59 protein-coding genes and 1 other RNA gene (2 of these 60 cut by a window edge) are annotated in these 57,114 nt (G+C 42.2%); 24 read left to right on the top strand and 36 right to left on the bottom strand.

Annotated elements, in window-relative coordinates:
* The 5 genes in view from AOG26_RS02515 to AOG26_RS02535 are tightly spaced (at most 23 nt apart) and all read right to left on the bottom strand, a layout consistent with a single transcriptional unit that may run on beyond the window.
* Positions 1-1,206 carry the 5' portion of a GMC oxidoreductase gene (locus AOG26_RS02515; protein WP_054561070.1) on the bottom strand. Its footprint begins 489 nt before the window's first position, so the window shows 1,206 of its 1,695 coding nt (coding positions 1-1,206); the start codon lies at positions 1,204-1,206; its stop codon lies beyond the left edge, outside the window.
* Positions 1,207-1,219: 13 nt separating this feature from the next.
* Entirely contained in the window at positions 1,220-2,383 is a 1,164-nt protein-coding gene (gene nagA, locus AOG26_RS02520; RefSeq protein ID WP_054561071.1) for an N-acetylglucosamine-6-phosphate deacetylase, read from the bottom strand.
* Positions 2,361-3,284 carry an ROK family protein gene (locus AOG26_RS02525; RefSeq protein WP_054561072.1) on the bottom strand — a complete coding sequence of 308 codons (924 nt, stop codon included), beginning with the start codon at positions 3,282-3,284 and terminating at the stop codon, positions 2,361-2,363. Before AOG26_RS02525 ends, nagA begins: the two co-directional genes overlap by 23 nt.
* A gap of 17 nt (positions 3,285-3,301) precedes the next feature.
* A complete protein-coding gene (locus AOG26_RS02530) occupies positions 3,302-4,420 on the bottom strand; it encodes an SIS domain-containing protein (protein ID WP_054561073.1) in 1,119 nt (372 codons plus the stop codon).
* Between the two features lie 23 nt (positions 4,421-4,443).
* On the bottom strand, positions 4,444-5,709 hold the full coding sequence (locus tag AOG26_RS02535; protein WP_054561074.1) for a D-tagatose-bisphosphate aldolase, class II, non-catalytic subunit: 1,266 nt from the start codon (positions 5,707-5,709) through the stop codon (positions 4,444-4,446).
* 274 nt (positions 5,710-5,983) lie between these two features.
* Here AOG26_RS02535 and AOG26_RS02540 point away from each other — a divergent pair, with 274 nt between their 5' ends.
* Positions 5,984-7,444: a Gfo/Idh/MocA family protein gene (locus tag AOG26_RS02540; RefSeq protein WP_054561075.1), complete on the top strand. Its 1,461-nt coding sequence runs from the start codon at positions 5,984-5,986 to the stop codon at positions 7,442-7,444.
* A 145-nt stretch (positions 7,445-7,589) separates the two neighbouring features.
* On the opposite strand, the gene AOG26_RS02545 is transcribed toward AOG26_RS02540, so the two are convergent.
* From AOG26_RS02545 to AOG26_RS02555, 3 genes are all read right to left on the bottom strand, one after another.
* Positions 7,590-10,268 carry a M14 family metallopeptidase gene (locus AOG26_RS02545; protein WP_054561076.1) on the bottom strand — a complete coding sequence of 893 codons (2,679 nt, stop codon included), beginning with the start codon at positions 10,266-10,268 and terminating at the stop codon, positions 7,590-7,592.
* Between the two features lie 139 nt (positions 10,269-10,407).
* Entirely contained in the window at positions 10,408-12,654 is a 2,247-nt protein-coding gene (locus AOG26_RS02550; RefSeq protein WP_054561077.1) for a S46 family peptidase, read from the bottom strand.
* A 172-nt stretch (positions 12,655-12,826) separates the two neighbouring features.
* The gene (locus AOG26_RS02555; RefSeq protein WP_054561078.1) at positions 12,827-13,069 is read right to left on the bottom strand and encodes a YdcH family protein; all 243 of its coding nucleotides are present in this window, start codon (positions 13,067-13,069) and stop codon (positions 12,827-12,829) included.
* Between the two features lie 250 nt (positions 13,070-13,319).
* On the opposite strand from AOG26_RS02555, the gene AOG26_RS02560 reads away from it, so the two are divergent.
* Entirely contained in the window at positions 13,320-13,949 is a 630-nt protein-coding gene (locus AOG26_RS02560) for a response regulator transcription factor (RefSeq protein ID WP_054561079.1), read from the top strand.
* Complete coding sequence (locus AOG26_RS02565) at positions 13,936-15,501, top strand: MASE1 domain-containing protein (RefSeq protein WP_054561080.1); 1,566 nt, start codon at positions 13,936-13,938, stop codon at positions 15,499-15,501. Before AOG26_RS02560 ends, AOG26_RS02565 begins: the two co-directional genes overlap by 14 nt.
* Positions 15,502-15,511: 10 nt before the next feature.
* Here AOG26_RS02565 and AOG26_RS02570 read toward each other — a convergent pair whose 3' ends face one another.
* The 3 genes from AOG26_RS02570 to rsmI all read right to left on the bottom strand — a co-directional run bounded on the left by AOG26_RS02570 (position 15,512) and on the right by rsmI (position 17,731).
* Complete coding sequence (locus tag AOG26_RS02570; RefSeq protein ID WP_054561081.1) at positions 15,512-16,033, bottom strand: hypothetical protein; 522 nt, start codon at positions 16,031-16,033, stop codon at positions 15,512-15,514.
* A gap of 446 nt (positions 16,034-16,479) precedes the next feature.
* Positions 16,480-16,831, bottom strand: an RNA gene (gene rnpB, locus AOG26_RS03180) — RNase P RNA component class A.
* A 42-nt stretch (positions 16,832-16,873) separates the two neighbouring features.
* Positions 16,874-17,731 (bottom strand): 16S rRNA (cytidine(1402)-2'-O)-methyltransferase, encoded by an 858-nt coding sequence (gene rsmI / locus AOG26_RS02575; RefSeq protein ID WP_054561082.1) that lies wholly within the window; start codon positions 17,729-17,731, stop codon positions 16,874-16,876.
* Positions 17,732-17,792: 61 nt separating this feature from the next.
* Between rsmI and AOG26_RS02580 the strand changes: the two genes are divergently transcribed.
* From AOG26_RS02580 to dolP, 4 genes are read left to right on the top strand one after another with little or no spacing between them, the layout of a single operon-like run.
* Positions 17,793-19,670, top strand: coding sequence for a penicillin-binding protein activator (locus AOG26_RS02580; protein ID WP_054561083.1), 1,878 nt, complete (start codon positions 17,793-17,795; stop codon positions 19,668-19,670).
* A gap of 38 nt (positions 19,671-19,708) precedes the next feature.
* Positions 19,709-20,080: a YraN family protein gene (locus AOG26_RS02585; RefSeq protein WP_054561084.1), complete on the top strand. Its 372-nt coding sequence runs from the start codon at positions 19,709-19,711 to the stop codon at positions 20,078-20,080.
* Positions 20,081-20,112: 32 nt separating this feature from the next.
* Positions 20,113-20,700, top strand: coding sequence for an SIS domain-containing protein (locus AOG26_RS02590; protein WP_054561085.1), 588 nt, complete (start codon positions 20,113-20,115; stop codon positions 20,698-20,700).
* Positions 20,700-21,266 carry a division/outer membrane stress-associated lipid-binding lipoprotein gene (gene dolP, locus AOG26_RS02595; protein WP_054561086.1) on the top strand — a complete coding sequence of 189 codons (567 nt, stop codon included), beginning with the start codon at positions 20,700-20,702 and terminating at the stop codon, positions 21,264-21,266. Before AOG26_RS02590 ends, dolP begins: the two co-directional genes overlap by 1 nt.
* Positions 21,267-21,331: 65 nt before the next feature.
* Here the strand turns inward: dolP and AOG26_RS02600 are convergent, their stop codons facing one another.
* From AOG26_RS02600 to zapE, 8 genes are all read right to left on the bottom strand, one after another.
* Complete coding sequence (locus tag AOG26_RS02600) at positions 21,332-21,772, bottom strand: ClpXP protease specificity-enhancing factor (RefSeq protein WP_054561087.1); 441 nt, start codon at positions 21,770-21,772, stop codon at positions 21,332-21,334.
* Positions 21,772-22,398, bottom strand: coding sequence for a stringent starvation protein SspA (gene sspA, locus AOG26_RS02605; protein ID WP_054554181.1), 627 nt, complete (start codon positions 22,396-22,398; stop codon positions 21,772-21,774). Before sspA ends, AOG26_RS02600 begins: the two co-directional genes overlap by 1 nt.
* A gap of 79 nt (positions 22,399-22,477) precedes the next feature.
* A complete protein-coding gene (locus AOG26_RS02610; RefSeq protein ID WP_054554180.1) occupies positions 22,478-23,215 on the bottom strand; it encodes a cytochrome c1 in 738 nt (245 codons plus the stop codon).
* Positions 23,212-24,477, bottom strand: coding sequence for a cytochrome b (locus AOG26_RS02615; RefSeq protein ID WP_054554179.1), 1,266 nt, complete (start codon positions 24,475-24,477; stop codon positions 23,212-23,214). The genes AOG26_RS02610 and AOG26_RS02615 overlap by 4 nt, the downstream gene beginning before the upstream one ends.
* Positions 24,477-25,067, bottom strand: coding sequence for a ubiquinol-cytochrome c reductase iron-sulfur subunit (petA, locus tag AOG26_RS02620; RefSeq protein WP_054554178.1), 591 nt, complete (start codon positions 25,065-25,067; stop codon positions 24,477-24,479). Before petA ends, AOG26_RS02615 begins: the two co-directional genes overlap by 1 nt.
* 659 nt (positions 25,068-25,726) lie before the next feature.
* Positions 25,727-26,119 (bottom strand): 30S ribosomal protein S9, encoded by a 393-nt coding sequence (gene rpsI, locus AOG26_RS02625; RefSeq protein ID WP_095209788.1) that lies wholly within the window; start codon positions 26,117-26,119, stop codon positions 25,727-25,729.
* An 8-nt stretch (positions 26,120-26,127) separates the two neighbouring features.
* Complete coding sequence (rplM, locus tag AOG26_RS02630) at positions 26,128-26,556, bottom strand: 50S ribosomal protein L13 (protein WP_054561088.1); 429 nt, start codon at positions 26,554-26,556, stop codon at positions 26,128-26,130.
* Between the two features lie 390 nt (positions 26,557-26,946).
* On the bottom strand, positions 26,947-28,035 hold the full coding sequence (zapE, locus tag AOG26_RS02635; RefSeq protein WP_054561089.1) for a cell division protein ZapE: 1,089 nt from the start codon (positions 28,033-28,035) through the stop codon (positions 26,947-26,949).
* Positions 28,036-28,213: 178 nt separating this feature from the next.
* Between zapE and AOG26_RS02640 the strand changes: the two genes are divergently transcribed.
* The 3 genes from AOG26_RS02640 (at position 28,214) to AOG26_RS02650 (ending at position 31,314) form a co-directional block, all read left to right on the top strand.
* A complete protein-coding gene (locus tag AOG26_RS02640) occupies positions 28,214-28,657 on the top strand; it encodes a YhcB family protein (protein ID WP_054561090.1) in 444 nt (147 codons plus the stop codon).
* Positions 28,658-28,780: 123 nt separating this feature from the next.
* Entirely contained in the window at positions 28,781-30,133 is a 1,353-nt protein-coding gene (locus AOG26_RS02645; RefSeq protein WP_054561091.1) for a Do family serine endopeptidase, read from the top strand.
* 98 nt (positions 30,134-30,231) lie between these two features.
* Complete coding sequence (locus AOG26_RS02650) at positions 30,232-31,314, top strand: trypsin-like peptidase domain-containing protein (protein WP_054561092.1); 1,083 nt, start codon at positions 30,232-30,234, stop codon at positions 31,312-31,314.
* 67 nt (positions 31,315-31,381) lie between these two features.
* Here the strand turns inward: AOG26_RS02650 and murA are convergent, their stop codons facing one another.
* Genes murA through AOG26_RS02685 form a run of 7 tightly spaced genes read right to left on the bottom strand, consistent with a single transcriptional unit; the run spans position 31,382 to position 36,038 of the window.
* On the bottom strand, positions 31,382-32,641 hold the full coding sequence (murA, locus tag AOG26_RS02655) for a UDP-N-acetylglucosamine 1-carboxyvinyltransferase (RefSeq protein ID WP_054561093.1): 1,260 nt from the start codon (positions 32,639-32,641) through the stop codon (positions 31,382-31,384).
* A gap of 15 nt (positions 32,642-32,656) precedes the next feature.
* The gene (locus AOG26_RS02660; protein ID WP_054554171.1) at positions 32,657-32,914 is read right to left on the bottom strand and encodes a BolA family protein; all 258 of its coding nucleotides are present in this window, start codon (positions 32,912-32,914) and stop codon (positions 32,657-32,659) included.
* A 5-nt stretch (positions 32,915-32,919) separates the two neighbouring features.
* Positions 32,920-33,213, bottom strand: a complete 294-nt coding sequence (locus AOG26_RS02665) for an STAS domain-containing protein (RefSeq protein ID WP_054561094.1) — start codon at positions 33,211-33,213, stop codon at positions 32,920-32,922.
* The gene (locus AOG26_RS02670) at positions 33,206-33,883 is read right to left on the bottom strand and encodes an MlaC/ttg2D family ABC transporter substrate-binding protein (RefSeq protein WP_054561095.1); all 678 of its coding nucleotides are present in this window, start codon (positions 33,881-33,883) and stop codon (positions 33,206-33,208) included. Before AOG26_RS02670 ends, AOG26_RS02665 begins: the two co-directional genes overlap by 8 nt.
* A 2-nt stretch (positions 33,884-33,885) precedes the next feature.
* Positions 33,886-34,434 carry an outer membrane lipid asymmetry maintenance protein MlaD gene (gene mlaD / locus AOG26_RS02675; protein WP_054561096.1) on the bottom strand — a complete coding sequence of 183 codons (549 nt, stop codon included), beginning with the start codon at positions 34,432-34,434 and terminating at the stop codon, positions 33,886-33,888.
* A 13-nt stretch (positions 34,435-34,447) separates the two neighbouring features.
* Entirely contained in the window at positions 34,448-35,227 is a 780-nt protein-coding gene (gene mlaE, locus AOG26_RS02680; protein WP_054554167.1) for a lipid asymmetry maintenance ABC transporter permease subunit MlaE, read from the bottom strand.
* Positions 35,220-36,038, bottom strand: a complete 819-nt coding sequence (locus AOG26_RS02685) for an ATP-binding cassette domain-containing protein (protein ID WP_082401555.1) — start codon at positions 36,036-36,038, stop codon at positions 35,220-35,222. Before AOG26_RS02685 ends, mlaE begins: the two co-directional genes overlap by 8 nt.
* 248 nt (positions 36,039-36,286) lie before the next feature.
* On the opposite strand from AOG26_RS02685, the gene AOG26_RS02690 reads away from it, so the two are divergent.
* The 12 genes from AOG26_RS02690 (at position 36,287) to mgtE (ending at position 45,654) form a co-directional block, all read left to right on the top strand.
* The gene (locus AOG26_RS02690; protein WP_054561098.1) at positions 36,287-37,255 is read left to right on the top strand and encodes a calcium/sodium antiporter; all 969 of its coding nucleotides are present in this window, start codon (positions 36,287-36,289) and stop codon (positions 37,253-37,255) included.
* 3 nt (positions 37,256-37,258) lie between these two features.
* A complete protein-coding gene (locus AOG26_RS02695) occupies positions 37,259-38,230 on the top strand; it encodes a KpsF/GutQ family sugar-phosphate isomerase (RefSeq protein ID WP_054561099.1) in 972 nt (323 codons plus the stop codon).
* 3 nt (positions 38,231-38,233) lie between these two features.
* On the top strand, positions 38,234-38,785 hold the full coding sequence (gene kdsC, locus AOG26_RS02700; RefSeq protein WP_054561100.1) for a 3-deoxy-manno-octulosonate-8-phosphatase KdsC: 552 nt from the start codon (positions 38,234-38,236) through the stop codon (positions 38,783-38,785).
* A complete protein-coding gene (gene lptC / locus AOG26_RS02705; protein WP_054561101.1) occupies positions 38,782-39,336 on the top strand; it encodes an LPS export ABC transporter periplasmic protein LptC in 555 nt (184 codons plus the stop codon). Before kdsC ends, lptC begins: the two co-directional genes overlap by 4 nt.
* Positions 39,326-39,847, top strand: coding sequence for a lipopolysaccharide transport periplasmic protein LptA (lptA, locus tag AOG26_RS02710; RefSeq protein ID WP_054561102.1), 522 nt, complete (start codon positions 39,326-39,328; stop codon positions 39,845-39,847). The genes lptC and lptA overlap by 11 nt, the downstream gene beginning before the upstream one ends.
* A complete protein-coding gene (lptB, locus tag AOG26_RS02715; RefSeq protein WP_054561103.1) occupies positions 39,844-40,569 on the top strand; it encodes an LPS export ABC transporter ATP-binding protein in 726 nt (241 codons plus the stop codon). Before lptA ends, lptB begins: the two co-directional genes overlap by 4 nt.
* A 115-nt stretch (positions 40,570-40,684) precedes the next feature.
* Positions 40,685-42,181 (top strand): RNA polymerase factor sigma-54, encoded by a 1,497-nt coding sequence (locus AOG26_RS02720; protein WP_054561104.1) that lies wholly within the window; start codon positions 40,685-40,687, stop codon positions 42,179-42,181.
* A gap of 27 nt (positions 42,182-42,208) precedes the next feature.
* Positions 42,209-42,496 carry a ribosome hibernation promoting factor gene (gene hpf / locus AOG26_RS02725; protein ID WP_054561105.1) on the top strand — a complete coding sequence of 96 codons (288 nt, stop codon included), beginning with the start codon at positions 42,209-42,211 and terminating at the stop codon, positions 42,494-42,496.
* A gap of 3 nt (positions 42,497-42,499) precedes the next feature.
* Positions 42,500-42,952, top strand: a complete 453-nt coding sequence (gene ptsN / locus AOG26_RS02730; protein ID WP_054561106.1) for a PTS IIA-like nitrogen regulatory protein PtsN — start codon at positions 42,500-42,502, stop codon at positions 42,950-42,952.
* Positions 42,953-43,798 (top strand): RNase adapter RapZ, encoded by an 846-nt coding sequence (rapZ, locus tag AOG26_RS02735; RefSeq protein ID WP_054561107.1) that lies wholly within the window; start codon positions 42,953-42,955, stop codon positions 43,796-43,798. It begins immediately after the preceding gene.
* A gap of 13 nt (positions 43,799-43,811) precedes the next feature.
* On the top strand, positions 43,812-44,084 hold the full coding sequence (locus AOG26_RS02740) for an HPr family phosphocarrier protein (RefSeq protein ID WP_054561108.1): 273 nt from the start codon (positions 43,812-43,814) through the stop codon (positions 44,082-44,084).
* A 211-nt stretch (positions 44,085-44,295) separates the two neighbouring features.
* A complete protein-coding gene (gene mgtE / locus AOG26_RS02745) occupies positions 44,296-45,654 on the top strand; it encodes a magnesium transporter (protein ID WP_054561109.1) in 1,359 nt (452 codons plus the stop codon).
* Positions 45,655-45,732: 78 nt separating this feature from the next.
* On the opposite strand, the gene AOG26_RS02750 is transcribed toward mgtE, so the two are convergent.
* Together AOG26_RS02750 and AOG26_RS02755 are read right to left on the bottom strand one after the other, a co-directional pair.
* Complete coding sequence (locus AOG26_RS02750; RefSeq protein ID WP_054561110.1) at positions 45,733-47,910, bottom strand: YgiQ family radical SAM protein; 2,178 nt, start codon at positions 47,908-47,910, stop codon at positions 45,733-45,735.
* A 121-nt stretch (positions 47,911-48,031) separates the two neighbouring features.
* Complete coding sequence (locus tag AOG26_RS02755; RefSeq protein ID WP_054561111.1) at positions 48,032-50,227, bottom strand: bifunctional diguanylate cyclase/phosphodiesterase; 2,196 nt, start codon at positions 50,225-50,227, stop codon at positions 48,032-48,034.
* A 259-nt stretch (positions 50,228-50,486) separates the two neighbouring features.
* On the opposite strand from AOG26_RS02755, the gene AOG26_RS02760 reads away from it, so the two are divergent.
* Positions 50,487-50,993 carry an SRPBCC family protein gene (locus AOG26_RS02760; RefSeq protein ID WP_235575457.1) on the top strand — a complete coding sequence of 169 codons (507 nt, stop codon included), beginning with the start codon at positions 50,487-50,489 and terminating at the stop codon, positions 50,991-50,993.
* Positions 50,962-51,849 carry a TIGR03899 family protein gene (locus AOG26_RS02765; protein WP_054561113.1) on the top strand — a complete coding sequence of 296 codons (888 nt, stop codon included), beginning with the start codon at positions 50,962-50,964 and terminating at the stop codon, positions 51,847-51,849. Before AOG26_RS02760 ends, AOG26_RS02765 begins: the two co-directional genes overlap by 32 nt.
* Positions 51,850-51,882: 33 nt before the next feature.
* Here AOG26_RS02765 and AOG26_RS02770 read toward each other — a convergent pair whose 3' ends face one another.
* From AOG26_RS02770 to AOG26_RS02805, 8 genes are all read right to left on the bottom strand, one after another.
* Positions 51,883-52,650 carry a TIGR04219 family outer membrane beta-barrel protein gene (locus AOG26_RS02770; protein ID WP_054561114.1) on the bottom strand — a complete coding sequence of 256 codons (768 nt, stop codon included), beginning with the start codon at positions 52,648-52,650 and terminating at the stop codon, positions 51,883-51,885.
* A gap of 4 nt (positions 52,651-52,654) precedes the next feature.
* Positions 52,655-53,641 carry a DUF2333 family protein gene (locus AOG26_RS02775; RefSeq protein ID WP_054561115.1) on the bottom strand — a complete coding sequence of 329 codons (987 nt, stop codon included), beginning with the start codon at positions 53,639-53,641 and terminating at the stop codon, positions 52,655-52,657.
* 8 nt (positions 53,642-53,649) lie between these two features.
* Complete coding sequence (locus AOG26_RS02780; protein WP_054561116.1) at positions 53,650-54,156, bottom strand: copper chaperone PCu(A)C; 507 nt, start codon at positions 54,154-54,156, stop codon at positions 53,650-53,652.
* An 80-nt stretch (positions 54,157-54,236) separates the two neighbouring features.
* Complete coding sequence (locus AOG26_RS02785; protein WP_054554146.1) at positions 54,237-54,563, bottom strand: hypothetical protein; 327 nt, start codon at positions 54,561-54,563, stop codon at positions 54,237-54,239.
* Between the two features lie 9 nt (positions 54,564-54,572).
* Positions 54,573-54,779, bottom strand: a complete 207-nt coding sequence (locus tag AOG26_RS02790) for a PspC domain-containing protein (RefSeq protein ID WP_054554145.1) — start codon at positions 54,777-54,779, stop codon at positions 54,573-54,575.
* A gap of 10 nt (positions 54,780-54,789) precedes the next feature.
* Entirely contained in the window at positions 54,790-55,464 is a 675-nt protein-coding gene (locus AOG26_RS02795) for a PspA/IM30 family protein (RefSeq protein ID WP_054561117.1), read from the bottom strand.
* A 236-nt stretch (positions 55,465-55,700) separates the two neighbouring features.
* Positions 55,701-56,678 (bottom strand): tRNA dihydrouridine(20/20a) synthase DusA, encoded by a 978-nt coding sequence (gene dusA, locus AOG26_RS02800; protein WP_082401551.1) that lies wholly within the window; start codon positions 56,676-56,678, stop codon positions 55,701-55,703.
* Between the two features lie 236 nt (positions 56,679-56,914).
* Positions 56,915-57,114: the end of a hypothetical protein gene (locus AOG26_RS02805; RefSeq protein ID WP_130166181.1), read on the bottom strand. It continues 223 nt past the right edge of the window; the window shows 200 of its 423 coding nt (coding positions 224-423); its start codon lies beyond the right edge, outside the window; it ends in the stop codon at positions 56,915-56,917.

Consider the following 57,114-nt stretch of genomic DNA (forward strand, 5'->3'; position numbering starts at 1 on the left):
CTTACCAAAGCTAAGTTCTTTAAAGCCCCGTCGCCAATCTTTGCGTGTTGCGTATCCTTGATAGCCATAGCCGCGAATAAAGCTATGCTGCTCGTTATCATCAAGGTTTCGAAAACGCGGGATATGAAAGCCAACGGGTCTGTCGCCATCATTAAAGTCATCAGCAAAGCCCCTAGGCTCGCCAGTTGCGCCAACCCTAAAATGGTGATCCATAAGGTTATGACCAAGCTCTCCACTATCGTTCCCTAAGCCATTAGGAAAACGTGCAGAGGTTGAATTTAATAACAAGGCTGTTGTGGCTACCGTTGATGCACAGCAAAAAATGATGTTCGCCCGTTCGATACGCTCTTTTTTAGATTCAGCATCAATTACTTTCACACCTGTGGCTTGCCCGCTATCTGGATTGTAAATAATCTCTTTGGCAATGGAGTGAGTCTGAATAGTGAGTCGCCCAGTACGCATCGCTGCAGGTAAGGTAGAGGCTAAACTACTAAAATAACTACCAGTTGGACAACCTCGCATACAGCGGTTGCGCTTGCTGCATGGTGCACGACCTTGCTCAGGCTTTGCCTTGGTTAAATGGGCTACTCGACCGATGGTGAGGTGACGATTAGTGTAGTGAGTTAATAAACTTTGTTTAAGCTGCTGCTCTACGGCATTAAGCGCAAAAGGAGGTAAGTAAGGTCCATCTGGTAGCTGAGGTAAGTTCAGTGCTTCGCCAATAACCCCGATGTAGGCTTCGACTTTATCGTACCAAGGCGCTATATCTTTGTAGCGCACTGGCCAATCAACGCCGTAACCATCTTGTTTGTTGGCTGCAAAATCTATATCACTGAGCCGTAAGCATTGCCGTCCCCAAGTTAATGAGCGCCCACCCAGGTGATATCCTCGAATCCAATCAAAACGTTGCGATTCTAGATAAGGGTGCTGCAAATCATTCACAAACCAGTGTTTTATTGATTGCTTAGTGGCATAGCCAGTGCGTGCTTGTTTAGCTTGATTCTGTTTTTCTAGTAGGCTGGGCCTGTCGCGAAATGGCAGTTGCCAATCATCTTTAAAGGCAGTTATATAGTCTGTACCGTGCACAACCTGCCTGCCACGTTCCAGTAACAGTACATTGAGCCCTTTTTCGGTTAGTTCTTTAGCAGCCCAGCCGCCAGTAATGCCACTGCCAATAACAATGGCATCGAATACTTTTGCCTGCATTCTCACTTAACTTTTAATAGATTTGCTTACCCGCACAGATCGTTGCTTGCACAGAGAAGTCTTTATCGAGCAGGGCAAAATTAGCCTGTTTACCTACCGCAATACTGCCTATTTGCTCCGCTTTATTTAAAAACTCAGCGGGTACTAAACTGGCCATGTTAGTTGCTTCAACTAGGCTTGCGTCGGTTAGGTTATAAAAACGTTCAACGCCAACTTCCATGGTTAATGTACTGCCTGCTAAAGAGCCGCTCTCAGTTCGCGCAACACCTTGCTCAACCACAATAGGAAGCTCACCTAAACGGTAGCGACCATCTTGTAAGCCTCCGGCGCTTACACAGTCTGTGATCAGAGCAATTTTATCTGCCCCTTTTAAACGGTAAACCATGTTCATGATGCTAGGGTGCAAATGAATACCATCAGGAATAAGCTCAACCATGGCATCGTTGTCCATCAATAATGCGCCAGTACACCCAGGGTCACGATGATGAATACCGCGCATACCATTAAAAATATGCACACCACCGCAGGCACCATGAGCAAGAGCTTGTGTTGTTTGCTCAAAATTAGCATCTGTATGACCGAGCATCACACGCACACCTTTATCGGTGATATAGCGGATCATATCGGGGGATTTAAGTAGTTCTGGCGCTAACGCAAATGAGCTTAAGCAACCTTCACATGCAGCATAAATTTCATCAAATCGCTGTTTAGTAAGCTCTAAAAAAAATGACTCGTTATGCGCGCCCTTATGTGCTTCGGCAAAGAATAAACCTTCGTTATAAGCCCCTAGCAACTGCGCCCCAGCCAAGCCTTTTTGATAGGCACTCGCCATATTTTTATAAGCTTGAATTGAGACGTCCCAGTCTGCGGTCACCGTTGTGCCAACAAAACCCGTTACGCCGTGCTTTGCTAAAGAACGAGAAATAGTCTCTAGTGATTCTGGCGTACCGTCCATAATATCGCAGCCTTCACGGCCATGAATATGTAAATCGATAAAGCCCGGAAATAAACTGTGCTCACCTAAATCTATTACCTCGATCTCAGGCGCTATTTGCGTGGTAATGGCAGTAATTTTACCTTGCTCGACCAAGACCACATGATCGAGTAAAACCGCATCAGCAGTCACCACTTTTGCAGCTTTTAAGTAATAGCGATTAAGATGCGTTGGAATTAGCATGAACACTTCCTATTATTGCAGCGCCTCTTACGCCGCTAGAATCACCAAATTTTGCACGCTTCACTTCTGGCACGGCAAAACCTGAAAATAAATGAGTTTGAATCGCGTCAGGGAGTTTTTCTACTATTGCATCAATGAGCGACAACCCGCCCCCAAGCACGATAACTTCTGGGTGCAAACTTTTACTAATAGCAGCAAAGGTTTCGCCAAGAATATCTAAGTAACAAGCTAGCACCTTTAAGGCTTTCTCATCACCACGTTTGATATCGTTTGCCCATTCAATCGCAGATTTAGGAGATTGCGTAATATGCTGGTACAAGGTTTGTACACCGGGCCCTGCAATATAACTTTCGACACAGCCATTTAAACCACAACCGCACTTTAAAACTGGCAGCTGGTATTTTTGCTGCAAATATGCTGAAAGTGGTAAATGGCCGTACTCCCCTGACATGCCCAAACCTTGGTTAAACAAGGTTCCATCAATACACATACCGCCCGCCGCACCAGTGCCAACAATGGCACCGAATACTCGGCTATAACCTTCACCAGCTCCGCCATTTGCTTCTGATAAAGCGAAACATCGGGTGTCATTTAATATCGCAACAGGGCGTTTTAATAATGCTTGAAGATCGTTGGCAATCACTTTGCCTGTGGCACACGGCACATTAGCCGACAGCACTTTACCTTCATCATTAACGATACCTGGCATACCGATGCCCACCGCACCTTGGCAACCTGTCAGTTCATCGGCTTTAATTACCTGCTGATAAATTGCGTGCAAAAATTGCTGATAGTCATCAGTTGGCGTAGTAATACGCCAACTTTGCTGTTGCTCTAAATTATCATTAAAAATGGCGGTCTCTATTTTTGTACCACCAATATCGAGTCCGTAAACAGCCATACTTTACCCAACACTACTTAGCGAGAAGTTAATGGGTAAATAGTTACCCCTTTTACAACACGGTTAACTTCGCCCGTAGGACAAGGGTTATCAGGTGTTAAACCGAGTGACATTGATTTATAAAATGCAAAAATCTGACAATAGACAATATAATACAGACCTTGCCAAACATCATCTAGCTCGACCAGTTCAGTATTTAACGCCAGCTTTTTAACCGCAAAACACTGTTGGTCATTTAGTAGTTCATTATATAAATCAGTATCATACAAACTACTATAAAAATCACTTGAGGCCATTAACATCACTGCGGTTTTATCATTAATAATGGTTTTAGGACCATGACGAAAACCAAGTGGGGTTTCAAAGTAGCTTATTAAATCACCATTGGTCAGCTCTAAGCACTTTAAGGCCGCTTCTTTCGCATAGCCAAGTAATGAGCCTGCTCCTAAAAACACCAAACGTTCAATATCTGTTTGCGCAAAGCCTTTGATCTCTTCAAGTTGCGTGTCGAGCAGCTGCTGTGTCTGCGTGGCAACTTGTGCAAGCTGGTTAACATCAGGAGTAAAAATACATAAGGTTGAAAGCAGCATCGAAGTGAAACTACTGGTCATAGCAAAGCTTTCATCTAGGGTTTCTTTTGGCATAAGTACACTAAAACTATTTTTTTTAGCTGCCGCTCTTTTCACTAATTCACCATTTTCATTACAGGTAATAACTAAATGAAAGCACTTTTCAACAACTTGCTCTGCGATATCGACCGCTGCGACACTTTCAGGGCTATTGCCTGAGCGCGCATAAGAAATAAGTAAAGTGGGTGTGCCCTTCTTTAAAAAACCATGTGGGTTAGACACAATGTCTGTAGTACTAACTGCGCGCACATTTAAATCCGTTTTAGCTGTTAAGTATGGTGCTAATGCCTCGCCAACATAGGCTGATGTGCCAGCCCCCGTTAATACGATTTGCAGTCCTTTTATTGCCAAAATTGGCGCTAAAAATGCGCTTATTTCTGCTCGATGCGTTTCAATAATAGCCGCTGTATTGCACCATGACTCTGGCTGCTGAGAGATTTCTCTTGCTGTCCAATATGCGTTTTGCTGCTTAAGCTCTGCTTCGTTTAAAGATAAATACTGCGTCATAATTAATTCTCTCTCAACACCACTTATTGATTACAAGCACGCGAATAGGTATTCGTTACTTCCATTATTTTATTGAGTACTAACTCACGAGGTGATGAGTTAATTTGGCCATTGATCAATGCCTTGTATTGCGCTGGCATAAACTGACTAAGCAAGGTCTGTGGGATAATTTGCCCTTCTAAGTTTTCAAACAGTGTTTCTACAGTTTGTTTTATTTCATCCTCAGGCCAGTAATAACGAATACGGTCGCTATAACTATAAGCTCTAAACAGCTTAGCTTCAGCACCTTGTGTTGGGTAAAACTTATTCCAGTAATGTGGCTTTTCTAGCATGATGCGCTCACATACATCACGTAAATTAGAGCGCTTAGCCGCTTCGACTAATTGATCTTCAATATAAGATAATGCAAACAACCCTTCGCGTAGTGCATAGGTAAGCTGAGGACCCACTTTTAATATGGCAAAGTGATCTTGTACCAGTTCGTGGTAGCAATGATCTGGCTGATAGTCGGTAGAGTGAGCCTCATAAACAAGGTTATCGACAGTGGTGATAAACTCTTTTAGTTTTTGAGCTTCATTACGTTGATAATCAAAAATTTGATGGTTATCAAACTCAACTCCTGGCTGCACAACAACAGCAATAACGCGTGACCAGACATCGCTTATATTTAAGTTCGCAAATGCAGCCTGATGTAATTCGATTGTTTGCTGCACTCCCTCAACATGAGATACCTCAATAATTTCATGTTCTTCTGTAGCGCCACCCGGAGGAGGAACCTCAGTACCGACCACATAAAGAATATCGTTATCTTTTGCTACCGACTCAGCGGCTTGGCACATCAATGCGGCACGCTTGGCAATTTCGGCATCAGCTAAACGTTCTCCATCGTCAGCGCATGGCATACTGGCATCTAAATGAATTTTCTTAAAACCAGCGCTTGCATAGGCTTTTACTAGGTCAACAGCTTTTACCATTGCAACCTCTGCAGGCTCATTTACCCAACACACTGGCCCTAAATGATCACCCCCCAAAATAACGCGCTGGGTATCTAACCCTACTTTTTCGGCTATTGTATGAACAAACTCAACGAAGTCATGGGGCTTCATCCCTGTGTAACCACCAAACTGATTAACTTGATTCGCCGTAGCTTCAATTAAAATTTCTGTGTCATCATTGAGAGCTTGCAACATTGCTGCTTCGATAACGAGCGGGTGTGCACAACACACAGAATAAATACCCTGCGCTTGCCCTACTCGATTGTTATTTATAATCGTTTTTAATGCATTCATGGTTTTCTCCAAGCAGCTTACGCCTATGGTTAGATACGTGATTTGAAATTACAGTAGCACAGCGCGAAACGCTGCGCAATAAAACGAAAGACAACGAAAGGCGTAAAATAAGTTTAAAACACGCTAACTACACTATTAAATAAGGATTAAAATGATAAAACCCAAGGTTACGAAAGAATTTGAAAGCATTTAATTGTAATTGACTTTGAGTTGCGATATAACAGAAACAACTGAAACCCACTATTAAAATAATCTCAGTGATTTAGGTATCGTTATGACAATAGATAGACGTAGTTTTTTAAAATCTGCCGCAGCCATTACCGCCGCGACAGTCGTGACTGGCTGTGCAAAAAGCCAACAAGGTGATAATCAAAGCACACCGCTTGCAGCACAAGGTAAAAGCGTAATGGGCTTAGCTGTGCCAGCAATGGATGTGGTACGTGTTGGTTTTATTGGGGTTGGTCAACGTGGTAGCGGCCATGTTAAACATCTTTGCCATATTGAAGGTGTTGAAATTAAAGCTATTTGCGATACAGATCAGCTAATGCTAGATAAGTCTGTTAATTATGTTGTTGAAAAAGGCTTACCTAAACCAACTGCTTATACGGGTTCTGATAAAGCCTATTTAGACATGCTTGCTCGCGATGACATCGACATTGTGATCATTTCAACCCCTTGGAAATGGCACACACCGATGAGTGTTGAGACCATGGAAAGTGGTAAGCATGCCTTTGTTGAAGTACCTGCAGCAACCACGATGGAAGAGTGTTGGCAACTAGTAAACACTGCTGAGCGCACGCAAAAAAACTGCATGATGATGGAAAACGTTAACTACGGCCGTGACGAGTTAATGGTTTTAAACATGGTTCGTAAAGGCGTATTTGGTGAGTTACTGCATGGTGAAGCTGCTTATATTCATGACCTGCGTTGGCAAATGAAAGAAATTGACCGCAGCACAGGTTCTTGGCGTACTTACTGGCATACCAAGGTAAACGGTAACTTATACCCAACCCATGGTTTAGGCCCAGTTTCTCAGTATATGAACATCAACCGTGGTGACCGCTTTGATTTTGTTACATCAGTCAGCTCACCTGCACTTGGCCGCGCAGCTTACGCAGAGCGTGAATTTCCTGCGGGCCACGAACGTCGCTCACTGAAATTTACTGCTGGCGACATGAACACCAGCATTATTAAAACAGTGAAAGGTCGTAGCATTATGGTTCAGCACGACACCACAAGCCCTCGTCCGTACAGCCGCCATAACTTAATTCAAGGTACTAATGGCACATTTGCTGGATTCCCTAACCGTATTGCTCTTGAAGATGTGCCACCAGCCATCGCGAAAATTTACCAACAGCAATATGAAGCTGAGCTCGCTGCCTGGGAAAAAGCAGGTTCGCAGGGTCGTAAGCCACATATGCAAAACTTTCATAGCTGGGATCAAGATATGGAAAAGTGGCGTGCTGAATTTGATCACCCACTATGGAAACGCATGGGTGAAGAAGCGGTCAAGAACGGTGGCCACGGCGGTATGGACTTCATTATGCTTTGGCGCATGATCTACTGCTTACGCAATAATGAGCCACTCGATCAAGATGTATACGATGCCGCAGCATGGTCATCAATCTTCCCGCAAAGTATGGCATCAGTTGCAGATAGAAGTAACAGCAAAACGATTCCAGACTTTACCCGTGGCGCTTGGCAAACAGGTAAGCCACTAGGGATTGTGTCTTAGCACTTTCTCTCCTTGGAACACTAAAAAGCCCGCCCTTTGCCCTGCGGGCTTTTTTATTGCCCACTCTTTTTGGAATTGTGTTTTATAGATATCTAAACACAAAAAAGCCCGCAACATCGGCGGGCTTTTTGATTAGACTAAAACCTTACTGAGCATGTGCTGCAGCACGGAAAATCGTGTTAGTTAACAGTACATTCATGCCTTCAAGGTAGGCACGGTAGGTTGGTGACTGTGTAAAGCCTATCACCATGCCTTTGCCTTGCGGTTGATGAACAAGCAATGGCTTATACGCAAGCTGTGCTTTATTTTGCTGCCATAGATAACCACTTGCTAGCACATCATCTTTACCTGTAAACCAGGCTAAGTTTTTACCTGAGTTCAGTTTTATTGGCGTGTAAATATCATTACCGTAAGCTACCGCAACAAGGTCTTTATCAACCCCAGCGGTTAACCAATGCTCTTGGTCTACTTCAACATTTGCAAGTACACCGGCTACATAGTCTGGCGATGTATGTGGCTCAATGCTCGCTGCTTTTAAATCATCGCGAGAAGCAAATAACTGCCCTGCCACTTTACTACTTTTATCATCACTGCTACTTGCTTTATCTTCTCGGTAAGCTTGCTCGCGTTGAACATCTAACAAACCGTAATCAGCATTAGTGGTAAAGCGGTTAGCATTACCTAAGGCAATCAACACGCCACCCGCTTTAACCCAGCTTTTTAAATTAGCTGCACCCGATTTACCTAGTGCTTGCTCGTAATTACCTTCTGGTAAAATAAGCACTTGGTAATCACTTAAATCAGCCCAAGCAAGCATGGGTGTGCGAATAGCTGTCACCGGGTAGCCAAGCTGTCTTTCGATAACAAAACGAGTGTTACCGGCGCTTAGCTCACGAGTGGCTGCATCCCATGCAATCGCCACTTTTGGTGCTACCATAGGCACTGTTTTGTTACTACCAAAGCTTGGGCCTTCAATCACCCAACTTGAATCCACACCATCAACTATTGCACCAGTTTGCTCAGCAATTTGGCTAATTTTGGTGAGTAAGTCTTTATCGTTTAGGCGTTTTTCGATTACTAAGCTACCCGCTGGGTAGTTAGTTTTATCACCTAATACAAATGCTTGATCAGCACTTTTCAGTTTAATGCCAGCTTGCAGTGCTGCTGTTAAAAAGCGTGCTGCGGCTGTATCACCCCAAGCAACGATATAAGCCACAGAGGCTTCTGGATTATTCACTTTGCCAAGCAATGTGTCATCGGCCTGAACCGCTTTACTGTCTGCGCTAACAGCGCGACCACAGCTATCGCTATCAACATTAAACATCATCGGCAGCGACCAACCTGTGACATCGTAAATTTCATCACCTAGGTTACGAGCACGACGTCTTTCTTGCTCTTTCACAAATGCTTCAGCCATATCTACTTGGTCTGTAAACGTGGTACGCACAAATACCCCGCGTGGCTGCGCGGTATCAATAAAGTAGCTACCTGCTTTGTATTTAACGCCACAGGCTTTAAAATCTTCAGTTGCTTGTTTAACTTCAACACCATGCTCAGCCATTAAGGTAGCGAGTCTATGAGCGCCTTCACGGTTACTTTGTTTAGGTAAAATATAAACACGCTCTTTGCTATCTTTACCCGAGTCAATTGCATCAACTTGATATTGATAAAAGTCACCTAGTAGTTTTTCACGTTGATTGGCAGCACCTTCGGCAGTCGAAATTGAGGCCACAAATTGACGCTTTACAGTATTAAAATAGGTGAGTAGTTCACCGGTATTTTTCTCAAACACGTGGCCACGTGCAGAGCCGACTTCGTAAGTTGATGCTGATGCACCATAAAATACTGGCCAGCTATCACCGTAACCTGGATAAAAGGCATCAAAGATTTCACGGGTAAAGTAATCAAAGCCAAACTCATCAAAATACTTCGCATGATTTTGTCCAATCGCATCCATGTTAGCGATTTGGGTTTTCGTCATATGCGGATTAAATGGCTGAGCAGCCGGTGCAAAGTAGTAAGATTGGTCGCCGCCCATTTCATGAATATCAACCACCACTTGTGGTTTATATTTATTGATTGCTGCCACTCTGCCTTTACTTTCAGGCTGAGTAAGCGCTAACCAATCACGGTTCATATCAAACAAATAATGATTTGTTCGGCCTCTTGGCCATGGCTCATTATGCTCTGCACTTAACCTATCTGCACTGTGCTCAAGACCTACGGTCGCATAATAACGAGTAACAAAACGCTCACGGCCATCAGGGTTTTGTAGTGGGTCGATAAACACCACTGTGTTGTCTAAAATTTTACTGTTAACGGCATCATTCGGGGCTGCTAATAAGTGATATGCAGTGAATAGTGCAGCATCGGTTGAGCTAATTTCATTACCGTGCACGGCATACTGAAGCCACACAGACGTCGGTAAATTTTTAATTAGCGACTTAGCTTCTTTTTCAGAGGTAATACGCGGATCAGCCAAGGCTTGGGTGTTATTGGCGAGGGTTTCTAATGAGCGAATATGATCCGCGGTGCCAACCACCGCATAAACCAGCTCACGACCTTCCCAGCTGTTTGCGTACTTAAACACTTTAATACGATCAGGCGCAGCTTGTTCAAGGGCGCTTAAATAACGGCGCATATCGTTGTAATTGGTAATGCGCTCACCTACATCGTACCCAAGTACTTGTTTAAATGTTGGTATTTGCTGATTATAAGCCGTGCCCGGCCACATTGCTTCGGTATTCGTTGCACTGGCATTAAAGCTTGCCGTTATTGCCACAACACTGACTGAAATGGCTTTTATTATTTGTTTGGCGCTCATTATTTTTCCCAAGTAAAAGTATCTGCTTTGTACATTACAAAAGTATTGAAAATAAACAAATTAAAAACGTTAGACTGGCATAAAATAGAGACATAAAAAAACCGCAGCGATTGCTGCGGTTATTATTAACATAGCGGAGCTATTTAACTAGGGTCATTTCATCAAGTAGGTAACCTGCGTTATCAACTTCTTCCATTAACCAAAGCATGTATCGAATATCAACGTGAATAGCACGGGTGATTTTGGCGTTAAAGTACCAATCTTTGGTGATTGATTCATAAGTCGAGTCAAAATTAAGACCCACTAATTCACCTTTACCATTCATGACTGGCGAACCTGAATTACCACCTGTGGTATCAGCGCTACTTAAAAAGTTGACTGGTACAGAGTTAACTTCAAGAGGTTTAGCCGCTTGTGGCTCACAACCAAAGCTAAATAAACTACAGCTTACGCCAGGCAAACCTAAGTCACCGCGGTAGTACGCGCCAAACGCTTGATTTTTGTATGCTTCAAGTACTTTGTCTGTAACAACAAATGGTTTTTCACCTGTGTGTTTAGCCACTAAACCACGTAGTGATGTAAAAGGTGTTTTATAAACAGCATCTGCCGCTGGGTAACCATCAACTTGTGCATAGCTTACGCGTAGTGTGCCATTTGCATCTGGGTAAACTGGCTTACCTTTAGCATTATTGAAAGCGATCACGGCTTGCATATACTGCGGGCGAATTTCTGCTAAGCGACCCGCCATTTCTTTTTTATCAGCTTCTTGTGCCATGTTGGTATCGTATAGAGCAACAGCTAACTTTATGAATGGGTCGTTTGATGCTTCAAATTCGGCTACTGATTTACCAATCCAGCTAACACGCGTTGCTGTATCTGTAAGTTCTGTTTTAGCATAAAAAGAAGCAATAATCGCATCAAGCTCAGCCAGTGTAGTGGTATCTGTAATACCTAAGCCGTCGTTTAATGCCGCAACTTGCGCTGCTTTATCTTGCGCTAAATAGTTACCTAAGTAGCTTAACCATAAGGCTTTATCGACTTCAGGCGTAAACTGTTTTTGTAAGCGCTCTAAACGCGCTTTAAGCATAGGAAGATCGCGCTCTTGGTAACCCATTTCGCGCTCTGCATTTGGCTTTTCGCTTTCTTTAGCTAAGCGGTATAAACGAATTGCCGTACTTAATAAGTCTGCGCGTTTTGCGTAATCAAAGTAAAAATGACTTTGTTGCTGAGCGTGCGCTTCAACTAATAATGACTTTAATGCGTGATATGAATCTGCGTACGCTTTACGTTCAGCACTTTGTGCAAACCAAGCTAGGTACTCTTGCTCTTGCGTAGCTTTAATTCCCGGAATATCCGTTACTTTAAAACCATCCTGTAAGCCTTCCAGTTTCTTTAAACGGTTGTTAGTGCTTTTTACACGAGAGGCATATTTAACTTGTGCTTGCTCATCGCCTTTGCTCTGCTTGGCAATCACATCAAGGGTCATGTTGTAAGTATTAAGCAATGTAGGATAATACCAACTCGCTGAATAATTTACTTCATCTGCTAGTTTATAGCGGCTAGTGCGGCCAGGGTAACCTGCCACCAGCACACCATCACCTAAGCTTACGCCGCTCGCATTCACTTTTAAGAACGACTTTGGCTCATAAGGTACGTTATCTTCGCTGTAATCTGCAGGCTTGCCATCTTTACCAACATAACCACGTACGAAAGTAAAATCCGCCGTGTGACGTGGGTATTCAAAGTTATCGATGTCACCACCAAAGTTACCTAGCGCTTCTGCCGGAGCATACACTAAGCGCACATCTTTGATCATCAGTTGTTTGATCATGAAGTACTCTAAGCCATGATGGAAATCACGGACTGTACAACGGTAGTTAGGATCTGATTCACACTCACTGATCAAGGCTTTGCGGTTTGCTTGAATCGCCTCAAAACGCGCTTTGCCGTGTAGATCTGCTGGTAAGTTACCCAGTACGCGATCTGTTACATCATCCACTTGTTCAGTTACGTACAAACGCTCTTGCGGGCCTGCTGGTAATTCTTTTGACAAGTCAGCTGCTAAAAAGCCTTTTTCAATTAAGTTATTTTCTGGTGTGCTGTTATTTTGAATCGCGCCATAAGCACAGTGATGATTAGTTACAGCTAAGCCTTTTGGTGACACAAATGACGCAGAGCAATAGCCTAAACCAACCACTGCATTGAGTGGATATTGGTTAAGATCTGCCACTTGTGAAGCCGGTAATTCGATACCGACGCGGTCAAACTCGCTTTGTAATTGTTTTAATTGATGCGGTTGCCACTGCCCTTCATCAGCGTGTGCGCTACCTACAGCGACAACCCCCATGAGTGCTAATGAAGTAGTAATAATATTTTTTTTAATCATGTTAATCCCAGTCAGTGCAAAGCACTATTCCATTGTTGCCTTAAAAAATCGCGCTAAGACTACCATAACCTTGATTGAGTAAAGGGATATTGCGATTAAATACGATTGGAGAGTAAAAATAGAGGAGAGAAAAAGCTCCTACCGTTAGCAGGAGCATTATTCGATTCATTTATTAAGCATTAGCTTTTAAAAAGTCATAAAGTTCATCTTTTAGCACGGCGCGTTGATGCTTCTTTTCATGCATGTCCGCATCTTCTATTGGAGAGTCTTGCAACTCAAGAGAGCGAATTTCTTTATCCATATCATCGTAACGTTGCATGGTTTTCTTGAAGTGAGCATCGTGTTTCGCGAGGCTATGGATTAATTCATTAAACTCAGGGAATTCATTCAATAACGAGTGTTTTTCGCCTAGCATGGGCAACTCCTTTAGCTAGAATTTAAGTTCAATTTCACTGTACCACTGCAACATACAGAGTCAACGCAGTAACCTTGTCCGAGATCAATTATCACAACGATTCAGAAAATATAGCGTTTAAACTAGAAATGTTCCTAAGCTTTAGTCCCATTAAAATCAGGACACATGAACGCGTATTTAATTAATATAAGAATAATTCCTAGACATAACTTATTGAATTAGGGATATAATAAAAATCTATGGAGGGATTATGCGAATTGGAATCATTGAAGATCATCAACTGGTTAGAGATAGCTTTAAAAAATTATTAGAGCTACAAAACGGGTGGCAAGTTATCATAGAAGCCTGCTCAGTCACTGAGGCAAAACTTGCTGTTAACTTAGAGCAACCTAATGTATTTATTGTTGATATATCAATGCATGACGGTGAAAACGGACTCGCATTTCTTACCTATCTAAACACTCACTTTCCCGACATAAAAACCATTGTTGCTTCTATGTATGACTACGAGCCATACGTTAGCAACGCCTTAAAGCTCGGCGCTCAAGGTTATGTTTCTAAACGCTCAGCATCAGAAGCTTTAATTGATGCAGTCAATTCAGTTATTAAAGGAGGGCGCTATATCAGTGAAGATGTGAAATTTAATACTACTTCCCCTGCAAGCAAACTTTCTTTTTTAACACCAAGAGAGAAAGAGGCACTTCCCTTATTTGCCAAAGGGCTAAATGCTAAACAAGTTGCGCAACAACTCGATATGATGCCCAAAACAGCCCACGTACATAAAACGAATATATACAACAAACTTGAAGTCACTAATTCATTTGAATTATTAAAAGTTGCTATAGATTCCGGGATGATCACACTTGATGAACTGGCATAAGCTCGTTTCAACAAAGTGTTCTTCACTTAGCTTAATAACTGAAGCATTTAACCAGTTATTGGTGTTTGCGCTTTACTTTTTAGCCTTATATTTATCCTCTTGGGTGAGTAATCATTTAGAAACCGTTGCCCAAAGTAGTGCTATATACCTGCCAGCAGGGGTGAAGCTCGCATTTTTTGTTATTTTTCCAGTGCGATTTTGGCTAATGCTTTGGATTGCTTCTCGACTTTATGCGTCGTATTTAGGTGTCTATTACAATGGTGAATGGAGCTTTGATTTATTTCACGGTTTCTTTCAAGAATTAACCTATATGGCTATCGTCTACAGCTTTAAGAAAAGCCGCTGGCCACCAAAAATCACCTCTAATTCCGGGGCTTTGTCGTTAATTCTACTAGCCGTTTTTTCAGCTTCTTTTAAATGGTTTTTGTTTTCGAGCGCCTTTGAATTCACAACCTGGTTAGAAGGTAAGCAAGTATTACAATATCAACTTAATATGACATTAGGCGACTTGACGGGAACATTATTAGTGGCCCCAGCATTATTGTTAATTAGCCAAAGCTACAGCCTTGTGCCCTCTCGTCATCATGCTGTTATTTTACTAAGCTTATTAGCACTGGCATCTATTTACATTGTTAGTTACCTAGGCCACTCAGATCTTTACCCTTTGCTACGCCTTTGCTCACTTCTACCGGTAATTTGGTTCTCTTATAAATTTGGTATTAAAGGAGCAATAGCAAGCGCCTTGGTAAGTAATACGCTGATCGTTGCACAAGCAGGCCTCACCCAAGATGCGACCAATACTTACATTAGCCAATTATTTATCCTGGCCAATTCAGTAACAGGGTTACTGGTAGGGACCGCCACTAACGAGTTAAAGATCAAAAATAATCAACTACAAGCCAGTAACGAAAAACTCACTGCGCTGCTTGAGAAAAATAAACAGCTCGCTAAACGCATGGTAACTGTGCAAGAAAATGAGCGAAAGTATTTGTCTCAAGAACTTCATGACGAATTAGGCCAAAATCTAACAGCACTTAAAACTGACCTGACGGTACTTTCGATAGCACAACGAAATAATGAAAATACCCTCGTTGAAGGCCTAAAAGAAAATGCAAAGGCGATGTATGACTCTGTTTATCAAATTATGCATCACTTAAGACCTAGAGAGCTTGATGAGCTTGGGCTAGAGCAAGCTCTTAAAGAAGGACGCTTTAACTCTCTGCTAAGTAAAGCATCAATCAAATACGTAGCTGAAATAAACTTAAGTTCAGCAATATCAGATGAACATCAAACAGCTATTTACAGAATTTGCCAAGAAGCAGTCACAAACTGCATCAAGCACAGTACAGCCACAGAGCTAAGGCTCAGCTTGTTGGCTCACGAACAGTATATATGCCTTACTATTATGGATAATGGAAAAACCAAGACCACACTGCAAGAGTCTGGTGGCTACGGGTTATCATTTATTGAAGAGCGGGTTATTGCCCTTGGCGGTACATGTACGGTTACTGAAATAGATGGATTTAAAATTGAAGTATACTTTGATATTTGAATACAACTAGTTACCTTAAATAAACCTGCTTGGTAAGATATTTTTTCTTAATATTCGCAAGCTGTATTTCTGCTTGATTACCTATAAGCTGTAACAACAAGCCATGCGCTATTTCCCTTTCGCCCAACTTCGATTTAACAACAACTTCTTTACCAATTGCACCTTGCAACCTCGGTTTAGGAAAACTCGCTTTAGTAACGGGTTTAAGCCCCTCGTTTTCAACAAACAAATTTAGACAATGCTGCTTAGCGGCACTGATCCAGTCATCATGGGATTTAACAATATCAACGTTATTTAGAAAGTGTATCAAAGCGCTATTTCGACTACTAAATTCGCTCGAAACATCAGACATATTTTTCACTTGTGCCCACTTACGAATAACAACGTACTTGCCTTGCTTGAGCCTTGCTAAACTCGTCGACGCCCCCGTCATCCTGCTATACCATTCAATTCTGTAACAAGAAGAGCCTAAGCTATGAAGAAGAATAGTCGTATTGCCAAACTCCTTAGTACTTCCCTCAATAACACTCATTTTCAATCCATTAAGCATAAGTAAATTAGATTTAAAGGATATACAGAACAAGCCGTTATGATAATGAGTGACTTTCTTAGTGAGTCTAAGAAAAATTCCTAGTTTGCAGAGAATGGTTAAACAACTGAAGAGTGCCCTCTTGATAATAAAGAGCAAACAATTTCGATTTGGTTTGAGGGTTTCGAAAACATGGCTCTTTTAGAAAACAAAAAGCCTCGGTAAATACCAAGGCTCTTGTATAAGTTGGTGAATCAGCCAATAAGCCGCTGTTTTGTATGCGCGGAGTGGATTTTCTCCGCCCAAAAAACAAAAAGCCCACAGTTTTCACTGTGAGCTTTCTTTAATTTGTTGAGTCAGCCAATAAGCCGCTGTTTTATATGCGCGGAGTGGATTTTCTCCACCCTAAAAACAAAAAGCCTCGGTAAATACCGAGGCTCTTGTATAATTTGGTGAGTCAGCCAATAAGCCGGGTTCTGTCGTGGATAATCATTCGTCTAGGCCATAAATTGCTCTATGGCTCAAGCAACCTACCCGGTTCCAACGTGGGCCACGCCATAAGGAACCCTATTTGGTCTTGCTCCGGGTGGAGTTTACCTTGCAACCAACTGTTACCAGTGGCCCGGTGCGCTCTTACCGCACCCTTTCACCCTTACCAACCGAAGTTGGCGGTCTCCTCTCTGCTGCACTTGTCGTAGGCTCGCGCCCCCCAGCCGTTAGCTGGCACCCTGCCCTGTGGAGCCCGGACTTTCCTCCCCCTGCGCATTTTCGTTGCAGGCAGCGATTATCTCGGCTGACTCGGCGCGCAGTATACCTGAGCGCGCACGTCTATGCAGTAAAGAATTAGTCTTTTTCGTCAATAATTGCTTTATAAAGTGCGTTTTTCTTCAAACCAAAATACTCAGCCACAACACCGCAGGCTTTTTTCAGTGGCATTTCGGCTTCGAGTAAACCTAGCATGCGGCGCGCATCTTCTGGAATATCGTCACTTTGCTTTGCTTTACCCGGTAGCATCAGTACGATTTCACCACGCTGCTTAGTGGGATCATCCGTTAAGAACTGTTTTAGCTCGGCAACTGTGCCATTGAAAAAGGTTTCGAAAGTTTTGGTAAGTTCTTTGGCAAACACTACTGGCTGCTCTGCACCGAGTGCTGCTTCTAAATCATCAAGGCTCGCCATAATACGGTGGGTACTTTCATACATGATGCTAGTAATACCTGAGTTTACCGCTTCAATGAAAAAGGTCTGCCTTGCTTTACTCTTTGCTGGTGTAAAACCAATAAACTGAAAACGATCTGTTGGTAAACCAGAACAACATACAGCGGTAATTGCAGCACATGCTCCCGGCACTGGCGCGACGTGCGCGCCTTGTTCACGGCATAAATTGACCACCGCATAACCAGGGTCGCTAATAAGTGGCGTGCCGGCGTCAGATACCAGCGCAATGTTCATTCCTTGCTCTAACCAATCTACAATTTGTTGCGCTTTTTGTTTCTCGTTATGGTCATGCAGAGCAAAGGTTTTTGCTTTGATATTAAAGTGGCTTAACAACTTTCCTGTATGACGAGTATCTTCAGCGGCTATTAAGTCAACCTCAGATAGGGTTTGGATGGCACGCTGGCTGATGTCATCAAAGTTACCAATAGGCGTGGCAACAATGTAAAGAGTGCCGATTTTATCTGAATTGTCCTCATTTAACATTGAGGTCTCCTGCGTCAGTCAGTAATATAAGCAAATCGCGTTAACGTATCGGGAAATCATTGTGCGACTTAAACTTGTTAGTCTATTAATTGTATTGTCAGGGTTATCGGCTTGTAGCACAACCGAAAAACCTCGAAATAGTGCAGAAAATCAATCGAGCCAATCGAGTATTGCGCTATCACAGCTAACCGACGCACAATCTATGTACCAAGCGGCGCTAAACCGTCAAGGTGCCGATAAAATCCAGCTTTTATATACTGCACGTGATGCGGCTATCAGTGAAGAGCGCTGGGCACTGCTAGAAAAAATCTGCCTCGAACTTGAAGCAACCCCAAGTGTCGACCAAATTCAAAACAAACTTTACATTGCCCTTGCGCAAGAGCATCAAGGCAAAAGCGACTTAGCTTTAGCTCAGTTACAACAACTTGAGCCTCAGTTAAGCCAGCCAGAGCATCAAGCATGGCATCAATACCTGACTGCGCGCGTTTACGCGTCGCAAGGTATGCCAAAACAAGCAATGCCTTTCTTTTTTAAGGCATCAACACTTAGCAGCGAAAATAACTTTACCGTTGCCAATTTAAACAAAGATTTATGGCAAAACCTAACCCAGCTTTCATCGTACGCACTTGAGCGCTTTAACCGAGGCTCTGTGGTGCAACAAGGTTGGGTTAATTTAGCGCTTTATCATCAAGTGTATTTAGGTGCGCCTGTAGAACTTCACCAAGCAATGAATAACTGGTTGCGTCGCTACCCGGGTCACCCAGCCGCTGAAGTGCTGCCAAAAAAAGTGACTGAACTGGTACAAATTGAACCTTTAAATGTGAACCGTTTAGCTGTGCTTATTCCACAATCAGGTGCTAATGAGCGATTAGGTGATGCCTTAAAAGCCGGTGTGCTTGCGGCCTTAGATGGGCAGTCATTAGAGCAAACCCTATTTATTGATGAATCACTATCAGCTGCAGAGATCTCACTCAAGCTAAGCGAATTTAATGCTGATTTTATTATTGGCCCACTACTAAAAAGCAATATCGAAAAGCTTACTAGCGCACAAACACTGGTTGATTACCCGGTAATGCATTTAAACACCTTTGACGGTGAGCGCATTTCACAGCAGCACTTTTTCTTTGCACTAAGCCCTGAGCATGAAGTTCAGCAAGCATTAGAGCGATTTTTAACAGCAGGCTATCAAAAGCCTATGTTGCTAGCCCCTAATAATAGTAACGGTCAGCGTTTAGTTGAACACTTTAATACGCAGTGGCAACGATACAGCGAAGTTAAACCACAAATAGGGTTTTACTCAGGTAAAGATGATATGCCGAAAACCATCACTGGCTTACTTGAAGTAGACCAAAGTAAAGAGCGTATTAAAGTCGTCAAATCATTATTCAAGCAAGAAGTAGAAAGTGAAACCCGCTCACGCAGCGACATTGACGTGATTTATATTTTAGGTGATGCCACCGAAACACGCTTAATCAAGCCGTATTTAGACGTTAACGTGAGTACCTTTGCAGATCGAATCCCGCTTTATGCCAGCTCAAAAAGCCACAGTAAACAAATTGATAGAACCGATAAAGGCGACTTAGATGGCCTTTATTTTACGGAACTACCTTGGATGCTTGACGGTCAAATTCAGCAACACAATTTACGCCAACAGTACGAAAGCTTATGGCCAGAAAACGCTGATATAAGCCAGCGCTTATTTGCCATGGCGTTCGATGCAGCCAGTATGCTCGGTGATGTAAAACAACTGAGTATGGTACAAGGCAAACGCTTTAGTGGTATCAGTGGTCAATTAAGCATTGCTAGTAATGGCTATGTTACACGCACCCTAGATTGGGCACAGTACAAGAATAAGAAAATCATTGCGGTTGATTTAGCGACTGAGCAACCAATCCCGCTATTTATGCAATCTGCTATTGGGATTAATGCCGCTGAATAACCTTTTTTAAAACGTAGTATTAGCTCAAGGATGAAGCTATGTCGTGGTTTAATCAATTGTGGCAAAATAGCCGCGAGAAAGGCCTGTATTACGAACATCAGGCAGAGCAGTATTTAATACAACATGGCTTAAAAGCCATTGAGCGTAATTACTTATGTAAATACGGTGAGCTTGACCTAATAATGCGTGACGGGCAAACACTAGTATTTGTAGAAGTAAAATTTAGAAAAAACGCCCTGCGTGGTGGTGCAAACTATGCGCTCAGCAAACAAAAGCAGCAACGATTAAGGCGCACGATTAGCCATTATCTTGCCGAGAGAAAGATCTCAAACCAGGCTATGCGGATAGATTATGTCGCTATAACAGGTGAGCTTAACAGCACCCTAAACTGGTTTAAAAATGTTTACTAACGCCGTTTGGCGTCGGCTTAATTTGGTAGGTTATGCAAGAAACGATAAAAAAAATCTTTACCGAAAATATTCAAGTTCAAATAGCGGCAGGTGAAGTACTGCCAAGCGCACTTGAATCGGCAGCGTTCACCATTGCACAAAGTCTTATTAACGGCAATAAACTGCTGTGTTGTGGCACTCCTAGCTGCCACATGTTGGCACAGCATATGGCTGGGCTGTTAATTAACTTTTATGAAACCGAGCGCCCATGCCTACCCGCAGTTGCGCTTGCACAAGATCAAGTTAACTTAGGCTCAGCCGCAAATAATGATGAGCACGAAACCTTTGCACGACAAATTCGTGCATTTGCACAGCAAGGCGACCTTTTATTAGCAATTGCTGTCAATGGTAATGAAAAGCAGATTATCTCAGCCGTTGAAGCGGCACTGACCCGTGATATGAAAGTGATTGTGCTTGTTGGTGATGATGGTGGTGAATTAGTTGGCTTACTTGGCCCAAATGATGTTGAAATTCGTGTTCCATCCAAACGCCCAAGCCGTATTGTTGAATCACACTTAGTGAATTTACACTGCCTCAGTGAGCTTATCGATTTAACCTTATTCCCACAGGAAGAAAATTAATGTTTAAACAGTCTTTACTAGTATTTGGTACCGTTTTATTGCTGCAAGGCTGTGCAGCTGCCGTTGTCGCCGGTACTGCAGGCGCTGTAACTGCTGCGAATGATCGCCGCACGATTGGTTCACAAATCGACGATAACAACATCGAAATTAAAAGTTCTATTGCTATCAGCGAAAATGAGCGCCTGCATAAATTTGCTAACGTTAACGTCATTAGCGTTAATGGCATTGTGCTTATGATTGGCCAAGTTGCTAACGCAGAAATGAAAGATGAAGCACAACGCGCTATTGAAGGCGTTGATGGTATTCGTAAAATCCACAACCAAATTCGCATTGGTTCAAATATTGGTATGAGTACGCAAACGCACGACTCTTGGTTAACTTCTAAAGTGAAAACGCAATTGCTCACCACAGAAAGCATCAGCAGCAATAACATCAAAGTCGTAACAGAGAATGGCGAAGTCTTTTTAATGGGCTTAGTGAGCGACTCTGAAGCGAATTTAGCGGTTGATGTAGCACGTAACGTATCAGGCGTTGAACGTGTTATTAAAGTGTTTGAATATCTGTAACGCTAAATAGTTAATTAATAATAAAAAACCCGCTAAATAGCGGGTTTTCTTTTGTCTGACTAAGGTTACTTAATCACTCGTAAGTGAGCACCTTTTTTCTTCTCTGGTTTAGCTGGTGGTTCATCATCTGGCGTAACATCGTCAGGTGTTTCAACACTTTCTAATACCGGAGCAAAATCGTCTTCGTCCTCGATGAATTCTTCTGCAGTAAATACAGTCCCTTCACCATTCTCACGTGCATAAATTGCGAGCACAGCACCCATAGGTACGTACACTTGCATTGGTTGGCCACCAAAGCGCGCATTAAAGCTAAGCTGTTGGTTGTCCATTGCAAATTGTGTTACCGCTGATGGGCTAATGTTCAAAACGATCTGACCGTCTTGCACAAACTGTGTTGGTACTTGTACAGCAGGAAAATCAGCGTTAACCACTAAGTGTGGTGTGCACTGATTATCAACAATCCAATCAAAGAAAGCGCGTAGTAAATAAGGACGATTAGGCGTCATTATAAACGGATCTCACGCTCTGCTTCAGTTAGTGAAGCTTGGAATGATTCACGCTCAAATAAACGCAACATGTATTCTTTAAGCTCTTTCGCGCCTGCACCATTAAGCTCAATGCCAAGCTCAGGTAAACGCCAAAGTAGTGGTGCTAAGTAACAATCAACTAAGCTGAACTCTTCACTCATGAAGTAAGGTGCTTCAGAGAAGATTGGTGCAATTGCAAGTAACGCTTCTGTAAGCTCTTTACGTGCTTGCGCAGCTTCGCTGCTACCGCTAGTGATTTTGTTAGCTAGGCTATACCAATCCGTGTCGATACGATGCATCATCAGACGACTACGGCCACGCATAACCGGATAAACTGGCATTAGTGGAGGATGAGGGAAACGTTCATCAAGGTATTCCATGATGATGTTTGCCTGATATAAACCAAGCTCACGATCGATCAGTGTTGGTACTGTACCGTAAGGGTTAATCTCATGAAGTGCTTCTGGCAGGTTATCCTTTTCAGCCAGGTGAATGTCAACACTTACACCTTTTTCAGCAAGTACGATACGTACTTGATGGCTATACATACAGTTAGCACCAGAAAACAGGGTCATTACAGGGCGCTTATTGGCAGCTACGGCCATGCCTACCTCCATTATATTACAAAAACAGCAATAGGGGCTTAAGCCCCTATCACAAAACTACCTTTCAAAATGCCCAGGATTAGTGAACATCTCTCCAGTATTCTTTCTTCAGCATGAATGCCAAGATAAATAGAATCACTAGGAAACCAATTACCTTAAGACCTAACGCTTCTGACTCTAAACGTGACGGCTCGCCAACGTAAGCTAAGAAGTTAGTTAAGTCACGAGCAGCACGATCGTACTCGTCAACACTCATTTCACCAGAACCATCTGTTTCAACGCCAACAACTTTAGTCACAGTGTGACCATGTTCTTCCACTTCTTCAGTGATTGGTGTTGGTAAACCTTGTAGTTCTTGAAGAACGTGTGGCATACCTACCGATGGGAAAACAACGTTGTTTACGCCAAACGGACGAGACTCGTCTTTATAGAATGACTTCAGATAAGTGTAAATCCAGTCAGTACCACGAACTCGCGCAACAAGCGTAAGATCCGGTGGCGCTGCGCCAAACCATTTAGCTGCGTCATCTTTATCAATCGCATTTTTGATGTGGCTACCTACTTTTGAGCCATCAAAAATTAGTTGCTCTTGACCAATCTCAGTAGGAATACCGATATCGCGGAACGTACGCTCATAACGTTGATACTGCATTTGGTGACAACCAAGACAGTAGTTCATGAACAATTTAGCACCGCGCTGTAAAGATGCGTTATCTTTAAGGTCAATGTTCGCATCCATTAAAGGAACCGAAGGACCTGCTGCCATTGTCAACGATGGCAACAATGCGAATAAACCGATAATTAGCTTTTTCATCATTTCGTCAACCTCGTTGGTAATGGCTTAGTTTTCTCATTCTTGCTGTAAACAAATAACAATACGAAGAACATGAAGTATGTCACAGTCGTGATTTGTGATAACAGCGTTTTGAAATCAGTTTGTGGTGTAGCACCAACCCAACCCAAGATAACGAAAGTTACCACGAATTGTGCGATGTTTAACTTGTGTAAACCACAACGATAACGAATAGAGCGAACCGAACCACGGTCAATCCAAGGTAGTAACGCAAGCACTACGATAGATGCACCCATCGCCACAACACCCATTAACTTGTTAGGGATTGCACGTAGGATTGCGTAGAATGGCGTAAAGTACCAAACTGGGAAAATGTGCTCTGGTGTTTTCAGCGGGTTAGCTGCTTCGAAGTTTGGCGCTTCTAGGAAGAAACCATTCATCGCAGGCATAAAGAATACAACCCAACAGAATAAGATTAAGAAACCAACCACACCCACAATATCTTTTACTGTGTAGTAAGGGTGGAACGGGATTGCATCAACAATGTCTTTCTTGTTGGTGTAATACTCGTGGAATTTGAATTTAGGCTTATCTTCTTCAGCTACAGTGCCTTTCTTACGCTTAATTTCAACACCATCAGGGTTGTTTGAACCCACTTCGTGTAGTGCAACAATGTGTAAGAATACTAAGATAACGATTACTAAAGGTAATGCAATTACGTGTAGTGCAAAGAAGCGGTTAAGCGTAGCACCAGAAATTACGTAGTCACCACGGATCCAAAGCGTTAAGTCATCACCAATAACCGGAATCGCACCGAATAGTGAAATGATTACCTGTGCACCCCAGAAAGACATTTGTCCCCAAGGTAGTAAGTAACCCATGAAAGCTTCAGCCATAAGCGCTAAGAAGATGAACATACCGAATAACCACAGTAATTCACGTGGTTTTTGGTAAGAACCGTAGATCATGCCACGGAACATGTGCAGGTATACAACGATAAAGAACGCTGATGCACCTGTTGAGTGAAGGTAACGAAGTAACCAACCGTATTCAACATCACGCATGATGTATTCTACCGATGCGAAAGCACCTTCAGCAGATGGTACGAAGTTCATTGTTAACCAGATACCAGTTACGATTTGGTTAACAAGTACTAACATGGCTAAAGAGCCAAAGAAGTACCAGAAGTTAAAGTTTTTTGGTGCTGGATACTGTGCAATATGCATGTTCCAAACACGTGTCATTGGAATACGATCGTCGATCCAACCAATAATTTTACCAAACATTACGCCACTCCTTTTTCTTCACCGACTAGAATAGTCGTGTCATCAAGGAAGGTATACGGAGGAATTTCTAGATTTAATGGTGCAGGTACAGATTGGAATACACGACCAGCCATATCAAATTTAGAACCGTGACACGGACAGAAGAAACCGTCGTCTGTGCCCTCTACTTTCTCACCAAAGCCACCTTGTAGGAAGCTAGGAGAACAACCTAAGTGCGTACAAATACCAACAGCAACGAAAATTTCAGGACGTTGCGAACGATATTCATTGGTTGATGATTCAGGTTGTTGAGGCTCTTCAGACGCAGGATCACGAAGTTGACCTTCATGTTCTTTCATCTGTTCAAGCATTCTTGGTGTACGATTAATAACCCAAACAGGTTTTCCTCGCCACTCAACACGTATTAATTGTCCTGGCTCAAGCTTGCTGATATCTACTTCTACAGGCGCACCCGCAGATTTAGCTCGCTCACTTGGATTCCAAGACGCAATAAAAGGAACAGCAGCCCCAGCCGCACCAACACCACCAACAACAGAGGTAGCTATGGTTAAAAAGCGACGTCGGCCATTGTCTACAGGCGCATTGCTCATCCACTTATCTCCACTATGATTCCCAACACTTGCCATATTGAGAACATCAGTTACAGCAGGTTAATTTTTAGAAATTTCAAAATAGACGCGATCATAATTAAAACCCTTGATTAAAACAAGGTTATTCACAGTCTCATGCTCGAATAAACCCTATTTAATGAATTATTAATTTAGGTTAGCTCGAGTATGAAGCCGCTGGTTATGATAACGCATATAAAAAAACAATATACTGACCAAGATCAACCTCACTAAGAGGAAACAGAATTCTGCATTAGCTGTTGTTGAACTCACTCACATTACTTGCCCCCCAATTGTAGCAAAAAATTTCATCAATTAACTGATGGATTTAAGCTAATTTTGCTAAATCTTGAAGTTTTTTTACTGTTATACGTACTAATTATTATCAGTGGTTAATTATCGAACGAAAAAAGGTAGGATTTTGCGCTTCTGCGAGATGCGAGATGCGAGATGCGAGATGCGAGATGCGAGATGCGAGATGCGAGAAGTATATGGGAATATTAAGCCTTGGCAAGAACTTGTTCATTCAAGCAGTGATCCCTCTCTCGATCAGCTAAAAACTGACGGCTTAAAGCTGACAGCTCTGAAAAACAAAAAACCCAGCCGAAGCTGGGTTTTTGGTATTCTGATAAACGTAAATATTAACGTTTTGAGAATTGTGGACGCTTACGTGCTTTCTTAAGACCCACTTTCTTACGCTCAACTTTACGTGCATCACGTGTAACGAAACCTGCTTTACGAAGTGTAGGACGTAGAGACTCGTCAAACTCCATAAGTGCACGAGTGATACCGTGACGGATAGCACCAGCTTGACCAGTAGTACCACCACCTGAAACAGTGATGTGTAGGTCAAACTTTTCAGTCATTTCTACGTGCTCTAATGCTTGACGAACAACCATGCGAGCAGTCTCACGACCGAAGTACTCTTCTAGAGAGCGCTTGTTGATTACGATGTTACCAGTGCCTGGGCGTAAGAATACGCGAGCACTTGAACTTTTACGACGACCTGTACCGTAGTATTGATTTGCCATGATAGTGCTCCTTAAATGTCTAGAACCTGAGGCTGTTGTGCAGCATGGTTGTGCTCAGTACCTGAGTAAACTTTAAGTTTACGGTACATTGCGCGGCCTAAAGGACCACGTGGCAACATGCCTTTAACAGCTTTTTCGATGATCATTTCAGGCTTTGCAGCTTGAAGCTTGTCGAAAGTAGTAGACTTAAGACCACCTGGGAAACCAGTATGAGCGTAGTACATTTTGTCTTTTGCTTTATTACCAGTAACAGTAACTTTCTCAGCGTTGATAACGATGATGTAATCACCAGTATCTACGTGAGGAGTGTATTCAGCTTTATGCTTACCGCGTAGGCGACGAGCGATTTCAGTAGCGATGCGACCTAAAGTTTTACCTTCAGCGTCAACTACGTACCAGTCACGTTTTACTGTTTCTGGCTTAGCAACAAACGTTTTCATTTATTAAAATCCAATGTTTTTTAATTAAAACCACAGGTAATTATTATTAATTACCGCTCTAAGTTGAATGCTTTAACCCCTTCGAGTTTAAGACTTTGAGCCATCAATTAGAGGCTAAACTAATATCTGGCAATAGAACGCAACGTGGCAGACGCGGGAGTATACCAGCACTTGAACCACATTGCTATATGATGGTTGTTTTTTATTCGAGAAAATCAGCTATCAGCTATCAGCTATCAGCTATCAGCTATCAGCTATCAGCTATCAGCTATCAGCTATCAAAAACATAAAACCAGAGAAATAAATGTAAAGCTATTGTGGTTAAAAACATAAAAACTAAACCACTATCTCGATCAGCTAAAAACTGACGGCTGAAGGCTGACAGCTCTACTACGCTAGATGCTCTTTTGCTAAATACTCTAGCGATTGCATTTCTTGTAGTCGGCTAATACAACGCTTAAATTCAAAATTTAAGTTACCTTCGCTATATAGCTCGGTTATTGGCTTTTCAGCAGAAATAATCAGCGTTACATGACGCTCGTAGAATTCATCCACTAACGCGATAAAACGACGTGCGGCATCATCATTGGCTTGGCCTAATGATTTTACGTTAGACAAAATCACCGTGTTATAAAGTCGGCTTATTTCCATGTAATCAACTTGGCTGCGGGCTGTTTCACATAGTTCACTAAACTCAAACATAGCAATACAGTCAGACACTTTACGGGTTTTGATCATCCGCCCTTCAATTTCAATTTCTTTATCGAGCACACCGGGCTCAGGTGACAACTTATCGAAGTATTCAAATAAATTATCATCAGCTTGCTTATCAAGCGGACTATGGAAAATTTCGGCTTGCTCAAGGGTACGTAAGCGATAATCAACCCCCGAATCAACATTAACAATTTCGGTATTGGCTTTTACCAGTTCTATTGCTGGTAAGAAACGCGCACGTTGTAAACCGTTTCGATATAGCTCATCAGGCACGATGTTTGATGTCGCAACCAGCACAATACCGCGTTCAAATAATGCTTCCATCAAACCACCTAGTAACATTGCATCAGTGATATCTTGCACAAAAAATTCATCGAAACAGATAATGTCTGTTTCTGATTTAAAGATATCTGCAACCACATTTAATGGATTACTGGTATTTTTTAACTTTTTCAGCTCATCATGCACGCGATGCATAAAACGGTGAAAGTGCACACGCATCTTACGATCAGTAGGTAAAGCTTCGTAGAAAGTATCAACTAAATAGGTCTTACCTCTACCTACTCCGCCCCAAAAATACAGCCCTTTTATACTTGGCGTGCTATCTTTAGAGAATAGTTTGGCAAACCACCCCTTCGCGGCCGGTTTGTCTGCCGTTAGGTCATCATAGAGTCTTTGCAAATGGCGCACTGCATTTTCTTGCGCTGCATCATGTACAAAGTCTTCACGTTGTAAATCTTGTTGGTATTTCTGCCAAGGAGTCATAGGTCGTTACAATAAAACACAGTTAAATTTGCACAGTATATTAACACGCATCGTATCTCAGGGTATATTAGCCCGCAGTATGATTTCACAATCAAATTAAGCATATTTTAATAATGATTGGACTATAAATGCTTTTAAAGCATTTGTTTTTGTTATTTTTTCCCAAAGGGGTAGATTTATGGGCACAATTACCTGGATAGGTATTCTAATCATCGTTGCAATTTCAGCATTCTTCATTGGTGCTTTTGCAACCAAAAAACAATTTAAGCAAGACGAACTAGAACAACAAGTCGAGCAAGCTAACAATGCGCTTGAACAATATCGTCAAGATGTGGCTGATCATCTGGCGAGCACAGGTAAGCTAGTATCTAAAATGAAAGATAACTACGACCAGCTACTGAACCATGTAGAAGAAACAAATAAACTACTACTTGCTGATAAAAAACAGCATCCAAATGAGCCGTTCTTTTCTAAAGAAACGACTGAGCAATTACAAAACTCATTACAAGACCGCAGAGGCGATCGTTCAAGTGCCGAAGCTCAGCCTGCTGACTATGTTGTTGGTGAAACGGGCTTGTTCACTGGCTCAGAGAAAGTTTCAGAACATTCTAAAGCCTCTTGATGAACTTTTTTTTGACCCCATAGTCTTTAGATATAACAGCTTTATATCTAAACCAAGAAAAGGGCTGCTTATGCAGCCCTTTTTAGTTTTTGCTTTATCTCTGAAGTGGAGTAAACCCAGACTATGAAAATGAAATTATCTGTTATCAGTGCTGCTATTTTATCTTCTAGCTTATTATTAAGTCCTGCAATTTCAATGGCAAAACTTCCTGTTGCTGTAAATGGTCAACAATTGCCAACCCTAGCACCTATGCTTGAACAGATCACACCGGGAGTGGTGAGTATTCAAGTGTCAGGCTCTAAAGAAGTTCGCCGCCGTGCGACTCCTTTTGATGACTTTTTTGGTGTTCCTCGTGGTGGCAGTCAAAAGCGTGAATTTAGTGGCCTAGGCTCAGGTGTGATCATTGATGCAGACGAAGGTTACGTGGTAACCAATAACCATGTTATCGAAGATGCCGAAAAAATGGTGGTGACCTTAGAAGATGGTCGCGAATATGAAGCAACTAAAATCGGTAGCGACAAAGAATCAGATATTGCCTTATTGCAAATTGATGCAGAGGACTTAACCGCGCTTAAAATTGCCGATTCAGATCAGTTACGTGTAGGTGATTTTGCAGTTGCCATTGGTAATCCATTTGGTTTAAGTCACACAGTAACATCAGGTATCGTCAGTGCCCTTGGCCGTAGCGGTTTAAATATAGAAGGCTATGAAGACTTTATTCAAACCGATGCAGCTATCAACCAAGGTAACTCAGGCGGCGCGTTAGTTAACCTTAATGGTGAGCTGATTGGTATCAACACCGCTATCTTAGGTGCATCTGGAGGCAACGTGGGCATTGGCTTTGCAATTCCATCTACCATGATGAAGAACCTTGTTGACCAAATTATCGAACACGGTGAAGTGCGCCGTGGCTCATTAGGTATTTCGGGTCGCCCACTTGATGCAGGCCTTGCTAAAGCACAACAACTCGACGTGAAGCAAGGCGCTTACGTTATGCAAGTAATGGATGATACCGCAGCAAGTAAAGCGGGTATCAAAGCCGGTGATGTAATTATTAGTGTCGATGGCACCGAAATTAGTGGCTTCCATGAACTACGCAGTAAAATTGCTACACTTGGTGAAGGCAAAAAAGTAAAACTGGGCATTTACCGAGATGGCAAAGTTAAAACTGTTAATGTCACGCTCGATGGTGCATCAGCCACAACTGCCGCAGGCGAAGAGACACACCCAGCTTTCCAAGGTGCAACATTAGAAAACACTCAGAAGAGTGATGGTAAAGGTGTTGAAGTAACCGGCGTGCAAGCACGTTCTCCTGCTGCTCGCGTTGGCCTTGAAGAAGGTGACGTGATCATGCAAGTTAACCGTCAACGCGTTGAAACAATTCGCGACATGAATAAGATCATCGAAAATACCAAAGGTAACATCGTACTAGGTGTTAAGCGCGGTAGAGAGCTTATTTTCGTACTGATCCAGTAAACCTAGTTGATAAATCATGAAAAAATAACAGCGGTGCTTGCCGCTGTTATTTTTTTTGTGCCATCATTAAGGGATTGCTCACTGATAATAAGAATACTGTGCTAAAACTTTTTAAATTTATCCTTCCTCCGCTTTTCACCGGTTTAGGCATTGCCTTTTTAGTGGTGTTATTTAGCCCAAGCCTTCGTACCACACTGTTACCAGATATGAATTTACCTGCGGCGATATCATCAGAGCACATGAGCTTTGCTGATGCAGTGCAAAAAGCAGCACCGTCGGTTGTTACTATTTTTTCAGAAAGCATTTCCAATCAACCGCGCTATAAACGCCAAAACACCGTTCAAGCTCTTGGCTCTGGTGTGATCATGACCCAAGACGGCTATATTCTGACTAACTACCATGTAATTAAAAATGCCGATCTCATTATCGTCACGCTGGCTGATGGCCGTCGCTTTTATGATGTACAAGTGATTGGTTTTGATACTCAAACAGATTTAGCGCTATTAAAGATCAGCGCTGAGCATTTACCAAAAATTCCAGTAAATGATAAATTTAAGCCACGTGTTGGTGATGTTGTTTTAGCGATTGGAAACCCGCTTAACTTAGGCCAAACCATTACCCAAGGTATAATCAGTGCGACGGGTAAACAAAACTTAATCGATAGCCCTTACAGCAGCCTGTTACAGATGGATGCTGCGATTAACGTAGGTAACTCAGGTGGCGCGTTAGTCAATTCACGAGGTGACTTAGTCGGTATTACCTCGGCACAATTTAAAACTCATGAAAATCTCGATATTCAGGGTATCTTTTTTGCGGTACCTTACTCGATTGCCAAAGATGTGATGGATAAGCTAATCAAACATGGTCGTGTCGTTCGTGGCTATTTAGGCTTCAGTGGCACAGGTATTGATAGCACGGGCAAAGATGTAAGCGATAGCTTTACACCTGTTGCAGGCATGCGTATTTCTCAACTTGATCCATTTGGCCCAGCTTGGAAAGCAGGCATCAGAGAAACTGACATTGTAATCAAAATTGGCGGTATTCCTGTAGCCAACCCACAACAAGTGCTCGAGAAACTTGCGAATACAGAACCAGGTAAAGAGCTTGAATTTGAGATTTACCGCGATGGTAAAGTCTTAAAAGTGATGGTAACTGTTGCTGAACTCGAAGACGAGCAGTAGTTACTGAAACAACACAGATATAAAAAAGGCCTAACTGATGTTAGGCCTTTTTTATAAGTCTTAGCGATTAGCTTGAACGACGCTTGATATTGGCACCTAGAGCACTCAACTTATCTTCAATGCGTTGATAACCACGATCTACGTGATAGATGCGGTCAACAATAGTCTCACCTTGAGCAACGATGCCAGTAAGAATCAGACTTGCCGAGGCACGTAAATCAGTTGCCATTACCTGTGCGCCCGATAAGCTTTCGGTATCCCCACAAATTGCTGTATTACCTTCTAAGCGAATGTTTGCGCCCATACGCTGTAACTCAGGCACGTGCATAAAACGGTTTTCGAAAATCGTTTCTGTGATGGTTGCACTGCCCTTCGCTACCACATTTAAAGCTGTAAATTGCGCTTGCATATCGGTAGGGAAGCCCGGGTGTGGCATAGTCTTAATATTAACCGCTTTTAGTTCGCGGCCACGCATATCAAGGTAAATGCTGTTATCAGTGACTTCAACCAAGGCATTGGTAGCACGCAGCTTTTCAATCACAGGATCAAGACTATGGTGGTCTGTATTTTTACAAAGCACTTCACCGCCAGCCATTGCCGCCGCAACCAAGAAAGTGCCTGTTTCAATGCGATCAGGAAGAATGCTGTACTCACAACCCGATAGTGACTCAACCCCTTCAATTTCGATACGGCTAGTGCCTGCACCGCTGATCTTCGCACCCATCGCAATTAAGCAATTAGCAAGATCGGTAATTTCAGGTTCGCGAGCTGCATTTTCAAGTACTGTTTTACCGTCAGCCAGCGTTGCTGCCATCAGTAAGTTTTCTGTTGCGCCAACACTGACCATCTCCATAAAGATTTCAGCGCCTTTTAAGCGACCATCAACCTTTGCGTTGATGTAACCATTTTCAACCTTGATGATAGCGCCCATGCGCTCAAGACCTTGAATATGGATATCAACTGGGCGAGCACCAATTGCACAACCACCAGGCAGTGATACTTGCGCTTCACCAAAACGAGCAACTAAAGGACCTAATGCAAGAACTGAGGCACGCATTTGCTTTACCAGATCGTACGGTGCAAGCGTTTTATCAACCGTCGCACCATCAATGATTAGCTTGTCTTGCTGCCACTCGACATTTGCACCCAGTGTTTTTAACAAGGCTTCTGTGGTGCCAATATCGCGTAAACGAGGAACATTACTAAAGGTACTTTTGCCCTGCCCTAAAAGCGCAGCAAAAAGAATTGGAAGAGCGGCATTTTTAGCGCCAGAAATAGTGACTTCACCTGCCAGCGAGGTGCCACCTTGAATAACAAATTGATCCATTAGGAGGCCCTGCGACTATTGAGGTAAAATAAATTTTTGTTCGCGTTTCCATTCAGTCGGTGTGAACGCTTTAATAGATACAGCGTGGATTGTACCGTCTGAGATTGTTGACATTAACGGAGCATAAACCAACTGTTGCTTCTTCACGCGAGATAAACCATCAAAACACTCACCAACAGCAATCACTTCGTAGTGGCTACCATTTGCTTTAACAATCACTTCATCTAGTTTTAGTTCGTCGCGTAATAACGTTTCGACTTGGCTTGTTTCCATAAATCTCACTCAAATAAGTTTGTGACCTGACCCAATTGCATTAAATTTTGCAATTGTTCAGGGCTATTTTGCAGTTCAAGGTGAATACCTTGCTGCTTTAATTCTGCGAAAGAGTGAATTAACCAAGCTAAGCCCGCTGTGTCAACCCTAGATAGCCCAGAAAGGTCAAAATACCATGTTTTATGGCTAGAATCTGGCTTGGCGTTCAGAAGGCGTTCACGGCCAATTGAATTTCGAGTCAGTTCGCCACTGACTCGAAACTGGTTATCTTCAAGTTGAGTAATCTCGACTTTACTCATCGCCACCATCACCTCTAAATTGCACTGGCAGTTGGCTCTTCTGCTCTAGTAAGTCACTTACATAATCTAGACCATGTTGGCGTAAAATACCTTGTAATTCACTTTGTTTAGCATCAAGCAAACTAATACCTTCTGCGATCATATCGTACGCGCCCCAGTCACCACTTCGGTCTTCACGTACTTTAAAGTCGATTCTGATATCAGGTTTACCGGCTTCAACAATCTTAGTTTTAACAACCACCACATCTTGGCCTTTGAAAGGCTGAGGCGGAGCAAACTCAACGCTTTGATTAGTGTATTGAGTAAACACACCTGCGTAAGTAGCAATTAAATACTTTTGAAAAACGTCAATGAAGCGTTGTAACTCTTTAATCGCTTTCGCTTTTTCCTCTTTATCTTCGATAGCACGCACCTTTGACACGTGATTACCTAGTACGCGCAGTGCAGCATACTTGTAGTCAATGTAAGGCATTAGCTCTTCTTCTACAATAACGCGAAGATGCTCTTTGTCTTTCGCGATAAGAGGTTGGTCTTTGGTAATACGTGCAAAAGTATTATCTGACACTGTACGAACCATTTTGTACGGGTCTTTTAAATCAACCTTAGGTTCAGCGGCTTGTGCGTTTAGGCTAAACAGCACAGCAATACATAATAAAAACTTCTTAAACATAATTATTCACCACCCTGGTTGAATAAGAACTGACCGATTAACTCTTCTAAAACAAGCGCTGATTTTGTATCAGTAATGTAGTCACCATCTGCAAGCGCTTTGCTTTCAACACCAAATAGATCATCTAGATCTGTATCATGCTCACTTGCTGTTACATCTTCACCCATACAGCGTTGCTCAGCAGATTCAGGGGCAATAACAGGGTTAATGCCTAAGTACTGCTCACCTAAAATACCTGATGTCAAAATAGAGATTGATGTTGTGTCTGAAAACTTACATAAGTAATTTGCATCAATCGCCATATTTACCACAGGCACAAACTCTTTTGGGTGAATAAAGATTGATTCAACTCGGCCAACAACTACACCACCTACTTTAATCGGCGCACGTGCTTTTAAAGAACCAATGTTTTCAAACTTTGCGTTCAGTTGGTAAGTCTCACCACTACCACTAATGCCGGCATTCGCAACTTTAAATGCTAATAATGCAAATGCAGCGATACCAAGGGCTACAAAAAAGCCAACTAATATTTCTAATTTCCGTGAATTCATCTTTATACCCTAATTAGCTGGTAAACATTACCGCTGTTAAAATAAAGTCAAAACCTAATACTGCCAATGACGAGTGCACAACGGTTTCTGTTGTCGCTTTACTGATCCCCTCAGATGTAGGAACACAGTCATAGCCTTTGTAAAGTGCAATCCAGGTCACAATCATGGCGAATACAAAACTCTTAATCATGCCGTTCACAATATCTTGTTGAAACGACACTTGCGCTTGCATGATTGACCAGAAGCTTCCTGAATCAACACCAAGCCAATCAACACCCACTAAATGAGCGCCGATAATAGCAACCGCAGAAAATATTAATGCAAGTAATGGCATACTGATAAAACCAGCCCAAAAACGCGGTGCAATAATGCGTTTAAGTGGATCAATCGCCATCATTTCTAAACTTGATAATTGCTCGGTTGCTTTCATTAAACCAATTTCAGCAGTAAGTGCACTGCCCGCGCGGCCTGCAAACAGTAACGCAGTTACTACAGGGCCTAACTCCCGTAATAAGCTCAATGCCACTAAAGGCCCTAAGCTATCTTCAGCACCATAGCCTACTAATACGGTGTAACCCTGCAGGGCGAGCACCATACCGATGAATAAGCCTGACACCATAATGATTAAAAGAGATTGCGAGCCCACCATATATAATTGGCGAACAAGTAAAGGCGTGCCTTTTTTGAAGTTCGGCACATTAACGAGTGCACCAAACAGCATCTGAGTTGAACGACCAAGCGCGGCAAAGCGCCCTAATGTTTTGTGACCTAACTTCTGGAATAGATCAAGCATTATGCACTCCTAGTAATTCATCATCATACGCAGGAGCTGGGAAATGGAATGGTACAGGACCATCCGATAAACCATTTAAGAACTGTTGCACAAGCTCAGATTCATGGTTTTGCATTTGCTCTGGTGAACCTTCGCCTATCACCCCTTGATCAGCAATGATGATCACGTGATCAGCAATGCTCATAACCTCTGTTACATCATGGGTCACGATAAGTGATGATAAACCTAGCACCTCATTCAGTGATTTAATTAGCTTAACTAACACACCCATAGAGATAGGATCTTGGCCAGCAAATGGCTCATCGTACATGATAAGCTCTGGATCAAGAGCAATTGAACGCGCTAAAGCAGCACGGCGAGCCATACCACCAGAAAGCTCAGACGGCATTAAGTCTTGTGCGCCACGTAAGCCGACAGCTTGTAATTTCATTAAAACGACAAGTCGGATTAAATCTTCGCTGAGTTGAGTATGTTCGCGCAAAGGAAAGGCGATATTGTCAAACACTGACATATCGGTAAATAAAGCGCCACTTTGAAACAGCATACTCATTTTGGTGCGGGCAGCATAAAGTTCCTTGCGAGTCATGCCAGGAATGCTGTTGCCTTCAAATAAAATGTCACCAGAATCAGGTTTAAGCTGACCGCCAATTAAGCGCAACATGGTGGTTTTACCAATGCCGCTTGGTCCCATGATAGCGGTAATCTTGCCTTTCGGAATGTTAAAACTCATATTTTTATATATGATTCTATCGCCCCGTGAAAAGGTTACATCCTTGATTTCTACTATTGATTGCGACAAGTCGCTCTCCATAACGTTTTTCACTAGTTTTGCCATTTTAAGGGTTTTTTAGTCAAGATGGAAAAAACAAATCGTAAAATTTTGTAATATTTTCTATCAATAAATTCTAAAGCTAGCTGCAAAGAGCTTAACGAAACCTGAAATTTAGTTTCCTTGCTAAGCACGCTTTATGCTCGCCAGCCCATTCTTTTACTTATACTTTCAGGTTCGCTTTTGTTACTATTTGCAGTCATCTGTATAAGTAATGTTGGCGTATCACAATGGTGACTTCTTTTGTCATTTTAATTATTGGTTTTGCTGCACTCGTTTGGAGTGCCGATCGGTTTGTTTATGGGGCGGCTGCACTCGCAAAAAATATGGGGATCCCCACCCTAATCATTGGTTTAACCGTTGTTGCTATGGGCTCATCAGCCCCTGAAATGATGGTATCTGCGTCGGCAGCACTTGCTGATAAAACAGATACTGCGGTAGGTAATGCGGTCGGTTCTAACATTACTAACATCTTACTTGTACTTGGTGTCACAGCTTTACTACGCCCTCTTTCAGTATCTTCAATGACACTTAAACGCGAAATGCCGCTGGTACTGTTAATCTCAGTAGCCGCTTGGTATGTGTTCTCAGATAACTATTTTTCGTTCGCTGAAGGCATTGCCTTGATGATTGCTTTTGCTGTGTTTATTGGTGGTTTAGTTATTGTTTCTCTGCGTGCTAAAAACCAAGATGACCCATTTGTCAGCGAAGCATGTGAAGATGTTCCGAATGATGTCAGTACCAAATCTGCCGTATTTTGGTTAGTCATCGGCATGATTTTATTACCAATTAGTTCACACTTTTTAGTTGAATCAGCCGTTGATATTGCGAAATATTTTGGTCTATCAGACCTTGTAATAGGTTTAACCATAATTGCTATTGGTACCAGCCTACCAGAGCTGGCGGCCTGTATTGCTGGGGTATTAAAGAACGAAGACGATTTAGCGCTCGGGAATATCGTTGGCTCAAACATTTTCAATTTACTCGCCGTATTACCACTTGCGGGTATTATCAACCCATCAATTATTGACCCTTCTGCGGCAAACCGCGATGCACTTATCATGATTGCAGCAACGATTGTATTGATTGCCATGTCATTGAACTTTAAAGGTGCTCGTCGTATCAATAGAGTAGAAGGTTGCTTCTTGTTAATCGCATTTATTGCATATCAGGGCTATATTTTCAGCCAAGTAGGATAATTAATGACACAACCTAGCTTTATCGCGCAGGGTAAGCGCGTACTCGAAATTGAAGCACAAGCTTTACAAGAAATTGAGCAATATATAAATCAAGATTTCGATAACGCTTGCCAATTAATGTTCCAATGTACAGGTCGTATTATTGTGATTGGTATGGGCAAGTCTGGCCACGTTGGTAATAAAATTGCGGCGACCCTTGCAAGTACTGGCACACCGGCATTTTTTGTTCATCCTGGCGAAGCAAGCCACGGTGATTTAGGCATGATCACCCGTGATGATGTGGTGATGTGTATTTCGAACTCAGGCGAAACCAGCGAAGTACTTAGCATTATTCCTGTTATCAAGCGCATTGGCGCAAAAATGATTTCACTAACAGGCAACCCAGACTCAACCATGGCAAAACTGTCTGATGTACATGTGTGCATTAAAGTAAGCCAAGAGGCATGTCCATTAGGCCTTGCGCCAACTGCAAGTACCACAGCGACCTTGGTTATGGGTGATGCAATAGCGGTTGCGTTACTTGAAACCCGTGGTTTCACAGCCGATGATTTTGCGCTTTCGCACCCGGGTGGCAGCTTAGGTAAACGTTTATTGCTTATATTAGATGATGTGATGCACGCAGGCGACGCCACGCCAATCGTTAGCGAAACCCAAAGCATTAAAGACGCACTAATCGAAATGTCAGCCAAGGGCCTTGGTATGACCGCGGTGATTGGTGCAGATGAAAAGTTAGTCGGATTATTCACTGATGGTGACTTACGCCGTATTTTAGAACAGCGCACCGATATCCATAACACGGCAATTAGCCAAGTGATGACTCGTTCATGTACAACTGCTCGCCCTGATATGCTTGCAGCTGAAGCTTTAAATATTATGGAACGTAAACGTATCAATGGTTTAATTGTGGTAGATCAAAGTAATACGCCAATTGGTGCCCTTAATATGCAAGACCTATTAAAAGCAGGAGTTCTTTAAGCAATGACATTCGCCGAGCTATACCAGCCTCTTAGCCCTGATGTGAGTCAGCGCGCACAAAAAGTAAAATTGCTAATCTGTGATATAGATGGTGTTTTTTCTGATGGCCGAATTTATTTAGGTAATGATGGCGAAGAGCTTAAAGCATTTAATACTAAAGATGGCTTTGGTATTAAAGCGCTCATTAATAGTGGCTTTGAAGTGGCTGTGATTACTGGCCGCCATTCACAAATAGTTCAGCAGCGAATGACTAGCCTAACAGTTCAGCACATTTATCAGGGACAAGAAGATAAGCTGATTGCTTATCAAGAGTTAAAAGATAAACTGGGGCTGACTGATGAACAAATTGCCTATATTGGTGATGATGGTCCAGACTTACCAGTAATGGAAAAAGTAGGGTTTGCTGTTGCTGTAAACGACGCACACCCACTGATTAAAAAGCTGGCTCATTACACCACATTATTACCAGGTGGCTTTGGAGCTGTGCGTGAATTAACTGATTTACTCATGTTAGAAAACGGTAAGCCGTTAACTAGCGATGGAACCAGCGCATGAATATAGCCCGTATTTTACTGAGTATTGTTTTTGTTTGTTGCATGGTGTGGTTATGGTACCCGTACTTTAACCAATCAACAGACACAATAACTAGTGAAGACGAGATCATCGCAACACCTGATTACACTGCTGTGGCGTTAAAGCAAACAGCGTATGATGAGCAAGGCAAAATTAGTCATAAAGTGGCTGCTGCTAAAATGGAGTTGTATCAACAATTAGGGTTTACCTTTTTTGAGCAACCTATTTTTACTATTTATGGCGACCAGCATGTTTGGCAAGTAAAAGCCAAAGAAGCCACATTGTATGAAAACGATCAGCTGATTTTTGAAGGGGATGTAGTTGCTAAAAACTTAACCCACAACGGCATGATTGAAGATATAAAAGCAGAAAACATTAATGTCGATATTGATAAAATGACCATGTTTTCTAAGCAACCTGTGACACTAACAGGACCGAATTTAAAGATTACCGGTAAAGGCTTAAAAGCCGATTTAAAAACCGAAATTGTTGAGTTAACTAACCATACACGAACCATATACTATGACCAATAAACTGAAGAAATTACTCCTGATCCCAAGCTTATTGATTGCCTTTTCGGGCGCAGCTGCCGAGCAAACAGGCGCTCAAATTAGCATTAGCTCAGATCGCCAAGTAGGTAAACTAAAAGATGGCGTTGGCATATTTGAAGGTAACGTAGAGATCGTGCATGGTAATCGTCGTATTACCGCTGAACGCCTTGAAGCACACGGCGGTGACACCGAGGGTACAGTAGAGTTAATTATTGCCACAGGTAAGCCTGCTTACTTCGAAGAAAAGCAAACTGATGGCACCGTGATGAGCGCCAGCGCCGAAGAAGTTCGTTATGATGTTGCAAAACGCTTCTTAACCTTAAATGGTGAAGCTGAAGTTACTCAAGCTGGTCAAAAAGTGACAGCAAAAAGCATTACCTATGATATGGCACAGCAGCTGATCAGTGCTGAAAAAGACGAAAACTCAACAGATCGTGTACACACTATTTTAGTGCCTGTTGAAAATAAAAAAGACAATAAAGGCCAACCATGAGTACATTAAAAGCAGAGCTTTTAGCTAAGAGCTATAAAGGCCGCCAAGTGGTTAAAAATGTCGGTCTTGAAGTTGAAGCGGGCAGCATTGTTGGCTTGCTTGGCCCAAATGGTGCGGGTAAAACCACCACCTTCTATATGATTGTAGGCCTAGTCCCAAGCGACAAAGGTAAAATCAGCATTGATGATAACGATATTACCCTTTTGCCAATGCACAATCGTGCCCGCTTAGGTATCGGCTATCTGCCACAAGAATCGTCAATTTTTCGAAAGTTAACGGTTTACCAAAACTTGATGGCTATTTTAGAAACCCGCAAAGATCTAAACAAAGCAGGTCGCGAAGAAACACTAAATAGCTTACTCGATGAATTCAGCATCCAACACATTCGCGATAGCCAAGGTATGGCGCTGTCAGGTGGTGAACGCCGCCGCGTTGAAATTGCCCGTGCATTAGCCGCTAATCCTAAATTTATTCTTTTAGATGAGCCTTTTGCTGGTGTTGATCCGATTTCAGTGTTAGATATAAAGAAAATTATTGAGCACCTAAAAAATCGTGGTATCGGTGTACTAATTACTGACCATAATGTTCGAGAAACCCTTGATGTTTGTGAAAAAGCCTACATTGTTTCTCATGGGGAGCTAATTGCATCAGGCACACCTGAGCACGTATTAGCAGACCAAACTGTACGCGATGTATATCTAGGCGAGCAATTCAGGCTGTAACCATTACGCCAGCGACTAGAGCATCTGCTAGACTAATAACAATGACAATAAATCGATAATGACTTAACTGTGTTTGCACAGTTATCGATAACTTTAAAAGGATTGTTAGGGATACATGAGGCAATCATTACAGCTGCGCATGGGCCAGCAACTTACAATGACTCCACAACTGCAACAAGCTATTCGTTTGTTGCAGCTCAGTACATTGGATCTCCAGCAAGAAATTCAAGAAGCGCTTGATAGTAATCCCCTACTTGAAGTGGAAGAAGCGGATTACAATGAAGAAAGCACCGGCAAGAATGAGCAAAAAGCGGAGTCTGACGATGTGCAAGTCAGCGCGTCTGCCGAAGAAGCACCTAGCGAGTACGAGCAAGAAAGTAGTGATGCTCTCAATAAAGACACCGTAAGCGATGACTTAGCCATGGATGTTACTTGGGATGAGTACATGAGTGCCGCCCCTTCAACATCATCAGGGCCAATGCCTGAAGATGAGTCTATCTATCAAGGTGCATCAACCGAAACTCTTCACGAATACCTAATGTGGCAATTACAGCTCACGCCATTTAGCCCTACTGATGAAGCGATTGCTGTCGCAATTGTAGAAGCTATCGATGATTCAGGTATTTTAACGGTAAGCTGTGAAGATATCGTCGAAAGCTTTAATCAAAATAACGATGAAGAAGAAATCGAACTTGATGAAGTCGAAGCGGTCTTAAAAAGAATTCAGTTATTTGATCCTGTGGGTATTGGCGCGCGCAGTTTACAAGAATGTCTGTGCATTCAGCTACGCCAATTCGATGCCGATACGCCATATTTAGCTGAAACTAAAATGGTTTTATCTGAGCATATCGAATTATTAGCGAGTCGCGACTATCGAACTTTGATGAAAAAGACTAAGCTTAAAGAAAACGAGCTTAAAGAAGTGATGACGCTCATCCACAGCTTAAACCCTAAGCCTGCGGATAGCATAGTACGCGAAGAGTCTGAGTACGTCATACCTGATGTATCAGTGAAAAAAGTAAAAGGTCGCTGGGTAGTCGAGTTAAACCCAGATTGTATGCCAAAGATTAGAGTGAACAGCCAATATGCAGCTATGTCTCGCTCAGTTAAATCAAGTAGCGACAGCCAATTTATTCGTTCTCACTTACAAGAAGCAAAGTGGTTTATTAAGAGCTTAGAAAGCCGTAACGATACGCTATTAAAGGTGACCAACTGTATCGTTCAACAACAACAAGCTTTCTTTGAACATGGCCCTGAAGCAATGAAGCCGATGGTGCTAAATGATGTTGCTGAAATGGTCGAAATGCATGAATCGACGATTTCACGGGTAACAACGCAAAAATATATGCATACCCCACGGGGTATTTTTGAGTTGAAATATTTCTTCTCAAGCCATGTCAGCACCGAAAATGGTGGTGAGTGTTCTTCTACAGCAATACGCGCTTTAATCAAGAAGTTAGTCGCTGCAGAAAACTCAGCTAAACCATTGAGTGATAGCAAAATTGCAGATATATTGGCTGAGCAAGGAATTAAAGTAGCTAGACGTACAATTGCAAAATATCGTGAGTCTCTAGCAATACCTCCGTCTAATCAGCGTAAGAGTCTGATTTAGACGTTTTACATAGAAGGAAAAATGCTTATGCAACTAAATTTAACTGGTCGTCATGTAGAAATCACAGATTCATTAAGAGACTATGTAAACACCAAGTTTGCGAAACTAGAAAGGCATTTTGACCATATTAATAATGTTCATGTCATTCTAGATGTAGAAAAATTAAGCCAAAAAGCAGAAGCAACTTTACATGTAAACGGAGGCGAATTATTCGCTTCTACAGAACATCAAGATATGTACGCAGCCATTGACTCACTGGTCGATAAACTTGATCGCCAAGTCATTAAACACAAAGAGAAATTAGCTCGACATTAAATTATGAAACTAAGTTCACTTACTAACCAGGACTGCAGCAAAGCTGCGGTCCTTTTTAATAGCAAAAAAAGAATTCTTGAATATATCAGCGAACTGGCCCACCAGCAGCTTCCTCATTTATCGCAACAAGATATCCTAGATGCTTTACTCAACCGAGAAAAACTAGGTAGCACCGGCATTGGCCGAGGTATTGCTATTCCACATGGCCGAATGAGCGGCGCAGATGAGCCTCATGCATTTGTGATAGTGAGTGAATCCCCTATTAATTTTGATGCAATTGATAATCGTCCAGTTGATATTTTTGTGGCACTCATCGTACCAGATGGTGACTGTCAGCTTCACCTAAAGACCTTATCAACAATTGCTGATAGACTTAAAGATAAAGAGTTTTGTAAACAGCTGCGTAGTGCTACTACCGATCAGCAACTGTTTCAGGTCATATCAGCAGAGGCATAAATGGAATTAATAATTATCAGCGGTCGCTCAGGCTCAGGTAAATCGGTCGCTTTACGAGTACTTGAAGACTTAGGCTATTATTGCGTTGATAATATTCCGGTTAATTTACTGCCTTCGCTCGTACGTAGTGTGTCTGATAACTACGATAAAATAGCGGTCAGTATCGACGTACGTAACTTACCGAAAGAGCAGCAAGAATTTAATGATATTCTTGAGTACCTGCCAGGTTTCGCAAACCCAACACTATTCTATTTAGACAGTGATGACCAAACTCTGATCAAGCGCTTTTCAGAAACACGCCGCTTGCATCCACTATCTATTGATTCTTTGCCGCTTGATCTGGCCATTAAACAAGAAAAAATCCTGCTTGATGTGTTGATCACTCGCGCTGACTTTATGATTGATACCACTGATCTAAGTGTTCATCAGTTAGCAGAATCAATTCGCGAAAAGATTTTAGGTAAAAAAGATAAAAAGCTAATTATTACTTTTATGTCGTTTGGCTTTAAGCATGGTATTCCAAAAGAAGCTGACTACGTTTTTGATGCACGCTTTTTACCTAACCCACACTGGGAACCTGATTTAAAGCCACTAACTGGCCTTGATCAACCAGTAAAAGATTACCTAGCTAGCCACAGCATAGTGCAAAAGTTCACTTGGCAAATACAAACCTTTGTGCAAACTTGGTTGCCACATTTAGAGCGTAATAACCGCAGTTACCTGACCATTGCTATTGGTTGCACCGGCGGCCAGCATCGCTCTGTTTACTTAGCGCAAACAATTGGTGAGAGCTTTGCCAAAAGCCATGCTAATGTAAAAATTCGCCACCGCGAACAAGACATTTAATTAGGCACCAACAATGCACGCTGAAGATACCTTTTTAATTCAAAACAAACTTGGCTTACATGCTCGTGCTGCTACTGTTTTAGCGCAATTAGCACTGCAATTTGATGCCAAAATTACGCTTTATCAAGATGATAAAGAAGCTGAAGGCGACAGCGTGTTAGCATTAATGCTACTTGAAAGTAGTCAGGGTAAAGAAGTTCGCGTTGTGTGCGAAGGCCCTGACGCCGATGCTGCATTAACGGCAATCGGCGAATTAATTGCACAACGCTTCCACGAGCAAGAATAGCATTTGCTAAGACTTCAAGGTTTACGGTAAACTTAATTCGGATATTTAAAATTCCCTTTAAATATCCTACTTTTATATCGCTCGCTTTTCTAAATTACAAAACTCTTAATAAATTTATCGCAGTGCGACGATATCTCTGCAAATACACTACAAAGCAACTATGCTGTATTTGCTTAGCCTATTTAAACTTTTTTCAGTTGTAAGGACGCCAATGCCAGAAGCCTTTGAACAAGATTACCCACTACAACAACTCAAACAAGTGACCAAGTCACTCAATAGTGGTCAATTTGTTCAAGTGCGCGGTATGTTAGCCAAAACGGCACCTTGTGATACAGCCCTTTTACTTGAATCTTCTCCCCATAAAATTCGTCGTATGCTTTGGCAGCTGGTTGATCCAGATGTCCGTGGTGATGTTCTAGAAGAACTCTCTGAAGATGTACGTCTTGGCATTATTGCCCAGATGGAGCCTGAGCACATTGCTGCTGCCACTGAAGATATGGACGACGATGACTTAGGTGAGGTTTTACGTAGTCTTCCTGATACCGTATATCAAGACGTTGTCAGTGCCATGGATTCGCAAGATAGAGAGAGAGCAACTCAAGCACTTTCTTATCAAGAGCGCTCAGCCGGTGCCTTGATGAACAGCGATACGGTCACCATTCGTCCTGACGTTACTCTCGATGTTGTACTGCGCTATTTACGCTTACGAGGTGAGCTACCAGAGGGTACCGATGACTTATATGTAGTTGATAAGCATAACTGCTTTTTAGGCGCGCTTTCATTAACTACATTGCTGACCAGTCCTTCAGATAAAATTGTTCGTGATTTAATGGATGAAGACTGTGAGTCAATCCTAATCTCTATGGATGAAAGTGATGTAGCGCAACTGTTCGAGCGTCACAACTGGATTTCAGCGCCTGTTGTGGATGATAACGCTCACTTGCTTGGTCGTATTACCATCGATGATATCGTTGACGTAATCCGTGAAGATGCAGAGCACAGCATGCTAAGCCTCGCTGGTCTTGACGACGAAGAAGATACCTTTGCGCCAGTGCTAAAAAGTTCGCAGCGTCGCTCTATTTGGCTTGGGGTTAACTTATTAACCGCATTGTTAGCAGCCATTGTGGCAAGCTTTTTCGAAAACACCTTAGCAATCTTGCCTATTTTAGCGGTACTCAATGGTATCGTCCCTTCAATGGGGGGTGTTGCGGGTAGCCAAACCCTAACTCTGGTTATTCGTGGTATAGCGGTTGGTCATATCAACCAAACCAACCAACGCTTCTTATTACTTAAGGAGTTAGCGATTGGCGCACTGAATGGCATTATTTGGTCGATATTAATTGCTGGTGTGGTTGCCCTATGGCAGTGGGACTTTAAACTCGGCGCAGTGCTGGCCTTTGCAATGTTTATGAATCTTGTTGCCGCTGGTATTGCGGGTGCGAGCATTCCATTAATTCTTAAGAAAATGAAAATTGACCCAGCCCTTGCAGGGAGCGTAGTGCTGACAACCGTCACTGATATTGTTGGTATCTTTGCCTTTTTAGGCACCGCGACTTGGTTATTGATCTAATACCAATTCGCAATAATACTTAGTTAAGCGAATTGGTATAAATAAAAACGGCCCTTAAAGGGCCGTATTTATATCTATTTACTTTGCGCGCTGCTTATTTTTACCTACTCGAGGTTTGGTATTGGCCTTTTTAAACTGGCTAAAACCGGTGTGACGAGTCAGTGCCGCACGGCCTTTACCGCCCTTTCCTCTAGCAGCTTTCTCGTTACGACCTTCTTCAGGTACCAAACAGTTCGGCCCTTTACCGATTAGATTCGCTTTGCCCATTTTTCTTAGTGCTTCACGGATCATCGGCCAACCAGCAGGATCGTGGTAACGTAAAATCGCTTTGTGTAAGCGACGCTGGCGTGCGCCTTTTGGAACAGGCACTTGCTCAGTATTGTTCTTAATATTACGCAGCGAGTTCATCTCAGTGTGATAAATCGTGGTTGCATTGGCCATCGGCGATGGATAAAAGTTTTGCACTTGATCAAGCTTAAAGTCATTAGACTTTAACCACAACGCCATGTTCACCATGTCTTCGTCTTTCGTTCCTGGGTGAGCAGAAATAAAATACGGGATCAAATACTGCTTTTTACCCGCTTCTTTTGAGTATTTATCAAATAGCTCTTTAAACTTATCGTAAGCTCCCATGCCCGGCTTCATCATCTTAGACAATGGACCATCTTCAGTATGCTCAGGGGCAATTTTTAAGTACCCGCCTACGTGATGGGTAACCAACTCTTTTACATAGCGAGGGTCTTCTACAGCTAAGTCATAACGTACGCCAGACGCAATCAAAATTTTCTTTACACCTTTTACATCACGGGCTTTTTTATAAAGCTCAATAGTTGGGGTGTGATCCGTGTCCATGTGCTTACAGATATCAGGATAAACACATGATAAACGTCGGCATGTACTCTCTGCTTTTTTACTCTTACAGCGCAACTTGTACATATTCGCTGTCGGTCCACCTAAGTCAGAGATAACCCCAGTGAAGCCCGGTACTCTGTCACGAATTTGCTCAATTTCATCAATAATTGATTGCTCAGAACGGCTTTGAATAATACGTCCTTCGTGCTCTGTAATCGAACAGAAAGAACAGCCACCAAAGCAACCACGCATGATGTTCACCGAGGTTTTAATCATTTCATAGGCTGGGATTTTTTCATCGCCGTAGCTTGGGTGTGGAATACGCTGATATGGCAAACCAAATACGCCATCCATTTCTTCAGTTTCAAGCGGAAATGCAGGCGGGTTAACCCAAATAGAACGATCGCCATGGCGTTGAAATAACGCACGGGCGCAACCTGGGTTTGTTTCTTGGTGCAAAATACGCGAGGCATGGGCATAAAGCGGTTTATTTACGCTTACTTGCTCATACGCTGGCAGCTTAACGTAGGTCTTTTCCCAAGGCTTAGGACGAGCTGGCTGAATAGTGATTGGCTTAGCCGCCTCGGCACTTAAATCAATACCTGCTTTTTTAAATTCAGATTTACTACAACCCACATCATCTGCGCCATACGGGTTTGGAATTGGATCAATCTTACCTATTTTATCTATTGCCGTTGAGTCACTACCACGCCAACCCGGTAATGGTTCTTTACGAATAACCGCAGTACCACGAATATCTTGAATTGTCTCTACCGACTCACCCGCGGCAATACGGTGGGCAACTTCAACAAGTGGGCGCTCAGCATTACCGTAAATTAGAATGTCAGCTTTGGCATCAAACAATACGCTACGGCGTACTTTTTCTTGCCAATAATCATAATGAGCAATACGGCGTAAACTCGCCTCAATACCACCAATGATCAGCGGCACATCTTTATAAGCTTCGCGACAGCGTTGGCTGTATACAACTACCGCACGGTCAGGACGTTTACCGCCTATGTTACCCGGCGTATAAGCATCATCATGACGCATACGCTTTTCAGCAGTATAACGGTTGATCATCGAGTCCATATTACCCGCTGTAACACCAAAGAATAAGTTAGGCTTACCTAACGCCATAAAGGCATCTTTTGAGTTCCAATCAGGCTGTGCAATTATACCCACACGAAAACCCTGTGACTCAAGCATACGCCCTATCACAGCCATACCGAAACTTGGGTGATCTACATACGCATCACCACTGACAATGATCACGTCACAGCTATCCCAGCCTAACGCGTCCATTTCTGCACGAGTGGTTGGTAAAAATGGCGCCGTGCCATAGCATTCAGCCCAATACTTAGGGTAAGAAAACAGGCCTCGCTCGGCTTTTAATGCGCTCATAAAGTGTACTCTGCTAACAAAAGGGGCGAATTATACCTCAGTCTTATAGATTATTATAGAAAACAAAACGCCCTTCACATGGGAGGGCGCTGTTTAATTAATATGCTTTTGTTGAAACTTTCTATTGTTTAGCTTGCAGGTAGGTAATTAACTCTTTTTCTGGCATAGGCTTAGCATACATGAAGCCTTGCACTTCATCACAGCCAAGCTGGGCTAAATAATCTGCTTGCGCTTGTGTCTCGACCCCTTCTGCTATGGTTTTTAAGCCTAACCTTGCACCAAGAGAAATAATTAACGCAGCAATCGCCTGACAATCTTGACCTGGTAAATCTTTAATAAAGGCGCGATCTATTTTAAGTCTGTCTAGCGGAAGTTTTTGCAAGTAACTTAACGATGAGAACCCTGTACCAAAGTCGTCAATCGCAATCTCGATACCAAACTCTTTAAGCTCTTTTAATGTGGTGATCACATTAGCTAGCTCATCCATTACCACGCTTTCGGTCACTTCGAGTTCAATAAATTGCGGCTTTACATCGTACTTAATTAAAGTGTCTTTAACCTGCTGCGCATAGCCTTTAACTTTAAACTGCGGCACTGAAACATTCACAGCAATGCTAATTGCAAAGCCCATTGCTTCGAGGCGCTTTTGCTGCATACATGCTTGCTCTAGCACCCATTGCCCTATATCAACAATTAAACCGGCATCTTCAGCCATTGGAACGAAAATCGCCGGCGAAATATACTGGCCATTACCTGACGGCCAACGCAGTAGCGCTTCACAGCCAATGATTTCAAGTGTATTTAAATCAAGTTGTGGCTGAAACCAAACCTCTAATTTACGCTGCTCAAAATCTTGACGAAGCTGTCTGATGATCCCTAAACGCCAAGCCATTTTCTCTTCCATGTCTGGGGTATACGTCACCACCATTTCAGAAGATTGTTTTTTAGCTTGGTTAAGCGCAATGTAGCCCAGCTTTAAGGTCTCGATCCCTGCTTGTAAGAAATCACCTTGATAACATAGGCCAATATTAAAGTTGATTGGTAAAATGTGTTCACCGGCATTAAACGGCAAACTTAAATGCTCGCGTAGTAGCTCAACATCACATTCACCAACGGGTAACAGTAAGCCAAACACATCTGCACCAATGCGCGATAGCAGCTTTGCATTTGGGTATTCTTGATGTAGTCTATCAACAATGGCATTTAGTAATAAGTTACCAATCTCTTGGCCTAAGCCATTATTAATATCTGAGAATTGCGCAACATCAATTAATAAAAAGACATAGTCACTTTTACCCGGCTGGTAGTAACGCTCCACTTTATTCATGAAATCATTACGATTCGATAAGCCAGTTAAAACATCTTTATAAGCTGCATCACGTAAACGGTTGAACAACCTAACATTATCAAGACCAACACTGACATTGGTTAAAAATATCTCTGCAAATTGTAGTTGTGAAGGACTTGGTGTGTGCTCGGTTTCTAAGTAAATAGCTGCTTGGCGGTTTTTGCTTTTTAATAAATACGTACTGTCTACATCGGTGTGCTGATGCTCACCTTGGGCTAGGCAGTTATTAACTTGCATGATAATACGGCCATCATCAAGCTGCTCAATACCCTGGCCAATAAACTCATTATATTCAGCACAACCACCTAAAACATAAACCTGGTTATCATCTTCGATAGAGCCACACAGTAAACCTTGCGGTTCGCAATCTAAAATAATTGAGAGCTGCTTAATCACTGCCATTGAAAAGGCTTTGATATCAGTAAAACCAAGAATAGCCTTAGATGCATACAAAATATTATTTAACGCGCGGCTTTGAAATTCGAGCTGGCATACTTGCTCATAAGATCGAATAGCCGTTACAAGGGCGGTGATAAGTTTACTACGTGTTAGTTCTGTTTTTGTTTTGTAGTCGTTAATATCGTATTCGCGGATCACTTTTTCTTCAGGTGCATAGCCTGGTTGTCCGGTACGTAAAATAATGCGCACATTGTGATTATTAAGGCACTCTCTAACCTGCTTTACAACTTGCAAGCCAGCGTCATCTGACTCCATAACCACATCAAGGAGTATTACCGAAATCGTATGGTCATTTTTAAGTAATTCGAGCGCTTCTGCACCTGAGTAGGCATGATGGAATCGCAGCCCTTTATCCCAAAACTCTACGCCTGAGAGGGCAAGCTTAGTAACTGAATGTATTTCTGGATCATCATCGACAATTAATACGTCCCAAAAATCAGAGACAGTTTCATCCACTAACTGTTCGTCATCTTGGTCACTAAACAAAAAGTCGTTACTCTCTGATGCCATTAATAATTCCTTAGAGTGATCCCCGTAATACTGTAACTATGGCGCCACTCCATTTTACAGCGATGCTCAAAATTCTATCACTTATTTAACTATGATACATTAGTGATAGCTTATATAGTATCAAACAGATTATAGTCTATGTTACGTATAATGTTATGAAAGTTATAAAACAATTGCCTGAGGTGAGATTATTAAAATACTCATTTTTACCCTAAAAGCGATTTTTATCAGCATTCTGATCTCACTTGTGATTGGGCTCATGCTTTCACCGCAATATACTGTTCACAAATCAATTAAAGTGAATGCGAGTAGTGCTGAGATTGCAAGCCTTATAGGCGACTTTAATCAATGGCCTAAATGGCAACCATGGCAGGCTGTCGACCCGAGTATTAAATTTACCATTGCAGAACCTAGCCAAGGTGTAGGTGCACATCAATTTTGGCAAAGTCGCTTTGGCGAAGGTGAAATGACCATCACCCAACTCGACAACAGCCAGCTTTCATTTAATATCTTATTTAATAAAGAACACATTGCCCAAGGCACAATTCGCTATTTACCTGAAGGCGATAACGTTAACATTGAGTGTTCATTAAAAGGTGAGGTCAACACCCCTATTATTGGTGGCTACCTTGCTTTACTAAGCCAGTATATTCTCAATAACACAGTAAAACTGGCGCTCAATAACATCAAAACTCATGCGCAGTTAGCAACAACAGGCAAGGACAGTGTGACCGATGACAGTGAAAGCAGCTCAGGCGAGAGTTAATCTTGCTAATATCATAGAAAACCAGCTTGGCTACCCTATTCATAAGGCATCATCGGCTAGGATCAACCATGCTGGTGATGACAGCTATTCAGCACAAGGTCAACAGCAGTTAGCTTATCAAATTAAAGCGCAAGCAAGCCTTTTAGAGCGCGCTCAAACTCGCCAAGAAATTCAATTCATTAAACGCCAAGAAAATATCGAAACTATTATGGCGATGGCTATGGCGTTTTGCCCCGATGTCACAGGCCAACAACAGCCAGATTTTGATTGGATAGAGCGCTTTATTAGTTTATGTGAAGACACAGCTAATTCTTCAATGCAAAAGCTATGGGCAAAAATACTCGCAGGTGAAACCGTGTCACCGGGCACCTTTTCGATTAAAAGCCTACAAACACTTAAACACATGACTCAGCGCGAAGCAGATGCCCTTCAGCGCTGTACATCACTGTGTGGCTTCAATGAAAAAGATAACAGCCACTTAATTTTACTCGGCTTTTACAAGAAGCCTTCGCTGTTTGATTTACTTAGAAAAGGTAACAAGGTGTCATTTAATTTAGGGAAAACCCCTGTTAGCTTTCCTGATATTCTTACTCTGATGGATATTAACTTACTGTATCGAAAAGAAATCGAATCAGCGGTTTTAAAAGCAGGCCAAGAACTAGTACTGAGCTTTATGAATCAACGCTTGGTTTTAAAAGCAAAAAGTAATGACTTAGTACTCAGTTATTATAAATTTACACAAACGGGCGACGAGTTAAGAAAGCTAATCGCATCGCCAATAAATAAGGCTTATAAGCAGATACTTTCAACATCATTAGAAGATGAATTTGAAGTTAGCTGGCAAACTTTAAAATAAAGCTGCCAGCTAAATATAAACCGAAAAACTCGATTAGAAGTGGATTTGAATACCCGCAAATGGGCCTGATGCATCTAAATCTGTGTAGATATCATCAATATCATCAAGCTCTAAAGTCATTGAGCGGTAACCCGCTTTAATGTCCATATCAATTGCTAAGTTATCAAGTAAAGCGTATGCAACACCCGCTTGGTAGTCTTGAATTTTGCTATCGTCGATAGCCAGTAAGCTACCTTCAAAGAATACGCTTAAACCTGTTAACGGCAAACCAACTTCAGCACGACCATACACTAAAGGTACGAAACCAGAAAAATCAACGCGCTCAGTCGTGTTTTGGCCACCATCTTGCGATGTACCCGTTACCGTAATTTCACCGTCAAATTGTTTAGCGTTTACACCTAAATCAATTGAAACCAAATCATTATCAAAGATTTCGTAATATAGGATGTAGTCAACATGTGATAAATCACTTACTGTGCCTACTTGTGTGCCTACCACATAATCAGAACCACCAAAACTAAATGTTTCATCAAGTGTTGTATCACCATTTAACTCAAGTTCAGTGTATTTTAGTTTAATGTTTGGTACTAACGGCACTGGGTGCTCAAGTGCTGCGTAGTAGCTCGTAAACGTTTCATCATCAAATTTAAAGCTTTGTAGATTTCCGTCTTGAGCAAAACTACCGCTGTTATCTGATTGCCAGCCATCAACACCTAGGTATAAACCTAATAATGTATCAGCTTGCGCTGTTGGAGCTAAACAGGCCATTGAAAGGGCAGCTGCTAAACAGTACTTTTTCATCATTTTATCCTTGCGCTAAAAGTTCGCTAAGTTCAATTAGAGCCGCATTGGCTCGAGAAATATAATTCGCCATGACCAGTGAGTGGTTAGCAACAAAACCAAAACCACTGCCATTTAAGATCATTGGGCTCCACACAGTTTCTTGCGTGGCCTCTAATTCACGAATAATTTGTTGCAGACTAACACGAGCATTTTTCTTTTCTAAGACATCAGCAAAATCATATTCAACCGCTTGTAAAAAGTGCAGTAATGCCCACGTTGCACCACGCGATTCATAAAATACATCATCAATTTGCCACCAAGATGTTTTTACTTGGCTTTGCAAAGGGGTGTATGTTGCTTGATGAGCTGCAGTATCGCCAGCTAAATCAGTGTTCAAACGATCTTGGCCAACACTTGCGCTTAGACGCTGACTTAAACTACCCAAGCGCTTTTCAGCTTCTTTTAACCAGCCACGTAAGTTATCGGCCCGGGCATAAAACTGGCTATCTCGATCGTTCTGATCCGCAATTTGAGTGCGATACACAACCAGTAAATCAATACCCTTTTGATATTCAGTTTCTGCGCTAGGCCATGCCCATGCTACCGAGCTTATATTAAATTGCGGCTGTGCTTTTTTAAGAGCTTCGTGCTCAGTTGATTGAGACTGTGAACGGCTGAAGTCTTTACGCATCGACAACACTAAATCTCGGGTCATCTCAAGCGCGCCATATTCCCACGCCGGCATGTTATCCATCATTACACTTGGTGGCATCATATCGTTAGATAAGTAGCCGCCAGGCTTATTTAATAATGTACTTGCCACATTGATCAACGTAGTTGTTGTTGTGTAGCCGGTGACAAACTTTTCACCGCGCATTTGCGCTTCCTGTTTTGCCTTGCTAACAACATCCATACGAGCTGGTTCACTACTCCAGTAAACAGCAATCGCGTAAAAAATAATTAGTATAATAAGTAATGCACTGGCTATTTTTCCTTTATGCTCAGACATAATACCTCCTAGTGATGTGAGTGCTCTTTACTTTTTTTTGATGCCTGCTCAGACATTTCTTGTAAAGACACAACCTTGGCTTGAGTAAAAACTCGATTGCCATCATTAAAATATAGCGTGAGTTTTCGTTCTTGCCCTGCTTTTAGTTGATCTTCAGGTTCAAACACCATTAAGTGATAACCACCCGGTTTAAACTCAACACTGCTGTGACCATCAATCTTTAATGATAAAACCTGTTCCATTTTCATCATGCCATCAACATGAGTATGCTGATGAATTTCAACACGTCCTAAACCATCAAGCTCAGCTTTAGTTAATACCGTTGCATGCTCACTTGGGTTAGTAATAGTTAAATAAGCCACGCTGGCTTTACTGGCTGGTAAAAATTCACGTACCTGCGCGTTGCTTACAGTTACTTCGGCAACATCGCTATGGTCATGGCCACTATGGGCAGATGAAAAAGTACTAAAGAATAAACTTGCGGTAAGAAAAGAGAGTGCGGGCCACAGTTTCATTATGTTTTAATCCTTGTTAAGACATTAACTTACCCGCTAAATTTAGCATATTTTATGTATTAAGGCAGTTTATTAGTACCTTAAGCTGGCGATTTTTTGTTATCGGCAATCAACCAGCATAATGCTGCGATGAGTAAAAGTGGCCATGCAATCATTACTGAGCCAAATAAAAACGCAAGCACAACACCAATCAAAGCAACAACACCTGCGCCTAGCAGCCCAATAGTGAATAGCGCAACACCTGCAACGACGGCAATGACTGCCACTATTGCACCGATGACCTCAAGCCCAGCCCAACTCATATCAGCAATTGATAAAGGTAATTGCCATGAGTCAAACGATACAAATGAAACCGCATCAGTGCATAGTAATAACATTGCCAAAATGATGATAGCTAACGTTTTCATGTCCTACTCCTAGTAACCTTTCACTGGTAAAGTGCAATGAGCCACTAAATAACCCACGCCTATTAACAGCGGCATTTGAATAAGTAATATGATCATGACCAAACGTGTTGACCATACAGGGAAGCCCAAGCGCGCAGCGAGTCCGCTACACACACCCGAGATCTTTTTATTACTCAGATCACGGTACCAACGTGTCGATGTGTGATAAGTATTCATTATTAACCTCCTAAGCCGACTGCTTCATCGTTGCTTTCAAGTCAGCAAGCTCTTTATCGATTGCTTCATCTTTCTCAAGGGCAGCGAATTGTGCTGCTGTTGAATTTGCAGCATCACTTTGTGTAAGTTCATACGCTTCAACTTGCGACTCAATGTTTTCAACGCGCTGCTCTAAATAGTCAAAACGCGCTAATGCATCTTCAACTTTACTGCTATGCAGCTGCTCTTTTACTTTTAAGCGTGCTGTAACAACGCGTTCTTTTTGCATGTAAGTCAGCTGTTTGGCTTTTGCATCTGCAAGCTTGTTTTGTAAACGCTGACAATCTTCTGTCAATTTAGCGAGTGACTCTGCCACTTTATCCATTTCAGCTTGTTGCGCTTCGATTTCTGTCGTTAAACGCTGCTTTTCAACTAATGCTGCTTTGGCAAGATCGTCACGATCTTTACTTAGCGCTTTTTCTGCTTTCGCTTGCCAATCAGCTACTTTCGCTTGTTTCGCTGCAATTTCACGCTTCATTTGCTTTTCTTGCGTTAAAAATGTCGCAGCAGTTGCACGGCATTCAGTCAGTGCATCCTGCATTTCTTGCACGAGTAGATTAAGTAACTTTTCAGGATCTTCAGCTTTGTCTAGTGCTGCAGAAAGGTTTGCCTGAATAATGTCATTTACGCGATTTAATACACCCATGTGACTCTCCTGTTGATTATTGGGTTAATACAGCTAGGAGATTCCAATTCTTGTGCCAACTAACGAATAAATTAAAATTATCATTTATATACAATAAGTTGAGTCAATTAAATTTAGATTTAGGCTGACTAGTGACTGAATGAAAAATAACTAATTTGACTAAAAAATTAACTTTTTCACTAAATTTTAGGATCAAAAAAAGCCACAAAATGTGGCTTTTTTAATAGGGTAAATGATTAGGCTTCTGGGACAAAACTTAAGGCTTTATCCATAACAGATAAATCGGCCGCTTTACCATGGCCTTTTTCTGAAAGATGGCGTCTAAAACCACGCGCACCAGGTTGGCCTTGGAAAATTCCCAACATATGGCGAGCAATATGCCAAAAGTTAGCGCCTTTGCTCATTTCATCTTCAATATAGTCATACATCGAGCGCACAACCTGATGACGCCTCAGCGTAAAGGCTTCATCACCATATATGTTTTCGTCGACCTCAGACAAAATAAACGGATTACTATACGCTTCACGACCAATCATAATGCCATCAACATACTCAAGGTGAGCTACGCTATCAGCAATTGTTTTCACGCCACCATTTAAGCTTAAATGCAATTGCGGATAATCTTTTTTCAACTGATAAACGCGCGGGTAATCAAGAGGTGGGATCTCACGATTTTCTTTTGGGCTTAAGCCATTTAACCAAGCTTTACGCGCATGAATAATAAAGTCATCACAACCAACATCATGACTCGCTTCAATTAAAGCACATAAAAACTCATACGAATCTTGCTCATCAATACCAATGCGCGTTTTAACAGTAACAGGAATAGTCACTTCGGCCTTCATTGCAGCAACGCAGTCAGCAACCAGTTTAGGCTCAGCCATTAAACAAGCACCAAAACGGCCATTTTGCACGCGATCAGACGGACAGCCGACATTTAAATTTACTTCATGATAGCCGCGCTCCGCCGCTAACTTTGCACACTTAGCCAACGCTTCAGGATCTGAGCCACCAAGTTGCAATGCCACTGGCCCTTCATGCTCATTAAAGTGTAGGTAATCGCCTTTACCAAATAAAATAGCGCCGGTTGTCACCATCTCAGTGTAAAGCACAGCATGCTTAGTCATTTTACGGTGAAAGGTTCGACAGTGACGATCAGTCCAATCTAACATGGGTGCCACGGAAAAACGGCGGTTTAATGTCGTTGTGCTCATAACATGGCCCCTTTAAAGATCAATGCATTTACTTGCAACTTAAATTACCTAATACGATTAACGCTTAATATAGCGATGACACATACCCTTTAGGTATGCACCGAAATGAAAAATTGTGACCATTATACCACCGAAGCTAGCTCGCGGCATGGCTTAATCGAAGATCAGATGGTGAAAAGAGGCGAAGAAGTGTACTGCAATCTCACTTCTTTGATGAATAAGGTTAAATACTAAGACTACATTTTTACTTTACTAAGAAGGTGTTCAAGGTTTTGGCCCGTTAGTTCCAAAATCGTAATTTCAAGCTCTTTGTAGTCCTCGTTCTTGAGGTTAACTAATTTAGCGCCCACTGCAATTCGTGCTACTTTCTCAACGGGGTCCATTTCGACAATTTCAATTGATGCACGCGTATCATGATCTTTTGATTGCACATAAT

Source organism: Pseudoalteromonas sp. UCD-33C (assembly GCF_001306895.1).
GTDB lineage: Bacteria > Pseudomonadota > Gammaproteobacteria > Enterobacterales > Alteromonadaceae > Pseudoalteromonas.

Excerpts from the sequence above, each read along its gene's own strand:
- kdsC (WP_054561100.1), top strand. The coding sequence starts at position 38,234 with ATGACATTCGCCGAGCTATACCAGCCTCTTAGCCCTGATGTGAGTCAG.
- AOG26_RS02535 (WP_054561074.1), bottom strand. The coding sequence starts at position 5,709 with ATGAATGCATTAAAAACGATTATAAATAACAATCGAGTAGGGCAAGCG.
- dusA (WP_082401551.1), bottom strand. The coding sequence starts at position 56,678 with ATGAGCACAACGACATTAAACCGCCGTTTTTCCGTGGCACCCATGTTA.
- AOG26_RS02785 (WP_054554146.1), bottom strand. The coding sequence starts at position 54,563 with ATGAAAACGTTAGCTATCATCATTTTGGCAATGTTATTACTATGCACT.
- AOG26_RS02750 (WP_054561110.1), bottom strand. The coding sequence starts at position 47,910 with ATGAGCGCATTAAAAGCCGAGCGAGGCCTGTTTTCTTACCCTAAGTAT.
- nagA (WP_054561071.1), bottom strand. The coding sequence starts at position 2,383 with ATGCTAATTCCAACGCATCTTAATCGCTATTACTTAAAAGCTGCAAAA.
- rplM (WP_054561088.1), bottom strand. The coding sequence starts at position 26,556 with ATGAAAACGTTTGTTGCTAAGCCAGAAACAGTAAAACGTGACTGGTAC.
- zapE (WP_054561089.1), bottom strand. The coding sequence starts at position 28,035 with ATGACTCCTTGGCAGAAATACCAACAAGATTTACAACGTGAAGACTTT.
- AOG26_RS02760 (WP_235575457.1), top strand. The coding sequence starts at position 50,487 with ATGCTTTCACCGCAATATACTGTTCACAAATCAATTAAAGTGAATGCG.
- AOG26_RS02540 (WP_054561075.1), top strand. The coding sequence starts at position 5,984 with ATGACAATAGATAGACGTAGTTTTTTAAAATCTGCCGCAGCCATTACC.
- AOG26_RS02755 (WP_054561111.1), bottom strand. The coding sequence starts at position 50,227 with ATGGCATCAGAGAGTAACGACTTTTTGTTTAGTGACCAAGATGACGAA.
- rapZ (WP_054561107.1), top strand. The coding sequence starts at position 42,953 with ATGGAATTAATAATTATCAGCGGTCGCTCAGGCTCAGGTAAATCGGTC.
- mlaE (WP_054554167.1), bottom strand. The coding sequence starts at position 35,227 with ATGCTTGATCTATTCCAGAAGTTAGGTCACAAAACATTAGGGCGCTTT.
- AOG26_RS02720 (WP_054561104.1), top strand. The coding sequence starts at position 40,685 with ATGAGGCAATCATTACAGCTGCGCATGGGCCAGCAACTTACAATGACT.
- murA (WP_054561093.1), bottom strand. The coding sequence starts at position 32,641 with ATGGATCAATTTGTTATTCAAGGTGGCACCTCGCTGGCAGGTGAAGTC.
- AOG26_RS02665 (WP_054561094.1), bottom strand. The coding sequence starts at position 33,213 with ATGAGTAAAGTCGAGATTACTCAACTTGAAGATAACCAGTTTCGAGTC.
- AOG26_RS02740 (WP_054561108.1), top strand. The coding sequence starts at position 43,812 with ATGCACGCTGAAGATACCTTTTTAATTCAAAACAAACTTGGCTTACAT.
- AOG26_RS02530 (WP_054561073.1), bottom strand. The coding sequence starts at position 4,420 with ATGACGCAGTATTTATCTTTAAACGAAGCAGAGCTTAAGCAGCAAAAC.
- AOG26_RS02610 (WP_054554180.1), bottom strand. The coding sequence starts at position 23,215 with ATGATGAAAAAGCTAATTATCGGTTTATTCGCATTGTTGCCATCGTTG.
- mlaD (WP_054561096.1), bottom strand. The coding sequence starts at position 34,434 with ATGAATTCACGGAAATTAGAAATATTAGTTGGCTTTTTTGTAGCCCTT.
- lptC (WP_054561101.1), top strand. The coding sequence starts at position 38,782 with ATGAATATAGCCCGTATTTTACTGAGTATTGTTTTTGTTTGTTGCATG.
- mgtE (WP_054561109.1), top strand. The coding sequence starts at position 44,296 with ATGCCAGAAGCCTTTGAACAAGATTACCCACTACAACAACTCAAACAA.
- AOG26_RS02525 (WP_054561072.1), bottom strand. The coding sequence starts at position 3,284 with ATGGCTGTTTACGGACTCGATATTGGTGGTACAAAAATAGAGACCGCC.
- AOG26_RS02590 (WP_054561085.1), top strand. The coding sequence starts at position 20,113 with ATGCAAGAAACGATAAAAAAAATCTTTACCGAAAATATTCAAGTTCAA.
- AOG26_RS02660 (WP_054554171.1), bottom strand. The coding sequence starts at position 32,914 with ATGGAAACAAGCCAAGTCGAAACGTTATTACGCGACGAACTAAAACTA.
- lptA (WP_054561102.1), top strand. The coding sequence starts at position 39,326 with ATGACCAATAAACTGAAGAAATTACTCCTGATCCCAAGCTTATTGATT.
- petA (WP_054554178.1), bottom strand. The coding sequence starts at position 25,067 with ATGAGCAATGCGCCTGTAGACAATGGCCGACGTCGCTTTTTAACCATA.
- AOG26_RS02765 (WP_054561113.1), top strand. The coding sequence starts at position 50,962 with ATGACAGTGAAAGCAGCTCAGGCGAGAGTTAATCTTGCTAATATCATA.
- ptsN (WP_054561106.1), top strand. The coding sequence starts at position 42,500 with ATGAAACTAAGTTCACTTACTAACCAGGACTGCAGCAAAGCTGCGGTC.
- AOG26_RS02565 (WP_054561080.1), top strand. The coding sequence starts at position 13,936 with ATGAACTGGCATAAGCTCGTTTCAACAAAGTGTTCTTCACTTAGCTTA.
- sspA (WP_054554181.1), bottom strand. The coding sequence starts at position 22,398 with ATGGCCGTAGCTGCCAATAAGCGCCCTGTAATGACCCTGTTTTCTGGT.
- AOG26_RS02555 (WP_054561078.1), bottom strand. The coding sequence starts at position 13,069 with ATGCTAGGCGAAAAACACTCGTTATTGAATGAATTCCCTGAGTTTAAT.
- rsmI (WP_054561082.1), bottom strand. The coding sequence starts at position 17,731 with ATGTTAAATGAGGACAATTCAGATAAAATCGGCACTCTTTACATTGTT.
- AOG26_RS02670 (WP_054561095.1), bottom strand. The coding sequence starts at position 33,883 with ATGTTTAAGAAGTTTTTATTATGTATTGCTGTGCTGTTTAGCCTAAAC.
- AOG26_RS02770 (WP_054561114.1), bottom strand. The coding sequence starts at position 52,650 with ATGAAAAAGTACTGTTTAGCAGCTGCCCTTTCAATGGCCTGTTTAGCT.
- AOG26_RS02690 (WP_054561098.1), top strand. The coding sequence starts at position 36,287 with ATGGTGACTTCTTTTGTCATTTTAATTATTGGTTTTGCTGCACTCGTT.
- AOG26_RS02685 (WP_082401555.1), bottom strand. The coding sequence starts at position 36,038 with ATGGAGAGCGACTTGTCGCAATCAATAGTAGAAATCAAGGATGTAACC.
- AOG26_RS02695 (WP_054561099.1), top strand. The coding sequence starts at position 37,259 with ATGACACAACCTAGCTTTATCGCGCAGGGTAAGCGCGTACTCGAAATT.
- AOG26_RS02795 (WP_054561117.1), bottom strand. The coding sequence starts at position 55,464 with ATGGGTGTATTAAATCGCGTAAATGACATTATTCAGGCAAACCTTTCT.
- dolP (WP_054561086.1), top strand. The coding sequence starts at position 20,700 with ATGTTTAAACAGTCTTTACTAGTATTTGGTACCGTTTTATTGCTGCAA.
- hpf (WP_054561105.1), top strand. The coding sequence starts at position 42,209 with ATGCAACTAAATTTAACTGGTCGTCATGTAGAAATCACAGATTCATTA.
- lptB (WP_054561103.1), top strand. The coding sequence starts at position 39,844 with ATGAGTACATTAAAAGCAGAGCTTTTAGCTAAGAGCTATAAAGGCCGC.
- AOG26_RS02790 (WP_054554145.1), bottom strand. The coding sequence starts at position 54,779 with ATGAATACTTATCACACATCGACACGTTGGTACCGTGATCTGAGTAAT.
- AOG26_RS02600 (WP_054561087.1), bottom strand. The coding sequence starts at position 21,772 with ATGACGCCTAATCGTCCTTATTTACTACGCGCTTTCTTTGATTGGATT.
- AOG26_RS02780 (WP_054561116.1), bottom strand. The coding sequence starts at position 54,156 with ATGAAACTGTGGCCCGCACTCTCTTTTCTTACCGCAAGTTTATTCTTT.
- AOG26_RS02560 (WP_054561079.1), top strand. The coding sequence starts at position 13,320 with ATGCGAATTGGAATCATTGAAGATCATCAACTGGTTAGAGATAGCTTT.
- AOG26_RS02545 (WP_054561076.1), bottom strand. The coding sequence starts at position 10,268 with ATGAGCGCCAAACAAATAATAAAAGCCATTTCAGTCAGTGTTGTGGCA.
- AOG26_RS02550 (WP_054561077.1), bottom strand. The coding sequence starts at position 12,654 with ATGATTAAAAAAAATATTATTACTACTTCATTAGCACTCATGGGGGTT.
- AOG26_RS02615 (WP_054554179.1), bottom strand. The coding sequence starts at position 24,477 with ATGTTTGGTAAAATTATTGGTTGGATCGACGATCGTATTCCAATGACA.
- AOG26_RS02585 (WP_054561084.1), top strand. The coding sequence starts at position 19,709 with ATGTCGTGGTTTAATCAATTGTGGCAAAATAGCCGCGAGAAAGGCCTG.
- AOG26_RS02645 (WP_054561091.1), top strand. The coding sequence starts at position 28,781 with ATGAAAATGAAATTATCTGTTATCAGTGCTGCTATTTTATCTTCTAGC.
- AOG26_RS02775 (WP_054561115.1), bottom strand. The coding sequence starts at position 53,641 with ATGTCTGAGCATAAAGGAAAAATAGCCAGTGCATTACTTATTATACTA.
- AOG26_RS02570 (WP_054561081.1), bottom strand. The coding sequence starts at position 16,033 with ATGAGTGTTATTGAGGGAAGTACTAAGGAGTTTGGCAATACGACTATT.
- AOG26_RS02640 (WP_054561090.1), top strand. The coding sequence starts at position 28,214 with ATGGGCACAATTACCTGGATAGGTATTCTAATCATCGTTGCAATTTCA.